Raw genomic sequence first — 57,327 nt, forward strand, 5'->3', positions numbered from 1 at the left:
AATAGTAGTATCAACTTCAATTGGACTCGTCACTATAAATTGTATTTCTTCTTTTTTTTCTTCTTTATGCTCTTTGCAACCAGTAGTAAATAAAATGATTGCTGTTATTATAGAAATAAAAACCTGTTTCATATTTTTCGATTGACTAAGAAATGTAAAATGACTATGTCAAGTGAGGCATCACACAATAGAGATGTGGATGCATCAGTTGCATTAAATACTGATCAAATCAAAAAATTAAGCGAGGTTACTTTTCCAAGAATGATGGAGAACAAATAGTGGGATTGCAATTATTTGCTGTATTGCTTGCTCGTACTGAAAGGACTGAACGGATTGTGTTTCTATTGTTTGTTTAAACCCAAACAACTGCAGAGAAAAAATAGCTAATGCCAATTTCTTAGCTTCATCCAATTCATCATCCATGGAAGTACTCAATACTTCAGAGTCTTCTGGCAATTGTAGTGGACCAGAATCGTTAAATGGTAAATTGGCTTTATTACTTGAGGTTGCAACTGTTACTTTAGTTGCTTTGATTAATGATTCGTAAGGAACATTTCCTTTAACAGTACCTGCAAAAAAAATAAGTACCCATACCATCCATGCCATGAAACCAAACATAGATTTGACCATGTTGTAAGAGCTATTATACTTAGATTTTTGAATCAATGATACCATTTGATAAGGTAAAAGTAGTTATAATTTGACTGGCAAAAAGTGAAAAAATCATTAAATAGTTCAAATAATAAAAAAGTTATATTCACTTTTTTATGAGATACCAATACAAAATTCAAAAGCAATGAAATACATCATCACTGGTTTATTCATTTTTGTTTGTTCATTTGTAACCGCACAAACCAAATACGAAAAAGACTTTCTAGCGTTTTGGAATGACGTGAATGATAACTATGCATATCTAGACCAACAAAAAATAAATTGGCTCAAAGTAAAAGAGATCTATTCACCACTTGTGAAAAAAGTATCCAGTCAACAAGCATTCATTAAATTCATGGAAGGGGTCATTAACGAATGCTATAATGGCCATATTTCACTTTATACAAACCTCTCTACCTCAAACAGAATTATTCCAAGCGGTCAAGACATTTATGTTGAAAAGATTAATCGTCAATTCGTAATTACCGATTTAAGAAAAGGGTATAAAGCTGAAAAGTCAGGACTTAAAATTGGAGATGAAATACTCCTTTTTCAAGGCAATGCCATCGATAGCCAATTACAACAGTTCTTGCCCAAATATACCAATACCCATACCAATGATATGTATAAATATGCTATTAATATGCTCTTTGCAGGCACGCATAACACCAATCGGATATTAACCATAAACAGAAATGGAACAACAATTACTTTAAACGCAGACAGCATTAAATTAAGCTCAAAATCATCCCTTTTAGAAACAAAACAACTGAATCAAACAACTGCTTACATTAAAATCAACGATGCATTAGGCAACTTCAACTTGATTAATTTATTTGATCAAGCACTAGATAGCTTCCTATTATACAAGAATATTATCATTGATTTAACTGAAACACCTGGTGGAGGTAATACAACCGTTGCAAGAAGTATCATGGGTAGGTTCATTCATAAAGCACTGCCCTATCAACAACATGAATTTGATGAAACTGTATTTCAAACAAAAAGACAATGGGTTGAATATGTGACGCCTCGCAAAACCCAATATAAAGGCAATGTATATATCATGGTTGGTCATTGGACAGGCAGCATGGGAGAAGGAATGGCTATAGGATTTGATGGACTAAAAAGGGCTAAAATTGTAGGCACGTCTATGGCCAAACTGTTAGGCGCAGTACAAGGATTCACAATGACCGAAACCAATATTGGGTTTCAAATTCCCACAGAAAGACTTTATCATATCAATGGCATACCCAGAGAAAAATTTATCCCAACTATACCCACGAAAAACATAGAACACACTTGGAATAAAATCTTACAAATAAAGTGAATTCAACAGGAAGGGATAAAAACTAATTTCACAAAAAAGCCCGACCATTTTCATAGCCGGGCTGTATATTCAATCAGGAGAAAATTACTCCCAAATTTGCTCTTTCCCTTCTAACCAAAGCTTCACAGACTCAGTTGTTACTGACTTAGGACGCTCTAATGGTGAGCCTAGTGCTCTATCCCAACATAAGCTGGCCATTACACCCAATGCACGACTTACGGCAAATAAAACGGTATAGAATTCATATTCTACAAAACCATAGTGTACCAACAATGCTCCGCTATGCGCGTCTACATTTGGCCATGGATTTTTAATTTTACCCAATGATTGTAAAATTGGCGGAACGGTTTCATAAATATTCCAAACAGTGTTTACCAATTTATCATCTGGCATATGCTTCTTACCAAATTCCATTTGTGCGGAAAAGCGTGGATCAGTTTTGCGCAATACTGCATGGCCGTATCCAGGTACAACTTTACCAGCATTCAATGTGTCTTGCACATATTGGGCAATTTGTTCCTTACTAGGACTATCGGTACCTAATTGCTCTTGCATTTCAAATATCCACTTAATTACTTCTTGATTAGCCAATCCATGCAAAGGACCCGCTAATCCATTCATTCCTGCAGCATAACTTAAGAATGGATCGCTTAAAGCCGAACCTACTAAATGCGTAGTATGAGCAGATACGTTTCCACCTTCGTGATCTGCATGGATGGTCATATACAAACGCATCAACTCTTTAAAGCTTTCATCGTCGTATCCCATCATATGGGCAAAATTTCCTGCCCAATCTAATAAACCATTAGGCTGTATATGTTCGTTGTTGCGATATTTTCTTCTATAAATGTAAGCTGCAATCCTTGGCAAACGAGCAATCAAATCCATCGCATCATCGTAAGTAGCATCCCAATAATCCTTCTTATTCATGCCGTTAGCGTATTGCTTAGCAAAATTACTCTCGGTTTGTAATGCCATAACACCTACAACAAACATTGTCATAGGGTGCGTACTCAATGGTAATGCATCAATGGTAGCAAACACATGGTTAGGAACATGGCTTCTTCGTTGCCAAACACTGGTAATATGATTAGCTTGTTCCTCTGTTGGTAATTCATTCATCAACATTAAGTAGAACAAACCTTCTGGCAATGGTTCTCCACCATTAGGTGCTTTAGGCAATTTATCCTGTAATTCAGGGATTGAATACCCTCTGAATCGGATGCCTTCTTGAGCATCGAGTAAGCTGGTTTCAGTTACTAACCCAGTTATTCCACGCATTCCCTGATAGATTTGCGCAAGGGTTACTTCTCCAACTTTTTTGTTTCCGTGATCTTTTATGATTGATTTAATTTCTGCACTAGCTATATCAGCTTTTGCTTTGAACCTGTCTTTGATAATTCCCATGGCAATCTTTTGTTATATTATCTAATGCTTCAAAGGTAATTGAAGTTGTAAGTACAACAAAATCAATGCCAGTCTTGTTGCAAATTTTCACAAATAATTATTTGGGGGCTGTGCGATACAGATATACTACAACTATTAGGAATATCATATTCGGAATCCATGCTGCCATTAACGGGGGCAAATTTCCTTTGGTAGAAAATATGGTAGAGAATCGATCGGTAATAATAAACAATGCTGCTGTAACAAAGCCAACTGCTAAGTGCACACCACTACCACCCCTTACTTTACGTCCGGCAATAATGGCACCAATTAAAGTCAATAAAATAACTGTTACACAGGTAGCATCACGTCTATAACGTTCTACTTTTAAGCTATTCAACCCTTCCGACCCCCTTAACTCTTCTAAGGCAATAAATCGGGTTAATTCAGGTGTTGTTAACTTATCCTTCGTATATTTATCACGGGTTAAGTCGGATGGTTTAAAATTGAAATTCATTAATCGAGTAGCTTCTTGCAAAACCACTTCTTGCATGGGTTTTAACTTACGATCTAACAAAACATCTAATTTCCATTTTTTGCTAGCAGTATCCCAAATGATTGATTCAGCTCTTAAATTTTCTGTAACAATATTATCCTTGACAGTATATAAAAAAACAGGACCTCCTCTTTTTATTAGGGTATCATAATAATGTATACCCGCATATGTAAAAGAATCAATGCGTAAGTAAATATGATTCGACTGACCTAATAGTGCATTATAGCTTGAGTTTGCATCAATATATTTTGCCTCAAAATTTCCACGCAAAACATTCGCCTTTGGTACGATATACTGATTAGCAAACCATAATAAAGTAGCCATTAGAATCCCTCCTATCCAATAAGGTCTCAACCACCTTGAATACCCAGTACCACTGGCCAGTATAGCAATAATTTCGCTGTTCCCAGCCATTTTTGAAGTAAAAAAAATCACTGCAATAAAAACAAATAATGGAAATAAGAGGGCAATAATATGCGGGATGAAGCCAGCGTAATAGTCGGTTATAATCCGCCTAAAACCCAACTGAGATCGAACAAAATCATCGGTCTTTTCACTCACATCCACCACAACAGCAATTACTGCAAAAAGAAAAATAGCAAAGAAGAAAGTAGTGAGGAATTTTTTGAGTATGTACCAATCAAGCTTCTTCATTGTATCAAAGATAGAAAAATACATCCATGAAAATGGATGTATCAATTTTAGGGCTTCAGAGGTAACGGATTAGTAAGCACTACTAAAATAGTTACCTAATTTCAAAGATTGCCCATTTTATTATGAAAGTGAATAAATAAAAAATGCGCTTACGCTTATTCACACTTTATTTTCCTAACGGGATTATAATCGCCGCTTCACTATCTCTAACATTTCTTTTTTCCAACTGCGGAATGTGTTATCTAGAATATGTTTTCTTGCTTCCCCTACCAACCACAAATAAAAGCTAAGGTTGTGAATGCTGGCAATCTGCAATCCTAAAATCTCTTCCGCTACAAATAAGTGTCGTAGGTATGCTTTGGTGTAATATTGACTGGTTTCAGCAGGCAAGCCTGGATCAATTGGGCTAAAGTCTTTGTACCATTTTTTGTTCCGAATATTAATCACTCCTTGTGTGGTAAATAACATCCCATTTCGTCCGTTACGGGTGGGCATTACACAATCAAACATATCAATACCTAAATCAATACACTCCAATAAATTCCACGGTGTTCCCACTCCCATTAAATAACGAGGCTTATCCAAAGGAAGATGCTCGGTACACAATGCAGTAAATTCATACATCATGTCTTCAGGCTCACCCACACTTAATCCACCAATGGCATTTCCGACAGCACCACGTGAAGCAATAAACTCACAAGAAGCCTTACGCAAATCTTTGTAGGTACTGCCTTGCACTATGGGAAATAAGTTTTGCGTGTACCCATATTTATCAGGGGTTTCAGCTAATCGAGCAATGCATCTATTTAACCAACGATGGGTTAACTCCATACTTTTTTTGGCATAATCATAATCACTTGGATAAGGAGGGCACTCGTCAAATGCCATAATGATATCAGCCCCAATACTTCGCTGAATATCCATCACCGATTCGGGTGAAAACAAATGCTTACTTCCATCGATATGCGACTGAAATACAACCCCTTCTTCTTTAATTTTCCTATTTGCGGCCAAAGAAAAAACCTGATAACCGCCACTATCTGTAAGAATGGGTCTATCCCATCCGTTAAAGCGATGCAATCCCCCAGCTGCTTCTAGCACATCTGTTCCGGGTCTTAAATATAAATGATAGGTATTGCCTAATATTATTTGGGCTTGAACGTCTAATTTTAATTGTTGTTGCGTTACTGCTTTAACTGAACCAACTGTTCCCACTGGCATAAAAATGGGCGTTTGTATGGTACCATGGTCAGTTTCAATTATTCCCGCTCTTGCTGCGGATCCTTCTGCGGTATTGTTTAGTGTAAAACTTAGTGCGGCCATGCTGCAAAAGTAGTGGTCTTTGCCCTATTTTTGCTGCATGATCATACCCGCTATTGTCTGGACTATTTGTTTTGGACTTTTTTGTACTGTTATAGCTATACAGGTTTTTTATTACCTGTATTTCTTTAGAAGAATGGCATATTATAAAGCAACTGAAAAAGCAACTTCTGTTGAACATCCTGTTTCTGTAATTATATGCGCACGCGATGAAGCGCACAATTTGGTAAAAAATTTACCTGGCATTTTGGTTCAGGATTACGCAACAACACATGAAGTTGTTTTGGTAAACGACAACTCTACGGATGAAAGTAAATATGTTATTGATGAATTCAGGCGCTCGTTTAAAAACCTGAATATGATTGAACTAACTCAGGAAGCAAAAATGATTAGCGGAAAAAAGTTCCCATTGTCTATGGGGATTAAAAGCGCTAAGCATGAAATAGTCTTATTAACAGATGCAGACTGTGTTCCAGCATCAGAAAATTGGATTAAAAAAATGCAGGGGGCATACGACGATGAAACAGAAATCGTATTAGGTTATGGCGCTTACCATAAAAAACCAGGTTTGTTAAACAAACTGATTCGTTTCGAAACATTCCATACTGCGCTACAATATTTTTCTTATGCGTTAGCTGGTAAACCTTATATGGGTGTCGGTAGAAACCTAAGTTATAAAAAAGAAATTTTCTTTAAAAACAAGGGATTTTCTTCCATTAATCAAATACCTAGCGGAGACGATGATTTATTCATTAATCAGGTTGCAACTGCAGAAAATACATCCATATTACTAGATCACGATGCACATACCCTTAGTGATGCAAAAAATAGTTGGGGAGAATGGATGACCCAAAAATACCGACATTATTCTACTGGGAAATATTATAAACCCATTCATAAATTTTTATTGGGATTGTACTCTTTCTCTTTATTTTTTGTTTACCCACTATTTGTTTTAAGTATCCTTTTTTTCAATTGGCAATTAGCTTTAGGAGTATTTGCATTACGTTTTATTATACAAGCCATTGTATTATACAAGGGCATGATTCAACTGAATGAAAAAGACTTATATCCTTGGTTCTTATTTTTTGATATTTGGATGTTTTTTTATTACCTATTTACTGTACCTGCTATATGGAAAGCACCCCGCAAAAACTGGAACTAATTACCAAGTACTTTGATGACTTTACTCCTACTCAACTAGAGCAGTTTAGATTATTAGAAGAATTATACAAAGATTGGAATGCTAAGATAAATGTGGTCTCTAGAAAAGATATCGACAGCATTTACCTACACCATGTATTGCACTCATTAAGTATTGCTGCGATTGCAGACTTTTCGAAAGGAATGAATATCATTGATATTGGATGTGGGGGCGGATTCCCAGGAGTTCCCTTGGCCATTTTTTTTCCTGAGGTTACATTTCATTTAGTAGACAGTATTGCCAAAAAATTAAAAGTAGTTGATGCCGTTTGTGAAGGTGCGGGCATTAAAAATATTACCACCAAACATACTAGGGCAGAAGACATTACCAATCGAAAATTTGATTTTGCTGTTTCAAGAGCAGTAGCACCTCTAAAAGAATTATTAAAATGGAGTATGCCCCTCATTAAAAAACCTACCGCTCCTATAACTGAGGGTGGGCTTAGAAATGGACTGATTTGTTTAAAGGGCGGCGACTTAAACCAAGAAATTTTTGAGAGTGGTTCACGTCCTAAAATGATGCCAATTTTCAAAATATTTCCTGAAACATACTTTGAAGAAAAGTATATCATCCACGTAGCAAAATAAAAAACCGCCCCGAATAATCGAGGCGGTCCGTTCTATTTCAATTTAATATTTACTCAGGAATAACCAACTTATTGTTGGTTCTATTAATGTCAGCCAATCTTAAGCTTGGATCAATTTCTATAGACTTAATATCCCCAATTGCTCTGTTGGTTGTAAACGCATAATCAGGATGTGTCCATTTCCAAGGGGCATGCAAGGTAGTGGGCACTTTTGTTTCTGCTGCTTTAGCACCGTACATTAAATTCAAAGGCATATAATGCATTTCTTGTGTACCGTCTTTATAGGTTACTAATACATCAATTGGCATAGGCATTTTACCAATACGCTTAATTGTTATACTTGTTTTATTATCTACCATAGCAATATCACCAACTGCATAATCAATGGTCTTTGTGCTATAAATCCAATATTCTTTGTACCAATCCAATTCTACACCGCTAACTTTTTCTGCCACCCTAATAAAATCATTTGGATTAGGATGTTTGAATTTCCATGTATTAAAATAGTCACGTAAAATTTTATCTCTGGTATCTGCCCCCACTATATAACCCAATTGCTCTATAAAAACAGCACCCTTGCTGTATGCAGAAGAAGTAGATGCAAAATTGGTATTAAAATGATCGGCATGAGTACTAGCAGGTTCTTCGTATCCACTTCTTGCTAAACGATTATATCCTCCGTAAGAACCGCTATACCAAAAGCCTGGGCTATTTCTTAACATGGCCATTGCCCTTGTACTTGAATAATCGGTAAACCCTTCATCCATCCAAGCATACAATGCTTCATTACTTCCTAGAATCATTTGGTACCAGCTATGCATCCATTCATGTATTGCTGTTCCTATACTAGCAGTTTTTATCAAAGTAGCCATCGGATATTCCATACCACCATCTCCTCCTTGCACGAACGTGTAAGTTTTGTATGGATATGCCCCAAAGGTTTTAGCAATGATTGGATAAATTAGTGCACAAGTGTCGGCCATTTTCTGCCAACGATTTTCTAAAGAATCTACTTTCTTATATACCACACGCAACAATGGTCCTCCCTCTGTTGTACGTGTAATCATTTTGTAATCCGGATCGGCCGCCCACATGAAATCATGTACATTATTAGCTTGCCATTTCCAAGTCAAAGTCTTTCCAGTTGCAGGTTTTACTACTGTACCTTTAGACTCATAACCAAATCCTATCTCATTTGCATTTAATAAGTCTCCACCTGCTGTAACCATATAACTTTTATCGATGGTAATATTGACATCAAAGTCTCCCCATACACCATAAAACTCTCTAGCAATATACGGATTAGCGTGCCAGCCCTGGTAGTCGTATTCAACTACTTTGGGATACCATTGAGACATACTATATCTAATTCCTTCCGCATTATCTCTTCCACTTCTTCTTATTTGAACAGGTACTTGCGATTCAAATACCACATCTAGTGTAACTTTTGTTTTAGGTAAAATAGGTTTAGCTAATACTATTTCTAAAATTGTTTCATGTTCAATTAATTTTTGCGCTATGCCATTTACATGAACCGACTTTACATTTTGGTATCCAATTTCGTTAGGTGTTAATTTGCTAATTCTATCTTTTACTCTTGCATCCCAATCTAATCCATCATTGTTTCTTCTGGGATCGGCTAATTTTGTTTTTCCTAATTCTCTGCTCCGTACATCCATGCTACTATTGGGCTGAAAGGCATTCCAATATAAATGCATAAATATTTTATTGAGCGTATCTGGTGATTGATTAAAATAATCAATCTTTTGAGTTCCACTAAATCGATTGGTATTTACATCCATGTTTACATTCATGGTGTACTTAATCTTTTGTTGCCAGCGATCGGGCTGTGCAAATATACTTGTGCTAAAGAACAAGCATCCCACCAAAAAAGAAAGGGTTAATTTTCGCATATTCATTGTATTATCGTTAGGTAGTATTAGAGTATAAATATATTGCATAAAGTATTAGTCTGCACCAGCCACTACCAATACAATCTCCCCTTTCACCGATTTTGATTTAAAATATTCGGCAACTTCTTTAAGGGTTCCTCTTTTATTCTCTTCAAACATTTTGGTTAGCTCTCTTGCAACTGAACAGTTGCGATCCTCCCCAAAATATTGCCCCATATCTTCAAGCGTTTTAACTAATCGCATAGGACTCTCATAAAATATCATTGTTCGTTGTTCTAAGGCTAACTGTTTTAATAAAGTTTGTCTACCTTTTTTAATTGGAATAAATCCTTCAAAAACAAATCGATTAGTTGGTAGGCCACTATTTACTAATGCCGGCACAAATGCAGCTGCACCTGGCAAACACTCGACCCGAATATTTCTTTTGATGCATTCCCTAACTAACAAGAAAGCCGGATCAGAAATACCTGGTGTACCTGCATCGGTTATCAATGCCATGGTCTTCCCCGCTTCTAGTTGGTCGGCCAAATGTGATACAATCTTATGTTCGTTGTGCTGGTGATACGGAGAAAGTGGCTTTTGTATACTATAATGTTGCAATAACTTTGAAGAAGTACGCGTGTCTTCGCACAAAATCAAGTCCACTAAATTTAATACTTCTAGTGAACGCAAGGTGATGTCCTTTAGGTTGCCTAAAGGTGTAGGAACTAAATAAAGCAAATTAACCGTTTATGGTAATCTCAAAATACTCCATCACCTGATTAGCCAACAATTGTTTTGTGGCATTTTCTGCAATAGCTTTTGCTTCTTCTGCGGAAGCTGCTTCAACCGATAAAGTAATATGCTTTCCTACTCTTACATCTTTTACTTCGCTAATGCCTAAATTAGCCAGTCCACCCAACACTGCTTTTCCTTGTGGATCTAATAAATCTTTTAATGGCATTACATTAATAGCTACTTCAAACTTCATGATTCGGTTGGTTTAAACAACAAAGATAGAATTACATAAGCAATAAATCCTGCGGAAATTGCCAACCATCCAAAAAGAAAGGCAACTGTTACAGCAATGAATAGGATAATTAAAAATGGTAATATCTTTTTAAAGCTTAATCCGCTGAATTTGAGTGCTAGCATGGGTATAGTTGATACCATTCCAGCGCTCAACAATACAATTAAGCCATACCATAACCACTTGTTAAGTAAAAGATCTAATATCCATGCATCAGTTGCATACCAGTTTACCAAAGGAAATGATGCTATGAATATTCCTGCTGCAGGAATTGGAATACCCTTGAATCCCGTAGATTTAGATTGATCTAAATTAAATCGAGCTAATCGATAGGCACCAGCACAAGGAACTATTAATGCTGGCAAAACAAAAGCCATTGATATATCTAACCCCCCTTCGGTACTAGCATAAGAAAATCGCAAAAATTGAACAATCATTAATCCGGGTGCAACCCCAAAACTCACTACATCGGCTAAAGAGTCCAACTGTTTGCCCATTTCTGAACTACAATTCATCCAACGGGCTACAAATCCATCTAAAAAATCAATTATCGCAGCGCCAAAAATAAGCCAACTGGCTATCATCATTTTTTCTGGAATACTGACCAACCCCTCACCTGATGCATCATAGGTTAAACCGGGTTGAAGTATATATAGAATGGCTGTTGCTCCTAAAAATAAATTGACTAAAGTAAAAAGGTTTGGGATTTGCTGCTTCATATTTATCGCTTCATATAAGATTCAATCTCTTCTACTGTAATGGGAATATTTTTCATTAAGTCGGTGTTACCATTCTTGGTAATCCAAAAATTATTTTCAATTCGTACACCCATTTTTTCTTCTTCGATATAAATTCCTGGTTCAATCGTAAACAACATTCCCGCTTTTATAGGTTCAGTTCTGGTTCCCAAATCATGCACATCAATTCCGAGATGATGAGAAATACCATGGTATAAATACTTCCGATAAGCCCTATTTTCCTTGTCTTCATTTTTAACATCCGACTTATTCAATAACCCAATTTTAATGAACTCCTTAGTTGCTTCCTCGCCTACTTTATCGGTATAATCTAGAATACTAATGCCCGGTTTCAAAATAGACTTGGCATAATTATGCAAATGCAAACATGCATTGTAAACTATTTTTTGACGCTTCGTAAATTTTCCGTTCACAGGAATAGTACGAGTTAAGTCTGCGCAGTAGCCTCCATATTCTGCTCCAAAATCCATCAAAATTAAATCCCCGTCTTTACACTCTGCATTATTAGATACATAATGAAGTGTTCTTGCGTTATCCCCACTTGCAATAATGCTTCCATAAGCTGGTCCCGTTGCGCGCTGGCTTAAAAAGCTATGCCAGATTTCAGCTTCTATTTCGCACTCATTCACACCAGGCTTTATAAACTTCATCAAACGTCTAAAAGTAATGTCTGTAATATCAATTGCTTTTTGTACCACTACAATTTCCTCTTTTGATTTAATAGCACGCAATTCTTTCATAATTTTTGCAGCTCGCAAAAATTGATGCAATGGATATTGCGATTTCATTTCTTCAATAAATCGATACTCTCTGGTTTTAATAAAAGAAGCTTTTCGATCATTCTCGTTACTATCTAAATAAATATGATCGGCTAAATGAATCCAACCCTGTAAAAGTGCATCCAAGCTATCTAGCCATACAATTGTGTTTATTCCTGAAATCGCTTTAGCTTCTGCTATTCTTAATCTTTTACCATCCCATTTTTCTTTGAGTTCGTTAGGACGAACCAATACCAAAACTTCCCTGAATTTAGGATCTGGATTGTCAGGAAATAAAATTACCATGGAGTCTTCCTGTACAATACCACTTAACCAGTATAGATCACTATTTTGTTTAAAAGAATGCAAAGCGTCTCCATTACTAGGCCATTCATCGTTACTTACAAAAACAGCAATGCTGTTGGGCAACATATTCTTAACGAATCGTTTTCTATTATTAATGAATATAGCTGAATCTAAAGGATGATATTTCATACGCATCTAATTGAGATACGCAATATATAAAGTTTGCCGCACTTAAAACCTTACGGTAGGACATTTAACTGATCGGCCTAAAGAACTAGAGAAAATTCCATGTTTTATGATAGATAATTCATATGCGCCTCTAGAAGCATTAAACCTATTGACCGACGAGATAGTGGCATCATAATTAACCGTAATTTTAAGATCATTTATCTGATACCCAACCATAGGAATTATAGCATCCTTATTTCGATAATAAAGTCCAAGAATCATTTGTTGTTGTCCGTTCCCTCCCAAATTTCTATTGGCATTTAAACCCATTACTAACTCACTGGTATTACCTACCGTGCTAAAATAGATATTCGGATTGAGTATCCATAAATCCTGTACTTTTAAACTAGCATTAGCAAAAACATTATATCGGATTGGAACACGCGCATCACTAATATTAGATGCAAAAAAGCTTTCTTTAGGTCTATTCAAGTGCATTAAAGATACTCCAGCATTAAAATAAAAGTTTTCAGAAGCAAAATAGGCATAATTCAATCCCATATTTAAATCTAAATAGCCGACCTGACTAAATGCAAAAGGCTCATTAGAGGGAATAGAAACATCGAAAAATTGTCCATTCCATTGATTGTCAAAATTCAGCTTTGAAATATCAACCCGCTTAGCAGTGATTCCTGCGCTAAACCCAGCACTCAACAAACTGTTATACCCCAACATTTGATGCCATGCTATAGATAACGCTGCACCGGTTGCTGATAGCTGTCCAGCTCCTGCAACATCCTTATTAATGGTTGCTCCAACGCCCATCCAACCATTTTCAAAACGGTTGGCAAACAATTTTGAATCAGCCCAAACTCCCATTGTTTTGTATCCTGCACCAAAAGCAGACCAACTATTTCTATAATTTAGCCCTGCACGATAATCATAATCTGGATTAAATCCGGTGTTGGCTGGATTTACTAACAGAGGGGCATTGTAATATTGAGAATAGCTTAATGCTTGTGCATAGGATTTTTGATGACCAATAATAATTGCCATCATCATCAAACAACATTTTATCCATTTTCTTTTAGCCATTATCTCAATAGGGTTATATCACCTTTTTTAGTTGCCTTTTCTTTATCACTAAACTCTAATTCTAATGTATAATGATAAACTTCTTGTGGTTGCAGCTTGCCGTTATATTTACCATCCCATCCATCAGCAATACTGTTACTAACAAATATCAAGTTTCCCCAACGGTTATATATTTTCCAAGTCATTTTGGTGATGCCAAAACCTCGAACAAAAATTTTATCATTTACTCCATCGCCATTAGGCGTAAAAGCATTGGGCACATTAAAACCAGGTACAATCGTTATTGCAATTGGCGCACAACTGGTATCAACACAGCCTGCATCATTGTATGCAATTACACATGCATTATAGGTTCCAGTTGCATTGTATAAATGACGAACCAATGTATCCAACCTTATGGTATTTAATGTATCTCCGTCTCCAAACAACCACTTATACCGATTGGCCCCAAAACTATTATTTGTAAAAGTGACTGGTGTATTGGCTTCTGTTGGATCAGGACTAAATCGAAAACCAGCAGTTGGATTATCTCGAACACTTATTGGTACAACAATACTATCTGCTATATTACATGTAGAGGAATCAATTACTAGCAATTTTACATTATAGATTCCAATAGATGAATATAAATGTTGAGGCGAAGTAGCCGTTGAGGTATTACCGTCTCCAAAGTCCCAACGGAAGGTTCTACCAGCAAGTGAAGTATTGTTAAATACTGCAGTATAAGGAACACAGCCCAAAGAAGGCGTTTCAAATTGCGCTTTTACCAACGGAGAAATGCGTATTTGTAATGTTATGCTATCTAACTCATTACAGAAACTAGTATCAAGTAAAATTAATCGAACATTGTACGTACCTGCGGTTGCATAAGTATGTGTTACTGGACCAAATGATGCAACTCGTCTAGTTCCATCTCCAAAATCCCATCTGAAAGCATTTGCGCCAAAAGTTCTTGATGCAAAGGAATTATTATCGAATCGATACGTTAACGATTCACAGGGAAGTAATTTATTGGGAGTAAATGCCAAAGTTGCTTCGTCTGCTCTAACACGCATGGTTATAAAAGAAGTATCACTAATATTACATGAAGCAGAATCAATTGCAATTAATCTTACATTATAAACGCCTATATTATTAAATGTATGTGTTACACTATTATTGGTTGTAGTTACTTCTGGAGAACCATCATTAAAATTCCAACGATAGGTTTTGGCTAATTCTAAGGTATCAGAAAACACTACTGTTAATGGAACACAGCCAGAGGTATCGCGCGCTACACCATTGATGGTGGTTTTAATCCCCCCACCTACACCTGCTAAGTTAAACGCAATTTTGATGGCTAATAAATTACAAGAATTACTTCTGTTAGTTGTTGAATATGCGCCTCCTGTGCCAACAATTGGCCTGCTTGGATCACCCGTTCTTTTACATGAACAAATAGATTGATAAATCGTTCCGTTCGGATCAAATCGACTAGTACCCCCATCAACGTGATCTGCAAATCCACCAGTTTGTCCAAAATAAGAACCATAAATTTGGCGCTGTGCATCGCGCTCTAGTACAAAGAAATAAAAATCAGCCCCATCGGTAGCAGATTGATACGCATCACTTGTTGGAGTCGGTAAATTACTAAGCGGTGAAGTAATAAAATTATTGATAGTACTACCTCCCCATCCGGAAACATATACCCGACCACATCGATCAACTAAAAATGCAGAAATAGAAAGACTTGGAGAAGTGGCTGTACTTAACCCAAAATTCGTAAAATAGATAAAGCCTGAAAGATCAGGTTGCAATTTAGCGATGAAATGTTTACCCGAAGCTTGGTTGGGATTGGCTGTATTATAAGGTGAATTAATAGGAGTAAAGACACCTGTAGTAGTCCCTACTATATATGGGAAACCTTGTCGATCAAACTGAATACCAAAAATTACATCGTCTCGATTGGTACCTATATAATTTGTGCTAATAATACTAGAGCCATCAGAAGAAACAATGCTAATAAAGCCATCTACAAAACCATTGTTATTTTGAAAATTGGCTATTGCATTTGATCTAGCTGGCAAGTCGGTGCTAGCAGTTGCTCCTGCAACATAAATATTGTTATTAGCAGGATTAATAGCTAAAACAAAAGCAGCATCATCATTATTACCCCCTAAAAAACTAGAGAATAAAACCTGAGATAAACTAGCATTTAATTTAATCAGCACACCGTCTTGCATTCTTCTATCACTATTTGTTCTCGCTGCTCCAGGAGTTCGTTGAAAAGCGCCTGTTGAAGTAGGAAAATCAGCTGACTGTGTAACAGAAGCTAGAATAATATTTCCCTGATTATCAAAAATGACTTCACTTCTTGCATCATCGCCATAATTTCTTCTAGTTGTTTCTGGTCCTTGTGGATTATCGTAATTAGCTCTAATATTTATTCCATCTTTGCCTGTACCACCAATTCGAATAGAACCAATCAATGCGTTACCCCTACTATTAATTTTGGTTAATGCAATATCAAAGTCTCCACCAGGTCCATACAATGGCAATGAACCAGCTACAGTTGGATAACTTGTACCTGAGGAAGTCCTTCCAGCAATAACCAAGTTGCCAGCTGCATCAGCAACTAAACTATGAGGTTGTTCATTTCCAGTACCTCCTATATAAGTTGCATAAATTAAACTGGTTCCACCTGGTTCAAATTTTAGAATTCCCATATCATACCCATTGAGCCCAAATTCATTAACACCGCCTCTGTAAGTGGTTTGAACCGCTCCATTGTTTACAGGGAAACCTGCACTAAATACGATACCCCCTGCATAAAAATTACCAAGGTTATCATAAGTTGCAGTAAATCCCCAATTGTCTGCAGTACTTCCAGAATAACTGATGAATACAGGCTGTGGATCTATTACTAAAGTATTATTTCGGTTATATTGCTTGTCTAGCTTGAACTTTACTAAATTGCCTTTTACTTCATAACCACATTCAATCTCTTTTCTTTCCCCATTTATAATTTGATAAGTATATGGAACAGTCTCTTGTACTGTACCAACCGAAGTTTTAATTTGAAGTGCATCATTTTTTATCGTTAATCCATCTGAACCATCAATGAATAAAATCACTTTGTTCGGGTCTCCTCCAGGATGCACGATAATATCATATTTTAACACCCCATTATTGGTATAATAGCGTATGTCTATATTCGGATACATATTTTTATAGGTTACTGATTGAAAAATCTTACAATCAGTTGCCCATTTGGTAGGATCATTCCCGATAAAATAATTATTGACTCCCCCCAAGGGTTTATCCTTAATTATGGTTGGATTAGGATTGGCATTTAAAAACTTTACTTCATACGAATGGGAACGTAAGACTAAATCGCCTTCGCCATTTTCACCAAATTTGGGGGTAATATCCGATTTGTTTTCACCTAATGTATGACCTGTGTGAAAATGCCTAGAATTGGCTATGGCAGCGTAATCATCTACATTATGCTGTAATACTCTGTATCCATTTTTTGTTAATGCAAATGCACTAGAAGATAGTTCACTTTTAAACTGAATGGTATTAGGCCACTGCCCTTTATTTTCAATAAAATCGAGGTAGCCCTGTGCATTTAAGCCAAGCATTCCTATTAAAAAAACGACTATTAATCCTATTGGTTTCAATACCATCTATTTAAGTTACGAAATTTTACTCCACCCATGTTTCAATTGTTGAGCTGCTAAATAATCTTTTAACATTGCATTCTCAGTTGAATCTAGATACAAATCTTGTTCCACAATTTGTGCTGCTTTTTCTTTTGCCTTTTCTAGCAATGCTTTGTCATTAACAATACTAGCCAACTTAAAGTTCAAAGCACCACTTTGTCTGGTTCCTTCTATATCACCTGGACCTCGCATTTCTAAGTCCTTTTCTGCAATTTTAAAACCATCATTGGTGGCACACATAATATTGATACGTTCTTTGGCTTCTTTGCTTGCTTTGCTACCCGTTAATAAAATGCAAAAACTTTTTTCGCTTCCTCTTCCTACCCTTCCCCTAAGCTGGTGTAATTGAGACAATCCAAATTTTTCAGCGCTTTCAATTACCATAACCGATGCATTTGGTACGTTTACGCCAACTTCTATCACTGTGGTGCTCACCATTATTTGAGTATCGCCTTTTACAAAACGTTGCATATTAGCCTCTTTCTGTTCTGCTGGTTGTCTTCCATGCACCATACTAATTCGGTAATTGGGCTCCGGAAAAAAACTTTTTACTTGCTCATAGCCTTGCATTAAATCTTCATAGCTCAATTTCTCGCTCTCTTCAATTAGCGGATAAATAAAGTATGCCTGTCTTCCTTTTGCAATTTCTTCCTTTACAAAGCCCATTACACTGGCTCTAGCCATTTCATTTCTGTGGACTGTAGTAATGGGTATTCTTCCTGGGGGGAGTTCATCCATCACACTATATTCTAAATCTCCATAGGCTGTCATAGCCAATGTTCTAGGGATGGGCGTTGCGGTCATCACCAAAACATGAGGAGGAATCACCGCTTTTGTCCATAGTCTTGCACGTTGAGCAACACCAAACCGATGTTGTTCATCTACAATTACCAATCCCAAATTTTTGAACTGCACTTTATCTTCTATGATGGCATGTGTGCCTACCACAAAATGAATGGTATCTTCTTGTAAGCCTTTTAAAATTCTTCTTCGCTCTGCTATTTTTGTACTACCCGTTAACAGTGCTACTTCTACAGGCATTTCTTTAAGTAAACTGGTTAAACTTTGATAATGCTGCTGTGCTAAAATTTCAGTAGGAGCCATTAATGCGCTTTGATAACCATTGTCTGCAGCCAATAGCATACTCAACAATGCCACAATCGTTTTCCCACTCCCCACATCGCCTTGTAATAAACGATTCATTTGCCTCCCTCTAGCCGTATCTTGTCTGATTTCTTTGATCACTCTTTTTTGTGCCCCTGTTAAAGCAAATGGAAGATAATGTTGATAGAACTCATTAAAATTGTTCCCTACTTTTTCAAAAACAACCCCCTTACTAAAACTATTTCGTTGTAACCTTACCAATTGTAATCTTACTTGTGCAATAAAAAATTCTTCAAACTTCAAACGCTCCATTGCTTTTTTAAAGTGTAACTCAGAAGTAGGAAAATGGATCCCCGCAATAGCTTCATATCTACCTAATAACTTGAGCTCTTTCAACACATTTAAGGGAATATTTTCGGGTAAATCTTTGGGGCTCAATTGTTGAAGTAACGTGTAAGTAAATTTTGCTAATTGCCTGCCATTTAACCCTCTTGCCTTTAATTTTTCTGTCGAGGGGTAAACAGGCTCTAAAAAGGCTTTACCTCCCATTTTTGTGGCCACAAATACTTCAATTTCTGGATGCACCATTTGTGCTTTTCCATTAAAAAAAGTGGTTTTCCCAAAAACCAAATAATCCGAACCAATATATAGACTTTTCTGCACCCAATTAATTCCCTGAAACCAGGTTAATTCAAGAATTCCTGATGAATCTCTTATTTGTGCAACCAATCTTTTGGCTCTTTTTTCTCCAATTATATCAAATTGTAATAATCTTCCTGCAACTTGAATATACTCGGTTTGAAAATTAATTTCACTTATTTTGCTAACCTTTGTTTTGTCTATATGCCGAATAGGATAATGTTGCAATAAGTCGTTAAAAGTAAACAACTCCAACTCTTTTTTAAGCATATCTGCCCTAAGCGGTCCAACCCCCTTAAGGTATTCAATTGGCGAGGCAAGTATGGTATTTACAGCTGAAATAATGATAATAGTATGGTTCCGGCTACAATTTCCGAATTCTTTTGATGCCAACCATAAAAAACCAAACACTATATTTATCTTCGCCCACATGGAAAAAGAGGTTGTTGTAAGTGGAATTCGGCCCACCGGATTCCTTCACTTAGGTAATTATTTTGGTGCTATGCGTAATTATGTACGCATGCAAGACGATTTTAATTGTTATTTCTTTGTGGCCAATTGGCATAGTTTAACCACACACCCAGATACCAAAGAATTAAAAAATAGTGTATACAGGGTAATTGCAGAAAATATTGCATGTGGATTGGACCCACAAAAAGTGGCATTTTATGTGCAGAGCGATGTGCCTGAAATTGCGGAACTCTATTTGTACTTAAATATGCTTTCTTATAAAGGAGAGCTAGAAAAAACAGTCACTTTTAAAGAGAAAGTAAGAATGCAACCAGAAAACGTAAATGCTGGATTGCTAACCTACCCTGTACTACAGGCTGCTGATATCATTATTCAAAGAGCGGTGAAAGTTCCTGTTGGTAAAGACCAAGAGCAACATTTAGAAATGGCCCGAAATTTTGCAGATCGTTTTAACTATCGATATGGAGAAGTTTTTCCTTTACCCTATGCATTTAACTACGGGGACGAATTAATTAGGATTATGGGATTAGATGGGAATGGAAAAATGAGTAAGAGTGAAAATCAAAACGCAACAATTTACTTAGCAGACGATGACGAGTTGATTAGAAAAAAAATCATGAAGGCCAAAACCGATCAAGGACCATTAGAGCCCAACGCTATAAAACCTGATTATATTCAGAATTTATTTACCATGATGAAATTGGTAAGTAGTGCCGATACATTAGCCAAATTTGAAGCAGATTTCAATTCCAGTTCAAATGGAAATTGTATCATTCGATACGGTGACATGAAGAAGCAATTGGCGGAAGATATGGTGCTATTCATTAAACCAATCAGAGAAAAAGCTTCAGACCTTTTAGCAAATCCAGATGAATTACACAGAATCATCAAACAGGGAGCTGACAAGGGCAGAGCCAGAGCTGCTGAAACATTAAAAATGGTTAGAGATGCAGTTGGTTTAAATTATTAAATCATAAACCACCAAAATCAGATTAGTTTACTTAAGTTGCGACACTTTAATAGAATCTACCAATGGCAAAACCAAAAAAACCAAAGCACGTAGCAATAGCAGGAAATATTGGTGCGGGCAAAACAACTTTAACAGAAATGTTGAGTAAACATTATCGCTGGATACCTCAGTTCGAAAATGTTGACACCAACCCATATCTAATGGATTTTTATGAGGACATGCCACGTTGGAGTTTCAATTTGCAAATTTATTTTTTGAATAGCAGACTGAATCAACTTTTAGATATACAACATGGAACTGAAACAGTTATTCAAGATAGAACCATCTACGAGGACGCTAATATTTTTGCTCCCAACCTACATGAAATGGGATTAATGAGTAAAAGAGATTTTGATAATTATTATCAATTTTTCCAAACACTTAAAACAATGGTACAGCCCCCCGATTTATTAATTTATTTAAAAGCTTCTGTACCTACTTTGGTTTCTCAAATACAAAAACGAGGCAGAGAGTATGAAGAAAATATTCGTTTAGATTATTTGAAAAAGTTAAATGAGTATTACAATAAATGGATTGATGGCTATAAAGAAGGTCAATTGTTAATCATTGATTGCGATAAAAATAAATTTGCAGAAAACGAAGAACAATTTGGCGAAATTATTAGCAAAGTGGATGGAATGTTATTTGGACTTTTTTAATCGGTACTAGAAAAATATGAATTACGAAGAACTTGTAAAAAATCATTCAGGAGAGTTAATTGAAAAATTGGTAACCCATGTGGTTAGCCAAGACCCAGTTGAAGTATTGTTCAATTTTGAAGACAACGATCAATGGGCAATTGTAAGCATGCACCAATATGAGGAAGACTTAGAAATTTCACTTAGAATGCATTCCAATCAAACAATTGATTTATTCGTGGGATACTATGATGATGAAGATGAGTTTCATGAAATAGTTCATCTACTCACAGAGGCTGAATTAGAACAACTACCGGATGGATTAAAAAAAGTAATGCGCAAAGTGGTGGATGACGAAAAAGGAATGCGTTTACCTGGCAATTTTTTGTCAGCAAAATAATAAAGCCTCCCTCTTTTCAGAAGGAGGCTCGTTGGGCAAACAATCGCAAACAGTTAAGCAATCAATAGTTATACGATTGGAGCAGCCGCCAGAATCTCTGCCGAAACACCAGCTGCATATTTTTCAAAATTCTTAATGAATTGTTGTGCTAAATTTTTGGCTGTTGCGTCATATGCAGCACCATCTTTCCAAGTTGACTTAGGATTCAAAATTTCTGTAGGGGCACCTGGACAACTTGTTGGAATCATCATACCAAATACTGGATGCTGCTCATAACGAACATTGTCTAAACTACCATTTAAAGCTGCAGTAATCATAGCTCTTGTATAGCTTAATTTCATTCTACTGCCGGTTCCATAAGACCCTCCGCTCCAGCCAGTATTAATCATCCAAACATTCACTTCATTTTCTTTCATTTTAGCCCCTAACATTTCAGCGTACTTTCCGGGATGTAAGGGTAAAAATGGTGCGCCAAAACATGCACTAAAGGTAGACTTTGGTTCAGTCACACCAGCTTCAGTTCCAGCTACTTTAGCAGTGTAGCCACTAATGAACTGATACATTGCTTGACCAGGACTTAACTTACTAATAGGGGGTAAAACTCCATATGCATCGCAGGTTAAGAAAAATATATTTTTAGGTAACCCCCCAATACTTGGCTCCATTGCATTTGAAATAAAATGTAACGGATAGCTTACCCTTGTATTTTCTGTAATGCCTTTAAAACTGAAATCAATTTGATTGGTTCCATTTACAAACCCAACATTTTCAACTAATGCCCCAGGCTTGATTGCATGAAAAATTTCAGGCTCTTTATCTTCACTTAAATCAATGGTTTTTGCGTAACAACCGCCTTCGAAATTGAAGACACTATTACTTGTCCAACCATGCTCATCATCTCCAATTAATTTTCTATTAGGATCTGCACTTAAAGTTGTTTTTCCTGTACCACTTAACCCAAAAAATACCGCTACATCTCCTTCTTGTCCCATATTGGCGCTGCAATGCATGCTCAATACATTCTTTTGTTGCGGAAGAATGTAATTAAGAATTGTGAAAATTCCTTTCTTCATTTCACCAGTATACCCTGTTCCTCCAATTAATATGGTCTTATGAGTAAATGATACCACTGCAAAATTGTGCTGTCTGGTTCCATCTACTAAAGGATCTGCTTTAAAACCAGGAGCTTGAATAATATGCCACTCTGGTGTAAAGTTATCCAATTCAGCTTCTGTGGGTCTTAAAAACATATTGTAAGCAAATAAATTGCTCCATGGATTTTCGTTAATTACCCGAATATTTAAACGATAATTATCATCAGCGCAAGCGTATGCATCTCTTACCCACACTTCATCTTGCTGACCAAGGTAATCCAATACTTTTTTCTTTAATTGATGAAAGTATTTTTCATCAATTGGAATATTGAAATTATTCCAATGAACAGTATCTGCTGTTATATTATCTTTTACAATAAACTTGTCTTGTGGACTTCTTCCTGTAAATTCTCCAGTATTTATACAAAGTGCACCAGTGTCATTCAAAACACCTTGCCCTTTTGCTACTGCTTGTTCTACTAATGTTTCAGGAGATAATTGATAATGAACTCCGTGCTGATTGGTTAAACCCAATGCTAATAATTTTGATGCGTCTACAGTTAGTGTTGGTAATGACATATACAAACAATCGTTAGTTAGTATGCAAAAGTACATTGTTTAATTATTTGAATGCATTATTTGTGTATTATTTACACAATTTTTAAGGCCATTGCATCGTATTTTTACTAAAATTTAATATAAATAGGCAAAATGCAGCAAGGCTTAATTACTCCAGAAATAGTATCCCTTTTTCGTTCAATTGTAGGACCAAATCAGTTAATTGTTGATGGCACTGAATTAACACAATACGGACATGATGAAACTGAGAAATTAGTTTTTATACCAGAAATAGTATTAAAACCTGCTGATAGTTTTCAAATAGCTGAAATCCTAAAAATTTGCAACCAACACTATATACCTGTTACACCCAGGGGAGCAGGAACTGGCTTGAGTGGAGGCGCATTGCCACATTTAGGAGGTGTGCTATTGTCAACTGAAAAACTCAATAAAATTATTTCAATTGACGAAAGAAACCTTCAAGTTATAACAGAACCTGGTGTAATTACCGAAGTATTGCAAGATGCAGTAAAAGAAAAAGGTTTGTTCTATCCTCCAGATCCTAGTAGCAAAGGAAGCTGTTTCATAGGTGGAAATATTGCTGAAAATAGCGGAGGACCAAGAGCAGTAAAATATGGCGTAGTGAAAGACTACGTACTTAATTTAGAAGTGGTATTACCTTCCGGAGAAATAATGTGGACAGGCGCCAATGTATTAAAAAATGCTACCGGCTATAATTTAACACAGTTGATTGTTGGAAGTGAAGGTACATTGTGTATTGTCACTAAAATTGTTTTGAAAATAATTCCGCACCCTAAGTTCGACTTACTAATGTTGGTTCCATTTGGTTCACTGGAAAATGCAGGTGCAGCTGTAAGTGCAATTTTCAGGGCTGGATTTGCTCCAAGTGCATTAGAATTAATAGAAATTAATGCATTAAAAATTGTAAGTAAAATGGTGGATAGTTCTGCCGTTCCTGTAAACGACTCAATAGAAGGACATCTTATTATTGAAGTGGATGGCAATAATATGGATGTACTGATGCAAGAGATGGAATCCATTGCAGAATTAATGAATTTGTATGAAGCAGGAGATATTCTATTTGCAGATGATGCACAACAAAAAGCAGAATTATGGAAGTTAAGGAGAAGAGCCGCGGAAGCAGTTAAGTTAGAAGGGTATACCATTGAAGAAGATACTGTTGTTCCCAGAGCAGAACTACCCGCTTTAATTAAAGGGGTAAAGGAAATGGGTATACAGTATGGTTTTAAAGTGGTTTGTTATGGGCATGCTGGTGATGGCAACTTACATATTAGAATCAATCATCCAACAATCAAAAATAGTCATGGCAATCCTGAAATGACTGAAATTTTAAAATCTTTATTTAGGTTGGTAAAAAGCCTTGGAGGCACTATCAGTGCAGAACATGGTATCGGCTTGATTCAGAAACCTTATATGGAAACCGTTTTCAGTAAAACAGCCATCCAATTAATGAGGGACATTAAAAAAGCATTTGATCCTAACAATATTTTAAATGCCGGAAAAATATTTGACAGCAAGGATTGAGTATTTTTACTAAAATTGTGTGTATGAAAAAAAGAATTGGAGTATTCATTTTTATATTTTTTGGAATAACTAATTTAAGTGCGCAAATAGAAACACCAGAAAAGCCTTTAGGATTTGACCGATCAAGAGTGTTTATAGGTTCAAGCTTAAATCTTGGGCTTTCAAACCGTTTTTTCAATTTAGGACTTAACCCACAAATTGGATATAGTTTGAATAATTGGGTTGATGTTGGTGTAGCCATGAACTTAAATTATTACTCACAAAGTGCTACAGCTTTTGATCCTTTCAAATATAAAAACTTCAATTATGGAGGGGGTGCTTTTTTAAGGATATGGCCCATTAATTTTTTGCATTTACAAATTCAACCAGAGTATAATTGGATTAGTTCTTCTCAAACAGATGCAGCTACAGGACAATCCTATCGTTTAAAATTTCAAGCACCAAGTTTATTAGCAGGTATCGGATATGGATCAAGAGAAATAGGTAGTCGACTCTCCCATTTTACTATTATGATAGATTTAAATCAGGCGGTAAATTCCCCTTATCGTAATGGTATTGCTGGTGATCCGCAGCCCATTTTCAGGGGAGGTTTTGGATTTTATCTTAACCCAAAAAAGCGATAGCTTCATCTGCTGTTGAAGCAACCAATAGTCGCTCTTTCCAATCTTCATACAAGAATCCTTGTTGATACATTTTATCAATATGGGTAACTAAATAATCGTAATATCCGTTGCAGTTCAGCAATACAATTTTTTTATTGTGGATTTTCAACGTATTCCAGGTTAACATCTCAAACAGCTCATCCAGGGTTCCATTTCCACCAGGTAAAATGATGGCAGCATCACATAGTTCATAAAGCAGTTTTTTTCGGACATGCATGTCTGCTACTACCCGCAAATCAGTAATTCCCTTGTGTTGGTGTTCCCATTCTAATAATACTTCTGGAATAACCCCAATAACTTGACCGTTCCCTTCCATTACTGCATCAGCTACTGCTCCCATTAAACCTTTATTTCCACCACCGTAAACCAAAGTAATATTATTTTTAGCCATCAACTTCCCTAATTCAATGGTTTGAAATAAGTATTCCGGATCGTTTCCAGATTTAGAACCACAGAAAACTGCTATATTTTTAATTTTCATATTATACTATTAGGGCAGACAAAATACCTCAATTATTTTTACTACTTTACAAAATTCTTTTAACAAAATAAAAACCATATGTCTCCCCTTTTGCTGTTCTCCTTTGTTATTGGTTATTTCCTAATATTATTAGCGGTTGCTTGGTATACTGGTAAAAATAGTGATAATCATTCTTTCTTTATTGGGAATAAGAACAGCAACTGGATGTTAGTTGCTTTTGGTATGGTAGGTACGTCTTTAAGTGGAGTTACATTTGTAAGTGTACCTGGTGCCGTTGCAAACGAATCATTTGCATATATCCAAATTACAATAGGTTATCTATTTGGATATTTAATGATTGCATATATTCTCCTACCACTCTATTACAAATTAAATCTAACTTCTATTTACAATTATCTAAGTTCTAGAATGGGATTTAATTCATATAAAACAGGCTCCTCTTTTTTTATATTATCTAGAACACTAGGCGCAACTGCAAGATTATATTTAGTAGTAAATATTTTACAAGAAGCTATTTTAAACAGTTTTAATATTCCTTTTTGGGCTACTACTATTATCATTTTAATAATGATTTTATTATATACTTATGAGGGTGGAGTAAAAACAATTGTATATACCGATACTTTACAAACCACTTGTATGCTTGCTGGATTAGTGATTTGTGTATTCTATATTCTTAACCAAATGAATATGGGTTTTGGAGAAAGCTTAGCAGCAATGAATGAAAGAGGATATTCGAAAATATTTTTTACAGACCCCAATAGTAAATTTTTCTTCCTAAAACAAATTATCGCAGGTGCATTCATTACAGTTACCATGACTGGAATGGACCAAGAAATGATGCAAAAAAATATCTCTGTAAAAACATTAAAAGATTCGCAAAAGAATGTAATGTCTATGGCAATTACATTAGCTACCGTTATTGTCATATTCTTGTTCTTGGGCGGACTACTTTATTTGTATGCAGAAAGCTTGAATGTTTCTGCAACTGGAGATAAAATCTTCCCAGTTTTAGCCATGGAACATATGCCACCAGTTGTTTCTGTCATTTTCATCATTGCGTTAATTTCCGCACTTTTCCCAAGTGCAGATGGTGCAATCACTGCATTAACATCAACATTTTGCATTGATATTATTGGTATACAAAGGAGAGCTGATTTAAATGAAGCTGCTCAGAAAAAAATCAGACAACGTGTTCACTTAACTTTTGCAGCCATATTCCTAGTTTTTGTGTTAGTATTTAAATGGGTAAATGACCCTAGTATGATTGGACTTTTACTCAAAATTGCTGCATATACTTATGGCCCACTGCTTGGATTATTTACATTTGGAATTATTACAAAAAGAGTAGTAAATGATTCCTTAGTCCCTTACGTTTGTATTGCAGCACCGATTATTTGTTTTGTCATAGATAAATACCAAAAATCTTTATTGGGTTCTTATGAAGTTGGGCTCGAATTATTGATTATAAACGGAACAATCACTTTTTTAGGTCTATTGTTGATTTCAAAAAAAGGAAATGGGCAGACTGCTATTAACTAGTATTTGTTCATAATCAGCTTAAAATATGGAATTAATAAGTCACCTAGTTGAAACATATACAGCACAGTTTACCAGCCCTGAGCCTGAAGACTTAAAGCTAGTTAACCAAGCAACACAGGAAAAGCATCCACATGCACATATGATTAGTGGACATGTTCAGGGACAGTTTTTAACAATGGTTTGTGGAATGATAAAACCCAAATATGTACTTGAAATTGGAACATTTACTGGATATAGTGCTTTATGTCTGTTAAAAGGCTTACCGGAAGATGGTATAATCCATACTATAGAAATTAGGCCGGAAGATGCTGCCACAGCAGCTGAAAATTTTAGCAAATTGAATGCAAATAAGCAAATAACTTTGCATATTGGTGATGCCAGCAAAATCATTAATCAACTCCCTTACCAATGGGATCTTGTTTTTATTGATGCCGACAAAACAGGGTATATCAGCTATTATGAAATGATTGTACCCCTATTATCGGCGGAAGGAATTATCATAGTTGACAATGTGCTATTTCACGGGCAAGTTCTGGAAAATCCATTAAAAGGAAAAAATGCCAAAGCAGTTCATGCTTTTAATCAGCATGTTTTGCAGGATGCAAGAACAGAACAAGTGATGTTATCTATAAGAGATGGATTAACCATCATAAAAAAGAAAAAAGGATCATGAAACTTTTATTTTCCATATTGGGATTTATACTGATTTTTTCAGTCGATGCACAACAAAACAAAACCCTTGCCTATATTGAACAATACAAAGAAATTGCCATTGCTGAAATGATCCGTTCTGGTGTTCCCGCCTCTATCACACTGGCGCAAGGGGTATTAGAATCACAATCAGGTGAAAGCCCACTTGTAAAAAGATCAAATAACCATTTTGGTATAAAATGTAAACCTGAATGGACTGGTGCTAGAACTTTTCATGATGATGATGAAAAAGGAGAATGCTTTCGTGTATACGATAGCCCAATAGCTTCTTTTAAAGATCATTCTGATTTTTTGAAAAGTAGAGCTCATTATCAGTTTTTATTTAAACTGAGTCCAACCGATTCTGATGGATGGGCCAAAGGCTTAAAAAAAGCAGGATATGCAACGGCAAAGACCTATCCACAAAAGCTGATAAAAATTATTAAAGATTATAATCTAGATCAATATAACACAATTGCTTTAGCAAGAATCAATAATCAACCAACAGAGATAACTGTATCAGCAAATAGAATAGAGACTCCTATTGCTGTGATACCAGAACCAGAAAAAACAAAGGAAGAGAGGCAAGAAGATACAAAAGCAACAAATGATTCAGAGACTTTTATCCCGCTAGTAAATAAAAATAAAGAAGAAAAAGTAAGTAAATATGGCCACCTTAATTTCCCAGAAGGTTTATTTACTATTAATCAAACAGGTGTTTTATATGCAAAGGCTGGTACTTCTCTTTTGGCAATAGCTAATCAGCACAATATTTCACTTAGTAAATTGCTTTTGTATAATGATTTAGTTGATATAGATATACTTACAGAAGATCAATTAATTTATATCGAAAGAAAACAAAAAAAAGGAGAACAGGAATATTATGTAGCTAAGCAAGGGGAAACGCTGAATGATATTGCACAATTAACAGGCGTAAGACTAGAATACATTTTACAATATAATAAATTGGAAAAATCTATTTCACCAATACCTGGAACCAAAGTTTACCTTAAAAGTCCAATTATTACCAAAACAACCCCCTTCAAAAAATAAGTATGTCTAATATCAGTTTATTTAATAAAACTTTTGAACCTTATTTACCAGAATCATTGATTCAAGAAAAAATTAAAGAGTTAGGGGAAATTATTAGTAAGGAATATGAAGGCAAAAAGCCTTTATTCATTGGCGTTTTAAATGGTTCTTTTATGTTTGCAGCAGACTTGTTCAAACAAATTACCATAGAAGCAGAAATCTGTTTTATTAAATTAGCTTCTTATAAAGGAACCAAGTCTACAGGGAATGTAATTACGGCTATAGGACTTGATACAGATATTCGCGACCGTCATTTAATTTTATTAGAAGATATTATTGATACGGGTAAAACGATGAATGAGTTCATGCCACAATTATACCACCAACAACCTGCATCAGTTAAAATGGCTGTCTTATTACACAAACCTGATGCTACCATTTTCCCCGTTCAAATTGATTATTGTTGCTTTAGTATTCCAGATCGTTTTGTGTTAGGATATGGCTTAGATTATGATGGATTTGGCAGAAACTTAAGAGAAATTTACCAGCTAAAGGAAAGTGAATAAAACTTCTGGGCTTTTAAGAATCAAAAGGATTGCTTAAATTGTTGGGAATGAATCGCTTGCTTTTAATAGTACTATTTTTTGTTTATTTCTCTCCAATTAGTGCTCAGTACTATTTAAGAGGGGAAATAAATGACAATAGAGGTAAAAAATTAGAAGGCGTAACCATCCTTTTACAATCAAGGGGCAGTATCCCATTTTTAAGCGGTAAAGATGGAGACTTTGGCATCCCGTTAAGCAAATTATCAGATAGTATTTCACTATCGTTCCCAGGCTATGAAATGAAAAAAATAGCTGTTAATGCTGCTGTTTTTCAACGGATAACTTTAACAATGTTGCCCAATACTGCAAGACTTTATCAAAAAAATTTGTCTTCAGTTATTACTAATTTAAAGCCTACAGAAACAAGCCATGTTAATGGGATGGGAGAAAGTTATAGTGGAATAGTTGAAAATGGATTCATAAAAGCAGCCATGTATCCTGAAACAGGATTTTCACTGAATATAGATAAAGCCGCCTATAGCAATATTAGACGCTTTCTAAAGAATGAAATGAGAGTGCCTGCAGATGCAGTTAGAGCAGAAGAAATGCTAAACTATTTTTCATTTTTATCAAATAACAATGCCCATACTAGTCAATTCAATCTTACTTCTATTGTAACGAATTGTCCATGGAACATACAAAATCAATTATTATTAGTAAACCTAGCTGCGCCAAAGATTAATTTAGATCAAATTCCTCCTAGTAACTTGGTATTTCTAATTGATGTTTCTGGGTCTATGGATCACCCCAACCGGTTACCTCTATTGCAATCTGCTTTTAAATTATTAACCTCAAATTTGAGAAGTATAGATACAGTAAGTATAGTTACTTATGGAGGCAATGTAGCAATTGCATTATACCCAACCAGTGGTGCAGAAAAAAAGACCATCAATGAAGTAATCGATTCGCTTAGCGCAAATGGAGATACTCCAGGTGAAAATGCAATTAAAGTCGCTTATCAATTAGCAAAAGGAAGTTTTATTAAAGGGGGAAACAATAGAATCATTTTAGCTACAGATGGTGATTTTAATGTGGGGCAAAGGACAGAAAAAGAGTTAGAAGATATGATTACTAATTACAGAGAATCAGGGATTTTTTTAACTTGTTTAGGAGTAGGAATGGGTAATTATAAAGACAGCAAATTAGAAATTTTATCTAAAAAAGGAAATGGAAATTTTGCATATTTAGATCAGGTTGCTGAGGCAGAGAAAGTATTAGTAAAAGAATTCACTTCAACTCTTTTTGCAGTTGCCAAAGATGCAATTTTAAATGTTCAATTTAATAAAGAGGTAGTATCATCCTACAGACTCATGGGATTTGATAATAAAAAAGATGCCATAGCAGATAGTAGCGCTATTTTAAATGGAGGCGAAATTGGTAGTGGACATCATTCATTAGCATTATTTGAAATTGCCCCAGAAAATACGAATAGTGCAGGCACTATTGCATCCGTTTCACTTGAGTATTTTCCAATGAATGAGAATACTAAAAAAGTGGATCACTTTAAATTAAGTAATGAATTTATTCCAATCCACTCATTAGATTCTTCATATAGAAAAATGATTGCCGTTGCTGCTTTTGCAGGAACATTAAGAAAATCAGAATATATGAATGGATATCAATATGATCAAGTATATGAACTAGCTGCATCGGCTTGTAATCTCAATAACAAACTAGACATTGAACTTTTACAACTTATTCAAAAAGCAAATAAAATATATAATCCAATAAATAAAAAAAAGCCTCGCAAAAACCAATAGCTGGTAATTTACAAGGCTTAAATCAATAAGAAAGTATAGTTAACTAAATGCTTCTTTTACTCTATCAAAAAAACTTTTTTCTCCTTTTGCAGGATTGGGCTTAAAATTTCCACTATTTCCAAACTTTTCCAATGCTTGTTTTTCCTCCGCACTTACATGTTGAGGAGTCCAAACATTTACATTAATCAATTGATCCCCTCTATGATAACCTTGCACTTCAGGAAATCCCTTTCCTTTTAATCTAAATATTTTTCCACTTTGTGTACCTGCAGGAATCTTTATTTTAGCTCTTCCGTCAATTGTAGGTACTTCTACTTGGGTACCAAATACAGCATCAGGAAAAGAAATATATAAATCATACGCTACGTTCAACCCGTCTCTATGTAACTCTTCATGAGTTTCCTCTTCAATTTGAATAATCAAATCTCCAGGAGCACCGCCACGTTCGCCCGCATTACCTTTTCCACTCATGCTTAACTGCATACCTTCTTGAACACCAGCTGGTATTTCAATACTAATAGTCTCTTCGCCATATACACGCCCCTCGCCTTTACAAGAGCCGCATTTTGCAGTAATAGTAGTCCCTTCCCCATTACAACTTGGGCAAGTAGAAACAGTTTGCATTTGACCTAAGAAAGTACTAGTAACTTTTCTTACCTGACCAGAACCTCCACAAGTTGAACAAGACTGTGTACTATTTTTATCTTTCGCGCCACTTCCAGTGCAAGTTGTACAAACAACATGTTTTTTAACTTTCACATTTTTGGTAACCCCCTTCGCAATCTCTTCGTAGTTCAATTTGAGTTTGATACGTAAATTAGACCCTCTAGAACCGCGTTGTCTTCCCCCACCTCCGCGTTGTCTTCCTCCTCCTCCAAAGAAACTCCCAAACATATCATCTCCAAAAATATCCCCGAACTGGCTGAAAATATCATCCATATTCATGCCTGCACCACCACCATAATTCCCCCCCCCGGTTCCAGGACCAAACGCTGCATGACCATAACGATCGTACTTGGCTTTCTTATCTGCGTCACTTAATATTTCATAAGCTTCCGCAGCTTCTTTAAATTTTTCTTCAGCTGCTTTATCCCCTGGATTTCTATCAGGATGAAACTGCATAGCCGTTTTGCGGTATGCTTTTTTTATTTCATCAGCCGATGCAGATTTTGATACACCTAGTATTTCGTAAAAATCTCTTTTTGCCATAAATTTTAAATTGGATTATTTTCCTACAACCACTTTAGCAAAGCGAATCAGTTTATCATTTAAAAAATAACCCTTGGTTACTTCATCAATTACTTTACCTTTTAACTCTTCAGAAGGTGCAGGAATTTCTGTAATTGCTTCATGCTTTTCAACATCAAAGTCAGTTTGGATACTTTCCATCACTTTAACGCCCTTCTGCTGTAAATTGCTACGAAGTTTATTAAATACCAATAAAATCCCCTCTTTTTGAACCGCAATATCATCATTGCTATTCAACTGTTTTTCTGCTCTATCACAATCATCCAATACATCTAACAAAGAAACAATCACGTCTTTACCCGCAGTTTGAATCAATTCCAATCTTTCTTTTGCCGTTCTTCTTCTAAAATTGTCGAATTCAGCCATCAAACGGAGATATTTGTCCTTTTGCTCTGCCAATTCTTCTTCTAATTTGGCCATAGCTGTCTCCTCTGCTACTGGTTCATTTAAATGGGCAGTACCGGCTGCAGTTTCGTCAGCATTAATATTCATTTCTGCACTTTTTTCTGTTGTTTCGCTATTATTCGGTAATTCTTGCTCTTCCATAGTATAAATTATTAGATAGCCTATATAGGCAATAATTTTGCCACGCAAAGAAAAGGGAAAAATTGACAGTCCCTGCCACTTATATTTGCCAAATGATTAAGGTATATCTAAGAAAAAAAATTGCACCAAGAATAGCTAATGGACACCCTTGGATTTATGGAAATGAAGTAGACCGAGTGGCTGGCAGTCCAGAACCAGGGGAAATGGTAGAAGTTCGATTTGCCGATGGAAAACTGGCTGGGGTAGGATACTATAATCCTCAATCACAAATTTTAGTCCGCTTGCTGAGCAGAAAAATAGAAGAAATTAACGAAGCTTTTTTTTATAAACGAATACTTCAAGCATGGCATTACCGCCAAAAAATGGGCTATACCGAAAATTGTAGATTGGTATTTGGTGAAGCAGATCAATTACCCGCTTTAATTATAGATAAATTCAACGATTACTTTGTCATTCAAACATTAGCATTAGGAATTGATATATGGAAGCCAGCCATTGTTAAAGCGCTTGAAACTATATTTAAACCAAAAGGTATTTATGAGCGCAATGATGTACCCGTTAGAACCTTAGAAGGGTTAGAACAGCAGAAAGGATTTTTATCGGCTCCTTTTGATACCAATATCACTATTAACGAAAATGGATTGAAGTTTTATGTAGATATAGAAAATGGTCAAAAAACGGGCTATTTTTTAGACCAACAAGACAATAGAAGAGCTATTCAACATATAGTTAAGGGAGCAGAAGTAATGGGTGCGTTTACTTACACTGGAACCTTTGAAATTCATGCGGCTCATTATGGTGCTAAATCTGTTTTAGGAATTGATATTTCAGAACAAGCAGTTGCCCAAGCCAATAAAAATGCGGCCTTAAATGGATTGGAAAAAATAGTAGCATTTAAAGCAATGAATGCATTCGATGTTTTAAAAGATTGGGGGAAAGATGGCCCATTGTATGATGTGGTGATGTTAGATCCTCCCGCATTTACAAAGAATAGAGAGAACATTCAAAAAGCAGTTACTGGTTATAAAGAAATTAATTTAAGGGGAATGAAGCTGATACGCAATGGAGGCTTCCTAGTTACTTCTAGCTGCACTAATTTAGTGAATCCAGAGCTATTCTTACATACCATCAATGCTGCAGCAAAAGATGCACGAAAGCGAATTAAGCAGGTTACTTTTCAAGCGCAAGCTAGTGACCATCCAATCATTTGGGGAATGGAAAATACCAACTATTTAAAATTCTTAATTGTAGAAATAACTGATAGATAATTATCTGGAAACTTGAAATTTGCCCGATTCAATAATTCTACCTGATCGGTCTTTTAGTTGAAAGATATACAGTCCTCTGAAATAATTGTCATCAAAATAAATAGTCATTTTAGAACTTGTAATTCTTTGTGAATTCATTTTTCTACCAATAAAATTGAAGATCTCTAATGAATAGGTTTTATCAATTGATGGATCAAATTGAAAGTGAATGAACTGTGTTGCAGGGTTGGGATAGAATCGTTGAACCTTGCTGTCCGAAGAAGTAATTACAGAATAGTCTATAAGGGTCCCAGTGGCAGTAAAAGCACTGCTACAAAAAACAAACAAAACCCATAAACCTATTTTGTAAAGATTTGCCATCCATTTAAATGTACTATAAAGTTAAAGCCAATTTTGGATAGCTCCAAAAATACCTATGGCACTGCATTTCAACTAATTGAAAAACAATGCCATAGACTTATTTTAAAATTATAATGACGCCAAAGTGGCTTGGATAGCATTAAAATCTGGTAAATCACCAGGAGTAGGACATACTTCTGCATATTGCACCACACCATCCTTATCAACTACAAAAGCTGCACGCTTGCTTACACCCATCATTTCGAATGCAGGGAAGGTTTCATATAATACCCCGAAAGCAGTTGCTGCTTCCTTATTGAAATCGCTTAATAACTGAAAATTCAGGTTTTGCTCTTTGCTAAATTTATCTAAAGTAAAAAGGGAATCAACTGAAATTCCAAATACTTGTGCACTGGTATTGTTGTATAACGCTATATTGTCTCTTACGTTACATAGTTCAGCTGTACAGACACCGGTAAAAGCCAAAGGGAAAAATAATAACACAACAGGCTTTCCTTGCAATTCTTCTAAACTTACTTTTTGCTTTTCTGTATTAAATAGCGAGAACGCTGGAGCCTTTTGGCCAACTTGAATACTCATTATGATTTATTTTTATGGTTTATGATAATGTAAATATTAAACAGTTTATTCAACAAATAGTTTGGAAATAATTGTGCTATTAAATATCCATTTCAGGAACAAAGTCTGGAACAATTAGTTTACCAGCTGTTTTGGCAACGATTTCATCTACTGTTACACCCGGTGCACGCTCTAATAATTGAAACCCCTCCGGTGTAATTTCCAAGACTGCTAATTCAGTAACTACTTTTTTAACACAACCAACCCCGGTTAATGGTAAACTACATTTTGGCAATAGTTTGCTTTCCCCTTTTGGGTTTGTATGCATCATAGCAACGATAATATTTTTAGCACTGGCTACTAAATCCATTGCACCACCCATCCCCTTCACCATTTTACCCGGTATCTTCCAATTGGCAATATCTCCCTGCTCACTTACTTCCATTGCTCCAAGTACAGTCAAATCTATTTTGCCAGCTCTTATCATCCCAAAGCTTTCAGCACTATCAAAAAATGCCCCCCCAGGAATCACGGTCACGGTTTCTTTACCAGCATTAATTAAATCTGCATCAATAGCGGATTCTTCGGGATAAGGCCCCATTCCCAAAATGCCATTCTCGCTCTGAAATACAACCATAATATCATTGGGAATATAATTGGCAACTAATGTAGGTATACCAATTCCTAAATTCACATACATACCATCTCTTAATTCTTTTGCTATGCGCTTCGCAATTCCAAATTTATCTAATGCCATAAAATTGACTTAACTAAATATTTGTAATGATTTAGATTCTAGTGGTCCTTCTTTCAATTCTTTTTTCATAATTACTACCTTGAAAAATTCGGTGTACATATACACCTGCAACATCAACATCATCAGGATCAATTTCACCAGGTTCTACTAAATGCTCTACTTCTGCAATGGTAATATTCCCCGCTTTTGCCATGGAAGTTGAAAAATTTCTAGTCGCTTTTCTAAATACCAAATTACCAGCTTTGTCACCTTTCCATGCTTTTACAATTGCAAAATCTGCATAAATGGCTTTTTCCATTAAATACATTTTACCATTGAATTCTCTCACTTCCTTGCCTATCGCAATTTCTGTTCCATAACCTGCTGGTGTAAAGTAAGCTGGTATTCCCATAGCAGCCATTTGAATTCCCGTTGCAAGGGTGCCCTGTGGTACCAAGTCTACTTCTAATTCTCCGCTTAATAATTGCTTTTCAAACAAGGCATTCTCTCCAACATAGCTACTAATCATCTTCTTGATTTGTCTGGTTTGTAATAACAAGCCCAAACCAAAATCGTCAACTCCCGCATTGTTTGAAATACAAGTTAACCCCTGTACACTATGCGTTACTAATGCATTAATAGCATTTTCAGGGATTCCATTTAAACCAAATCCACCCAACATGATCGTTGCTCCATTGGGTATATCTGCCGTTGCTTCAATTGCGTCTGAATAAACTTTATTCATTTTTTAATAGGTTGAGTTTTTTGATAAAGCAATGATCTTTGCCTATTTGACAAGGCATCAATAGAATCAACTAAAACTTTGAACTGAGCTGGATGAGATTCATAGTAGGCATAACTATCGTAAAAAGTTTTTCGATTGATCCCATAGCTCCGAAATACTTGATCATATAATCGGATATTTTCCTTTGTTAACTTATTCAATGAATCTTTTGAAGTTAAACGAACATAATACTCATCCATTTTCATTATGTCCCACATGATTGGAGTCATTTCTTTAATTGGAATGACCTGCTTTGGTATTGTTTCTCCAGCACAAGCCATAGTAAGAACAATCAAGAAAAGAAATAATACATTTTTCACTTTAACTCCTCTTTATATTTATTAGAATTGGGAATATCTAACAAAGATAAAATCTCAACAACTTTTATCTTCTCTTCAGCGCTAGCCTTCTTAAAAATACCTATTAATTCATTAGATTTCCCTTGCATAAAAAACTGCAATATCATTGTATTGGGGTTCTCTTTATTAAATGCATTCAGTTGAATCAAAGCTTGCAAAATATTGCCTCTTGCTTCGCTTTCATTTTCAAACAATTTATCTAAGCCTGCACGATAGTAAGTATAAATTACATCGTGAATGATATTGAATTTTGTATTGATTACATTCTCATTTAACCAATAGCGGTTTCTCAATCCATCAAACATTCTCCAACCTGCAATCCGCTGCCCCTCAGGAGCATTATTGACTATATTCTGCGCTTTCCTAAAGTAGGGTTCACCTGTTTTAGGAGAAAACGAATCATAATCTAAACCAATAATCATGTAAGCATAATAAGCCAATACTGCAGTTAAATTTGCTACCCCTGCATCAACACCTTGAACCCTATTTTCATTAAATTCAATTGGTTGAAATTCGACATATTTAAACAATAATTCAGGATCAATAAAATTGACTAAAGCTGCCTGATATGAAGCATTGAAAACAGGCCTTGCTGCTTGAACTGTTAATGACGCTTTATAAACATTTGGCTCTACAGCAGATTCAATATTAACGATAAAACTGCACTCGATTTTTTCATTATCTCTAAATACATCCGCTGTCCACTTGCGGTTATTCATGAAATTATTCAACTGCGTTTGTAAAGTGGTGAAGATTTTTCTATCCACTGTTGTGGCTACTCTTGCTGCCATTACAGTTACTTTTGCTTTAAGTTCTTGTGCAACCAATTGCTTACTCAACAATGCAAAGCATATAAAAAGAAATAAACAAAATTGCTTACGCATAATGTAAAAGATTAGAAAAAACTAAAGTAACAAAAAACGACAGTAAAATACTGTCGTTCAAAATCATTTTAGAAAGATTTAGCTTATCGGAATAAATCTGTGTCTAAATTTCTTCTGTGATACACTTTACCTTCCATGAATTCTGTAGTAGCTAGAATTGCAGGATTAGGCATTTTCTCGTATGCACGGGAAATTTCAATTTGTTCTTTATTCTCATGAATTTCTTCTAAGCTATCAGTGTGGCTGGCAAACTCTTCTAACTTATTGTGCAATTCTTCGCGCAGAGAAATGTTAATCTGATTGGCTCTTCTTGCAATAATAGCAATAGATTCGTACAGATTACCTGTTTTCTCTTTTATAGAGATTAGGCTTTTGGTTTCTACCACACTAGCGGTGTTGGCACTCATCTGCCTTCTTAATTTACTCATTTTTTCCCGTTTTTTTAAGTATGTTAAGGGTTTGTGTTTTATACTTACTTACTTCTTCTAAAAATTTACTATCGGTAAACCGATCAGCAAATTCATTACATTCAGAAAGTACTTTTTCGTAACGCTCCTTTTGTTTCTCTTCGTAACTCATTTCAGCATACTTGAAGTATGACTTAATCATGAGTACCTTGTATTCATCTGATTTTTTCGAATCAGGAAAGTTGTCTGCAACATTACTAAAAGCAATAGCAGCAGCTTTATAAAAGCCCAAATTGTAATACAACTCAGCACTTAGAAATTCTTTACGCTCCAATTTTTCTCTACAAAGGTCAATAATATCGGTTGCATCTTTTACTCTAGGAGAATTTGGATGCGTGCTAATAAAAGCCTGCATCAATCCCATGGTTTTAGTAGTATTTGTTTGATCAAGTTCTACTTTGGGAGACTGCTTGAAAAAACAATAAGCTCGCATGTATTCGCAATCTTGGCTTCTAGTACTCGCAGGAAAATTCTCTACAAAGCTTTTAAACATATTTTCCGCATTGAGGTAATCTTTGATGTAATAATAGGAATATGCATATTTATAATACAAATCCTCATATCGTTGAGAACCTTTCAAATAAGGAAAAATGTCTTCAAAGAGCTTTAAAGCTTCCTGGTATTTTTTATTAGCATAAAACTGCTCAGCCATTTTATACTTATACTCATAATCTTTGCTCTTAAGAAGTTTAGCAAACTTAGTAGTACAAGAAGAACCCAAAAAAACGGTCAGCAATAAAATAGTTATAATTCTACCCATAGAAGTTGGCGAAATTACGTATAAAATAGCAATTTAAGAAGGGTTTTTCTCAAATCAAGTTTAAATGCCGTTAATTAATAGCTAAAAAGGCCGCCCAGCGTTTTACAACCGGACAGCCTTTTCTATTACAACTTCAGGTGATATTACTTGGTATCACCCTCTCCTTCCTGCAATTTAGCCTTGATTTCAGCAAGGGCTCCTAAATCACCCAGGGTAGCTTTTTCAACCTTAGCCTGGATATTTTTTACTGCCTTCTTAGTGTTGTCAGATTCAGCTTTCGCTTCCTTCTTCGCTGCTTCTTTTTCTTCAGCAATATGCTGCTCCCAAATACGAGCGTGGCTTAGAACAATACGCTTCTCGTTGCGATCAAATTCAATTACCACAAATTGAGCAGTTTCGTCGGCTTTAACCTGAGAACCGTCTTCTTTGTTGAGGTGACGGTTAGGAGCAAATCCTTCTAAACCATACTGTAATTGAACCAATGCACCTTTATCATCTTTACGAGTAACAGTACCTTCATGGATAGATCCAATAGCAAATGTTTCTTCTAAAGAATTCCAAGGATCTTCTTCTAGTTGTTTGTGACCTAACTGAAGCTTGCGGTTTTCTTTATCAATACTCAATATAATAATGTCGATTTGATCAGAAACTTTAGTGTAATCAGTTGGGTGATTAAAACGCTTCAACCAGCTTAAGTCACTGATATGGATCATACCACCAATTCCTGGCTCAAGCTCAACAAATACACCATAAGGAGTAATGTTCTTAACTAACCCTTTGTGCTTACTATTTTCAGGGAATTTATTCTCGATGGTATTCCAAGGATCCTGAGTCATTTGCTTAATGCTCAAGCTCATCTTACGAGCATCTTTATCTAGGGTAACCACTTTAGCTTCATGCTCATCTCCTAATTTGAAGAATTCTTTTGCATTGATTGGAGTGTTAGCCCAAGTAATTTCAGATACGTGCACCAATCCTTCAACACCTGGTTGAATTTCTAAGAATGCACCATAATCTTCAATATTTACTACTTTACCTTTTACAACAGAACCTTCAGCTAATCCCTCAGGTAATACATCCCATGGGTGTGGAGTCAATTGCTTAAGACCAAGGCTGATACGTTTCTTATCATCATCAAAGTCTAATACAACCACTTGAAGTTTCTGATCCATTTTAACCACTTCACTTGGGTGAGAAATTCTACCCCAAGAAATATCAGTGATGTATAATAAACCATCTAAACCACCTAAGTCCATGAATGCACCAAAGTCGGTAATGTTTTTAACGATACCTTCTAAAACTTGACCTTTTTCTAGCTTACTCATGATTTCAGCACGTTGTGCTTCAATATCACTTTCAATTAAGGCTTTATGAGATACAACAGCGTTCTTAATAGTTTCGTTAATCTTCACTACTTTAAACTCCATTGTTTTACCAACAAACTGATCGTAATCAGTTACAGGCTTCACATCAATTTGAGAACCTGGTAAGAAGGTTTCCATACCAAACACATCTACAATCAATCCACCTTTGGTTTTGCTAGTAACAGTACCTGTTACAACTTCACCAGTTTTGTGCACTTCCACAATTCTTTCCCAAGCACGGTAAATACGAGCAGACTTGCGGCTTAAATGAAGATTACCAGAGCGATCTTCTTTTTCTACCACCATCACTTCTACCTCATCCCCTACTGCCAATCCTGGCAAATCACGGAATTCGTTCAAAGAAACCAATCCGTCGCTCTTAAATCCAATGTTTACAACAACATCAGTTTTAGTTAAAGCAACAACACTACCGTTGATGATTTCACCATCTTCAATTTGAATAAACGTGTTATCGTACACTTTGTCATACTTTACACGCTCTGATTCTGCATAATGACTAACATTTCTTTTGTCAATACTCCAATCAAAATCATCGTGAGCGGTAACTACTTCAGGTGCATTTGTTGTCGCAGTAGGAACAGTAACGGCTTCTTCTGAAGCGGCAACGTTCTCCTGAGCATCTGCGTTTAGTTGTTTGTTAAATAAATTCATACAATAACCCGATGGTTTTAATCGGGGTGCAAAGCTAATCAATCTTGTGAAAATTAACAGTATTTAAGGCTTAAAATACTTGATAGAAACAGTATTTATATCATTTTTTCGCTATTTTAGTATTCCAATAACCATTTTCTAATGAAAATAAACCTGTTATCCCTAATTTTAGGATGTATAATCGGTGCCACATCCTTTGCACAATCCTATGACCCCAGGATAGAAAAAGCCATGCGTGCTCAAAAAAAGGCCATGGATGCTCAAATCATGGCCAACAAAGCGGAAAGAGCCAAAGCAAAGTCCATGGGAATAAAAGAAAAGAAAAAAAGCCCTTATTTAACAGATGCCGAAAAAGCAGCAAAGAACAAGGAGAATATGGATCGCATTCGAAGAAGAATGCAATTTTTAGAAAATCATGCCAGTAACTCAAACCCGGAAGCAAAATATAAAGCAGGACCGGGTGGTGCTGCAGAAAGAATAGGAACTCCAGGGTACAAAAGTCCAACTAATAATCTAGTTAGAAAAGAGGCAAGAGTAGCCCAAACATATCCTAAAAGATATTAACAATGAGAAAATATATTACATTCCTATTCATAGGATTAATCGCATTAATACAATTAAAAGCACAGCAAAAAAAATACCAGCCAAGTGAAGTAGAAAAAGTTCAAGCAATTCAAAAAGGCATCAAACCTAATGGCAAAAATGCTACGGTCATACACCCTACTAAATCGGATGGAACAATGGATATGCGTTATAAAGCTAATAAGGAAAAGTTTAAAGCAAATGCGCCAGGTCCAAGAAAATCTGACGGCACACCTGATATGCGTTATAAAGAAAATAAAAAAGCAATCAAAACAACTTCAGCGAAACCAACGAATTAATTCAACTTTATTTGTTTTTACTTTACATAAAAAATCCCGTCTAGAATAATCTGGACGGGATTTTGTTTAAGCATATTAATCTAATCTGCTTTCAGTGCTTTATCAAGCAAGAATAATAAATGTGTTCTATGTGCTTTGGTATCTTCATTAGGAGATACGGCAGCTGCCAATTTTGTTCTCAACTTTTTCAGCGTATATAATGCAGCTGATTTGGAAACATCGTCTAATGGGGCGGATGGATTCAATAAACTAGCAGCACCTTTTACAAAACTGATTTGCAAATAGCGGCGATATACATTTACATTGGCATTGATATCCGCATCAAAAATCCCTTTGACCAAGTCATTCATTACTTCTACAACACCATATTCATTTCCATATAAGCGAGTGTTATTTATTCTTTGCAAAGTGATTGGATTTAAAATATGTGCCAATGCACCATTCACTTGTAATCCTAAGAAATTATTCGTCACTTTAAAATCTTCTCCGTTTCCAGGTTGATTAAACCCTCTACGTTGCATTTGTAGGTAAGGAAATACTTGTGTATCTGCTTCAAATGCATTGGGTGCAAATACATATTTATTCAATACTTCCATTGCTTTTTTCTGAGTAGCCAATGGTGTAGGGGTGTAAGGTTTATTAGTTGAATTTTGCTCTGGGAAACTTCTATCAATATATACTCCGCCAATATAACGACTTACTGCATTAATTTGACCGCTTCTTTGTCCTTGCAACATTACATATCTAGATCTTAGCTCAGCATAAGATTGACCAGGCTTGGTATATTTCTGAATCAACTTACCCATGATATTATTCACCAACTTAAATCTTTCTTCAGCATATGCAACTGCATCATTACTCATATCATTTACATTGATACGAGGATCAATTGCTTTTCCAGGAGCACGCATATCATCTCCATCATTTCCAAATGCCAATTTAGGATCATTACTGCGAGATAATATTTTGGTGAGCATTGCTTCTTCCTCCGATTCATTAAATGGAGTATAACCAAATTCAATAGCCCAAATATCATAAGGACCAGCTTTCGTTGTATAGTAGTCTCCTTGCTTAGATCTATCTAATGAAACGTTGATTGCAGGATAATCCATTACCGAACCAATTAAACCAATCTTACGTGTAATAGCGGTATTGTGAACTTCTGCAGGTGATAACATTTGACTACTCTTCATATTATGATTCAACCCAAGTGTATGACCCATTTCGTGCATGATTAGATAAATTAAAAATTGCTGATGCATTTCATTTATTTCAGCAGTGCTGGCATCCATAGCTTCTAATGTAGTAAGACCTGCAGTGTATTGCATCTTTAATTCTGATCCAATATTGCAATTAAACTGATGTTGGTGTTCCATTCCTGGAAATACCAATTGTGGTATGGAAGGACCATTAAACAATTCATCACTTATAGGGGTTGAACTACCAGAGTACCATTCAACAGTGATATCTGAGCCCAATATTTGACCGGTTCTTGGATTCACAAAACTTGGTCCAATGGCACCATAAGAAGGTTGCGCAGAAGACACCCATCTGATTACATTATAACGAATATCAGCGGGATCCCACTTAGCATCATCTGGCATGATTTTCATTTGCACGGCGTTTTTAAACCCAGCTTTTTCAAAAGCTTCATTCCATTTCAACCCTGCATCAACTATTGTTTGACGGTACTCTAAAGGGGTGGTATTTTCTACCCAAAAAACAATGGGTTCTACAGGTTCACTTAAGGCAGCTGATGGATCTTTCTTTTTCAAAAACCAACGGTTAATCATGTCTTTGTATGGCGTTACACCAGTACTAGTCATGTCAGTTCGTTGTTGCATGAAATATCCCACCCTTGGATCATCTCTTCTTGCTTTAAAATCATTTTTAGGCATTTCCAAGAAGCTATGTTGCATTCTTACACGAACATATCTAGGATCAACTACATCTGGACCTCCAGATGCCATGGTTGAAGGATTATCATAAGACAAGTCTACTACTATATCTGTATTATTCGGATAAGAACGAATGTCTACATATTTAGATTTAGTAGGATTTAGACCGCCTAAATTAAACATAAACATAGCCATTGGGCTAGGAGCCATTTGTGGTTTAACTGGATCCATTTTTTCACTAAGAAAAAGTCCATCTACACTAACTAAATATCCGTTATCATCTTCAATACTAAACTTATCATTAAAGAAAACAGCTTCTGGTTTATCTACATTAGCTGATTTGCTTACTGGATTATTTTGATCATAATAGAAGTTGGTATTTACTTCAGAAAACTCCAGCTTATCAAATGCTTTTTTAATTTTATAAACCGCCGTATTTCTATGCATACTTTGATTTAAAAATAAAGTGGTAGGTCCGCTGATAGAAAAACTTTGATAAATAAATTCTTTGTCTAATTGATCTTTACGAATATACATTTGCAAGCTACCAGTTACCGTATCCTGATAAATAGTAAATAAGCCCTCCACTTTTTTATTGCCTTTGGTTTTATCTGCAACAGTTGGTTTTTTAGGGGCTGCTGGTTTGGATGTATCCGCAACAGATTTTGCTGCAGGTGTTGGTGGTTGTTGCGCATTAACCATGGTTGAAACGCCTACCAAGAGTAATGCAGTACTCAAAAAATATCTTTTCATATAATTAGTTTAGGTTATACAAAATATGTATTCTGTTGATACCATAGAATGAATTAACAGAATGTTTGATAATTGGCAAAAAAGGCTTTGCTAAAGTGAATTAGTAGGTACGAATGGGAGCTTAAGACTGGAGGTAATTCTCTAATTGAGTGATGGTCTCTTTTTGATTTAAGATGGTTTCTGTAACCACATCATTCATGCTAATAATACCTACTAATTTATTGTCTAACATGACCGGCAAATATCTAATATGTCTTGAACTCATTTGCTGCATACAATGTTCAATTGTATCATTCATCGTAACAGCTGGAAAATCGGCACTCATAATTTCACTTACTGGTGTTTTTGTAGAATTCCTTCCCATTAAAATGACTTTTCGAGAATAATCTCTTTCTGTAAGAATGCCTAAGAACTGATCGTTTTCAGCAACAACGACAGAGCCAATATTTTTCTCCGCCATCATCCGCAAAGCATCAATAACAGAAGTATTTGGATGGACACTGGCAACTTCATTGCCTTTTCTAGCTAGGATATTACTTACTTTACTCATAGGGTAATTTTCTAGCTATAAGTTAAGACTTTTCAATATAAAATACAATACTTGGTTAAAAAAAGGGGCTTATTGGGAAAAACTTACTGGGCTGATTCAGCTATTGCCTTAGCAGCATTGTAACCGCTGGTCCAAGCATGTTGAAAATTAAATCCACCTGTAATACCATCGATATCCATTACTTCACCAGCAAAATACAAGCCTGGAACCAATTTGCTTTCCATTGTTTGAGGATGAATAGTCGAAAGTTCCACTCCCCCACAAGTAACAAACTCTTCTTTAAATGTTGTTTTGCCATTGATTTCGAATACCTGACTCGTGAGTAGCTGAATCAATTTGTTTTGATTGGTTCCTTTCAGTTCTCCCCATCTGGTATCTGGTGAAATAGCTGCTTCTTCCAATAAAAATAGCCACAACCTAGAAGGCAATGCAAATGGATATTTACTACCCATTTTATTAGCAGAAAATTGCTCTCTGTAAAATGACCAATCCGCTCTTAGTAGCGCGTCCGTAGTTTCACCTAACCAATTTACTTGGATGGAAAATTGATACCCCCTATCAGCCAATTGTCTTGCTCCCCAAGCTGATAGCTTCAACACAACAGGTCCACTAAGACCCCAATGTGTAATCAATAAAGCACCTTGTTCTTTTAATTTAGTTCCACTTATTTTAATCACCGCGTTGCTAACGGACAAACCCATCAATGTTGTAATGGGGTGCTTGGGCATATTGAAAGTAAAAAGAGAGGGAACTGGAGATTGAATGGCATGTCCTAATTGCTTGATCCAATTAAACATGTCCATTTTTGGTAATCCACCACAGGCAATACAGATATAATCTGCTTTGATTAGCGCTGAATGATTAGTTTGAATTTCAAACACAGAATTATTCTTAATAATTTTCTTTACTTCAGTTTGCAAATGTATTTTGACCTTATACCGATCTGCTTCTTTTAGTAAACATTCAATAATAGTGGCAGAATTATTGGTGATAGGAAACATTCTTCCATCAGCTTCAGCATGTAATTCAACACTTCGTTCAGCAAACCATTCAATGGTGTCTAAGGTATTAAATTGGTAAAAAGCTTTTTTTAAAAACTGTTCTCCTCTTGGATATTTTTTAATCAATGATGGAATTTCAAAAAGTTCATGTGTAGTATTACACCTACCTCCCCCACTAATTTTCACTTTAGAAAGTAACTTATTAGACTTTTCAAAAATAGTTACTTCAAGGTTTGGATTTTTTCGTGCAGCATTCACTGCACAAAAAAAACCAGCTGCTCCTCCTCCAATCACAATAAGTTTTTTCATTCCTTATGAATAATAACTAGTATTCAAATTAGGATTAGCTTTTTCAGCAGCCTCAATGATACTATAATCAGATAGTATTAGTGCTTTATTACGCTTTACACATACATCATGTTCAAAATGAACAGATGGCTTACCATCTCTAGTTCTAACAGTCCACCCATCTTCATCTGTAAAGACTTCTCGAGAACCTAAATTAATCATAGGTTCTATAGCTAATACTAAATTTTCTTTCAGCTTTGGACCGGTCCCTCTTTTACCATAATTAGGCATTTGAGGATCTTCATGTAAACTTCTTCCAAGACCATGCCCTACTAATTCTCTGACTACACCATACCCGTTTTTTATTTCTGTATGTTCTTGAATAGCATGAGCAATATCCCCAATTCGATTATTAACAATGGCCTTTTCAATTCCCTTATACAAAGACTCTTTAGTTACTTTAACCAAATTAATAGCAGCAGGATCGGCTTCACCCATAATAAATGTATAAGCATGATCCCCGTGCCAGCCATTAAGTATAACCCCCATATCAATTGAAACAATATCACCGTTCTTTAGCGGAATATCATTCGGAAAACCATGCACTACTACATCATTTACTGAAGCACAAATGGTAAATGGATAACCTCTGTAATTTAAAAAAGAAGAAATAGCATTATGCTGTTTAATAAAATCTGAACAGAGTTTATCAATTTGCAAAGTTGTTATACCTGGCTTAAGTACTTTAGCAACCTCTGTTAGTGTTTTACTCACTAACATGGCAGCATCCTTCATTAGTGCAATTTCCGATTCCGTTTTATAAATAATCATTTCTTTATTCCTTCTAGTCATTTGTAATAAAAAAGTAAACCTGTTTAGCAAGGCCAAACAGGTTTACAAAGTTCGTTGTTTTATTTGATATTAGATGGTAGTACTCGTTACTCCTTGTCTTCCTTGCACTCTTCCACTATTCATTAATCCATCATATTGACGCATTAATAAATAAGTTTCAATTTGTTGCAAGGTATCTAGTACTACTCCAACCATGATTAATAGTGAAGTACCACCAAAGAATGTACTGAATCCTTGTGTAACACCTAATCTTTGAGCAAAACCAGGTAGGATACCTACCAATGCTAAGAAAATAGCACCAGGTAAAGTAATCTTATCCATGATCGCACCAATATAATCTGCAGTAGGTTGACCAGGTTTTACACCAGGTACAAATCCATTATTGCGTTTTAAATCTTCAGCAATTTGCTTTGGATTAAAAATAAGCGCTGTATAAAGGAAAGTAAATCCAATTACCATCACAGAGTAAATCAACATATACCATGCATTGCTGTGATCATTGAAGATTTTTACAATACCGGAAGCCGAATCTAAATTAGTGAATGATACCAATGTTGGTAAGAACATGATGGCTTGCGCAAAAATGATTGGCATAACCCCTGCACTATTTACTTTCACAGGTAAGAATTGACGCGCACCACCAAATTGTCTGCTACCAATTATTTGTTTAGCATAATTAACTGGGATCTTTCTAACTCCTTGAACCAAAATTATAAGTCCCATAATGATGGAAACTAAGATTGCTATTTCAATCAAGAAAATCAATAAACCACCACCACCACTAACACCTTTAGCACCAAACTCTTGTATAATGCTTTGTGGTAAACGAGCCAGAATACCTACCATGATGATGATTGAAGTTCCGTTACCTAATCCCTTGTCTTGGATTCTTTCACCCAACCACATTACAAATAAAGTACCCGCAGTTAAAGTAACAACAGTAGAAAACCAGAAGAATGGCTTGTATGCAGGTAAAATTGCTTCTGCATAACCAGGACTATTTAAATAAGCTACATAAGCCCCAGCTTGAAACAATGTAACAATAACTGTAAGGTAGCGAGTCCACTGATTAATTTTTTTACGTCCACTTTCCCCTTCTTTTTGTACTTTCTGCAACTGAGGTACTAAAATGGTCATCAGTTGCATAAAAATAGAAGCTGAGATATATGGCATAATACCCAAGGCAAGGATAGAAGCCTGTGAAAAAGCACCTCCAGCAAACATATCAAATATGCCTAGTAGGCCATTACTTTTTGCAGAATTGGCCGCAGCTTCAATTTTATTAGGATCAATTCCTGGTAAAACGATGTGCGTACCAAAACGGTAGGTTAATACCAATGCAAGGGTTACGATAATTTTATTTCGCAACTCTTCAATGGTCCAAATATTCCTAAAAGTTTGAACTAATTTTTTCACTTCACTAAATTAAATGGCGTTATAACTTAAAACCAAAAAGACGCACACAGGATGCGTCTGGCAAATTACGTTAAAATTATTTGATAATCTCAACTGTTCCGCCTGCAGCTTCAATAGCAGCTTTTGCTTTTTCGCTGATGGCGTTAATTTTGAAATTGAGTTTTGTTTTCAATTCGCCATTACCCAATACTTTAACATTATCTGTGCGGCTAATTAAACCGTTAATATATAAATTCTCTAAAGAGATTTCGGTAAAACCATACTTCTCTACTAGTTGGTCTAATTGACCAAGATTGAATACTTTGTACTCTACTCTATTGATATTCTTAAACCCACGTTTAGGAATTCTACGTTGAATTGGCATCTGACCGCCTTCATGAGCCATTTTACTTTTGTAACCAGCACGGCTTTGACCTCCCTTGTTACCTTTAGTTGATGTACCACCTTTACCAGATGCTTCACCACGGCCTAATCTTTTCTCTCTTTTTACTGAACCTTCTGCAGGTTTTAAATTGTGTAGTTTCATTTTACTGTTGATTTTGAACTTACGGGGTATCACCCCTCGCGTTGTTTATAATAAATAAAAAGTCAGGAGTAAAGATATCCGTACAATACGGTATATCCAAACTACTGACTTAAAAAATTTTAATTAAGCAATTTCTTCAACCTTCACAAGATGGCTAACTTTATTAACCATACCAAGTATTTGTGGAGTAGCAACTACTTCTTTAGAGGCATTCAACTTTTTTAAACCTAAAGCTAGAAGCGTTAACTTCTGGCGCTCAGATCTGTCGATACCACTTTTAATCTGGGTTATTTTAATCTTTTTCATAAATATTATCCGTTGAATACTTTGCTCAATTTAATGTTACGACCTTTTGCAACCTGTACTGGTTCTCTTAAAAGGCTTAACGCTTTAATAGTAGCTTTAACTACGTTATGAGGGTTTGCTGAACCAAGGCTCTTAGCAAGTACGTCGGTAATTCCTGCACTTTCCAACACAGAACGCATACTACCACCCGCAATAACTCCCGCTCCGTGTGCAGCTGGCTTAATTAATACCTTTGCAGCACCATCTTTAGCCAATTGTTCGTGAGGAATAGTACCATGCATTACGGGTACTTTAACCAAGTTCTTCTTTGCATCTTCAATACCCTTAGCAATTGCTTCTTGTACTTCTTTTGCTTTACCAAGACCTTGACCAACAATTCCATTTTCGTTTCCTACAACAACTAGTGCAGAGAAACTAAATGTACGGCCACCTTTAGTGGTTTTTACCACACGGTTTATAGCAACTACCTTATCTTTCAGTTCGATGTCGCCACCCGCTTTTACTTTATTTACGCTTACTTTAGACATTTATTGAGCGATTAAATTGATGTTAGTAATTAGAATACCAGACCACCTTCTCTTGCTCCATCTGCTACAGACTTCACACGGCCATGATATAGATTTCCACCCCTGTCAAATACACAATTTGTTAATCCTAGAGCTAAAGCTTTAGTTGCAACTGCAGCACCTACCATTTTAGCTTTTTCTATTTTGGTAACTTTCTGTGCAGCAATGTCTTTATCTCTAGATGATGCAGCGGCAATAGTTACTCCATTATCGTCATCAATCAATTGTGCATAGATTTCAGCATTGCTTCTGAATACAGAAAGGCGTGGCTTTACAGCAGTACCTGCAACCTTTTTACGGATGCGGTATCTAATTTTCTGCCTTTGAATTAATTTACCCATTGTTGTTTATTTTATACCTCCGATTCGGCCGGTGGATTGTTATTTTAATTATTTACCTGCAGACTTACCTGCTTTTCTTCTTAAGATTTCACCCGCATACTTAACACCTTTTCCTTTGTATGGCTCAGGCTTACGTAAGCTTCTCAATTTGGCGGCAACTTGGCCTATTAATTGCTTATCAATACCTTCTAAGAAAACTTTAGGGTTCTGACCTTTTTCAGTTGTTGTAGAAACTTTTAATTCACTAGGTATTTCAATGATGATGTTGTGAGAATACCCTAAGGCAAGATCTAACAAATTGCCAGTGTTTGCAGCTTTAAAACCTACCCCTACTAATTCTAACTCTTTTTTATATCCTTCAGTAACCCCTTTTACCATATTGCTTACTAAAGAACGATACAATCCATGCATTGCGCGGTGGCGTATTTGATCTGTTGGTCTGGTGAAAACAACTTCACCTTCTTTTATTTCTACATTAATATCTCTATCAATTTGCTGAGTTAATTCTCCTTTAGGACCTTTTACAGTTAGTATATTATCTGCACTAACAGTTAGTACTACTCCTGCAGGAACTACTACCGGTTGTTTACCAATTCTAGACATAGTCGATTTTAATTTATGATGAACATTGTTCCGTGTTCAGCCACGACTAAGAGGCTTAATTGTCGGAACGGTTTACTTTAAGAAATATAACACAACACTTCTCCACCAACATTCTGGGCCTTAGCCTGCTTATCTGTTAGAACACCTTTAGATGTACTTAGGATGGCAACGCCTAATCCATTGATTACTCTCTTGATTTCAGCAGGCTTTGCATACTGACGTAATCCTGGACGACTAACTCTTTCTAAAGAACGAATAGCAGGAACTTTTGTATTCGGATCATACTTTAACGCAATCTTTATAAGACCTTGTTTATTATCATCTTCAAATTTGTATTTCAAGATATAACCTTGATCGTACAAAATCTCTGTTAAACGCTTCTTCAAATTAGAAGCAGGAATTTCAACCAGTCTATGACCAGCCAACTGAGCATTACGAATTCTAGTTAAGAAGTCTGCTATAGGATCAGTTACCATATTATTTTAATTATACTAGTTCTAAATTTTGTTTATCAAACTGACTACTACCAGCTTGCTTTTTTAACACCTGGAATCATACCGTTTAAAGCCATGTCGCGGAACATAATCCTTGATAGACCGAAATAACGCATGTAACCCTTAGGTCTTCCTGTTAGCTGACAGCGGTTTTTTAAACGTACCGGAGAAGCGTTCTTTGGAAGTAGATCTAATCCTGCATAATCACCTGCTGCTTTAAGAGCTGCACGTTTTTCTGCGTATTGAGCTACCATTTTCTCGCGCTTTCTTTGTCTGGCCTTGATTGATTCTTTTGCCATAATGTTTTTGTTCTGTGTTTAATTAATCTTTCTTGGTTCCTTTAAACGGCATACCTAACTCTTTTAAAAGCTCATAAGCTTCTTCATTGGTATTTGCTGTTGTTACAAAAGTGATATCTAAACCGGTAATTTTATTTACTTTATCAATATCAATTTCAGGGAAAATGATTTGTTCAGTTACACCTAAAGTATAGTTACCTCTTCCGTCAAAAGCTTTATCACTGATTCCTTTAAAGTCACGTACACGTGGTAAAGCAACAGATACTAATCTGTCTAAGAATTCGTACATTTTTTCCCCTCTTAAAGTAACGCGTGCACCAATTGGCATACCCTTACGTAACTTAAAGTTAGAAATGTCTTTCTTAGACATAGTAGGAACTGCTTTTTGACCAGTGATCATATTCAATTCTTCAACAGCTATATCTACTAATTTTTTATCTGTAACCGCACCATTAACACCACGGTTAATACAGATTTTTTCTAACTTAGGTGCTTGCATTACAGTACTGTAAGCAAACTTCTTCATCAACGCAGGCACAACATCCTTGGTGTACTTCGTTGCTAATCTCGGTGTATATTTTACTGTACTCATTATTTGATTACCTCCCCAGATTTTTTAGATACACGTATTAATTTTCCATTTTCACGGGTACGCTTCACTTTGGTTGGCTCGCCCTTTTTCGCATCCCATAACATAACATTACTAATGTTAATTGGTGCTTCTACTTTTACAATACCACCTTTGGTATTTTGAGCAGAGGGTTTGGTGTGCTTTGTAACGATATTCACTCCTTCAACTACTACACGACCTTTATCTACAATCACTTCCAATACTGTGCGAGGCTTTTTCAAATCCTTGTCATCGCCAGCAATTACCACAACGGAATCACCTTTTTTGATGCTGAATTTGGCTTTAAATCTTGTACTCATTTTATTTAGCTTTTAGCTTTTTTTATAATACTTCAGGAGCAAGAGAAATAATTTTCATATATCCCTTATCACGCAATTCTCTTGCTACAGGTCCAAAGATACGTGTACCGCGAGGTTCATCTGAATTGTTTAACAACACAACGGCGTTGTCATCAAATCGGATGTATGAACCGTCTTTTCTGCGAAGTTTGTTTTTAGTACGAACAATAACTGCTTTAGAAACTGTTCCTTTTTTAACACCACCTGCAGGAATTGCGTCTTTAACCGTAACAACAATTTTATCGCCGATCTTAGCATAATCCTGACCACTATTACCTAGTACCTTAATACAAAGTACTTCTTTAGCGCCACTATTGTCAGCTACATTTAACCTGCTTTCTTGCTGAATCATTTTATTTAATTTGAAATTTTACATTTAAGTACTAAAGAACCATAGATGGAAATAAAGTAGCTTAAATCAATATTGTTATTTCGCTTTTTCTACAATTTCAACTAGTCTCCAACGCTTGGTTTTACTAAGCGGACGAGTTTCCATGATCTTTACCACATCACCGATGGTGCACTCTCCTTTCTCATCATGAGCATGGAACTTAGTAGTCTTCTTTACGAATTTACCGTAGATAGGGTGTTTTACTTTTCTTTCAACCGCAACAGTGATGGTTTTATCCATTTTATCGCTGGTAACGATCCCTGTCCTTGTTTTGCGCAAATTTCTTTCAGCCATTGTGTTTAATTTATGGTTTAAATACCCATTTCTTTTTTCTTCAATTCCGTTTTAATACGGGCGATGTCTCTACGAAGTCCACGAATAGTCATTGGATTTTCAAGTGGAGAGATAGCATGAGCAAACTCCAATTTTTTCAAACGTAGTTCGTCTTCTTGGATTTTTGCTCTAAGATCTGTAACACTTAGATCCTTTAGATTTTTGTTGAATTCGTATGTTTTTTTATTAGCCATTGCAATTTCTTTTTTTGGTTATGCTTGCAAATCTCTTCTTACGATGAACTTAGTTGCGATTGGTAATTTTTGTGCTGCAAGACCCATCGCTTCTTTTGCTACAGCTTCGGTAACACCATCGCATTCGAAGATGATACGTCCTGGCTCAACAACAGCAGCCCAGTATTCAGGGTTACCTTTACCCTTACCCATTCTCACTTCAGCTGGTTTATGAGTGATAATTTTATCAGGGAAAACTCTAATCCATACATTTCCTTCACGCTTCATTGCACGAGTCATGGACTGACGGGCAGATTCGATCTGGCGATTAGTTAACCAAATTGGTTCTAATGCCTTTAAGGCAAATGACCCAAATGATATAGCAGTACCACGCTTAGCTACTTCGCGAATGCGTCCCTTCTGCTGTTTCCTATGTTTGCTTCTTTTCGGCTGTAACATTTTTTAGTTTTTTGGTCCACGAATTATATTCGTAGTTATTTAAAACTTTAGTAATTCTGCATTACTAATTTCTACTATTAGTTTCTGCGTTCTCCTCTTCCACCACCTCTTCTATCATCCCTTCTATCTCCGCCACGGCTTCTTTCATCTCCACCAGATCTTTCTCTTCTGTCGCTCATATCATTCTTACCACCAACGAAGTTTGGATTTAATTCGCGTTTTCCTAGTACTTCACCTTTACAGATCCATACTTTGATACCAATTTTTCCGTAAACAGTTTGCGCAAAAACATTGGCATAATCAATATCCATACGGAAAGTATGCAAAGGAGTACGACCTTGTTTAAATTCTTCGCTACGAGCAATCTCAGCACCACCTAAACGACCACTTAATTTAACCTTGATACCTTCTGCACCCATTCGGAGTGTAGAGGCAATGGCCATTTTAGTTGCACGCTTAAAATTGATACGATTTTCGATTTGACGAGCGATGGTATCACCTACGATAGTTGCATCTAGTTCAGGACGACGAATCTCCAAGATATTAATTTGAACATCGTCTTTACCTGTTAACTTCTTCAACTCTTCTTTGATACGATCAACCTCATTACCACCTTTACCGATGATAATACCTGGCTTAGAAGTATGAATAGTTATGATCAATTTACCAAGCGTACGCTCAATAACGATCTTTGCGATTCCACCTTTGTTGATACGGGCACTCAGGTAGGTACGGATCTTATGATCTTCGATCAGCTTGGATGCGTAGTCTCTTTTACTACCATACCAGTTACTGTCCCATCCGCGGATGATGCCTAACCTGTTACCAATTGGATTTGCTTTCTGACCCATATAATGGTTTTACTAATTAGTTTTTAGAATCTACGATTAATGTTACATGGTTGCTGCGCTTGCGTACTTTGTAGCCACGGCCTTGTGGTGCAGGGCGCATACGCTTTAATACTCTACCGCCATCAACGAATACGGTCTTTACAATCAGACTGCTGTCTGCAGCATTTGATCCGCTGTTTTTCTGCTCCCAGTTACTGATAGCACTCTTCAACAGTTTTGCCAATGGAGTGGCATTGTGCTGAGGATGATGTTCCAGAATAGCCAGGGCTTTCTCCACTTCCATTCCACGGATCACATCGGCTAACAGGCGCATTTTACGCGGACCTGTTGGATAATTGTTCAGTTTAGCTACTGCTTCCATTTCTTTTTTTGTTTGATGTATGGGTGTTATCCCCTACAGTTATTTTTTAGTTCCTGCGTGTCCTCTGAAGTTTCTAGTAGGAGCAAATTCACCTAATTTGTGACCTACCATGAATTCTGTTACGTAAACAGGGATGAACTTATTTCCGTTGTGCACGGCAAAAGTGTGACCAACAAAATCTGGTGTGATTGTGCTGCGACGACTCCAAGTTTTGATAACGTTTCTCTTTACTTTTCCGTCGTTAATAGCAACTACTTTACCTTCTAAGTTAGCATCTACGTAAGGACCTTTTTTAATCGAACGACCCATAATTATTTGAGTTTACTGGTCTATTAGTTTATTTATTTATTTTGACTGGTTGGTTATTACTTAGCCAGTTTTTTACCGTTTCTGCGCTGGATGATTAGCTTATCGCTACCCTTTCCTTTGGTACGTGTTTTCTCTCCTTTAGCGTACTTACCAGTTCTGCTACGTGGATGACCACCAGAAGCTCTACCTTCACCACCACCCATCGGGTGATCTACTGGGTTCATGGCAACACCTCTTACACGTGGACGAACACCTTTCCAACGGTTTTTACCCGCTTTACCAGCTGTTTCAAGATTATGATCGCTGTTAGAAACAACACCAACGGTTGCATAACAGTTAATCAATACTTTTCTTAATTCACCAGAAGGCATTTTAAGTACTGCGTACTTTTCTTCCTTATTGGCTAATTGTGCAGATGCACCAGCACTTCTTACCATTTTACCACCTTGACCAGGTTGTAATTCAATGTTGTGAATGGTAGTACCCAATGGCATATTTTTCATAGCCAATGCATTACCTAATTCAGGAGCAACTGCGTCACCAGCAATTACTGTCTGACCAACCTGAATACCCTGAGGAGCAATAATGTAACGCTTCTCTCCATCTGTATACTGTACCAATGCAATAAATGCTGTACGGTTTGGATCGTATTCGATTGATACTACTGTTGCTGCAATATCTCTCTTATTACGTTTAAAATCAATAATACGATAATGTTGCTTATTACCGCCGCCCATGTAACGCATAACTCTACGTCCTTGGAAGTTACGACCAGCAGTATTTTTTTGAGGCTCTAATAAGCTCTTTTCTGGCTTATTAGTAGTGATCTCAGCATAAGCATTACCAATTCTCCAACGAGTTCCTGCTGTGATTGGTTTGTACTTTTTTAGTGCCATTGTTTATTTTTTTTGTGCGGATTTTTCAGCTCCGCTGCTATAAATTAAATATTTGCGTAAAGATCAATTGTTTCACCTTCTGCAACAGTAACAAATGCTTTCTTGTATGCAGACTTCATTCCCTGAATAAAACCAGCTTTTGTGTAACGGGCTTTA

At 36.0% G+C, this 57,327-nt stretch carries 65 protein-coding genes (2 of these 65 running past the window's edge); 16 read left to right on the forward strand and 49 right to left on the reverse strand.

Going from position 1 to position 57,327, the window contains the following annotated elements:
- Together ACTIEI_RS14000 and ACTIEI_RS14005 are read right to left on the reverse strand one after the other, a co-directional pair.
- Window positions 1-132 carry the 5' portion of an efflux RND transporter periplasmic adaptor subunit gene (locus ACTIEI_RS14000; protein WP_439506916.1) on the reverse strand. 954 nt of this gene lie to the left of the window's left edge, so 132 of the gene's 1,086 nt are visible here — the first part of the coding sequence; the start codon lies at window positions 130-132; its stop codon lies beyond the left edge, outside the window.
- Window positions 133-237: 105 nt separating this feature from the next.
- On the reverse strand, window positions 238-630 hold the full coding sequence (locus ACTIEI_RS14005) for a hypothetical protein (protein ID WP_439506917.1): 393 nt from the start codon (window positions 628-630) through the stop codon (window positions 238-240).
- A gap of 166 nt (window positions 631-796) precedes the next feature.
- On the opposite strand from ACTIEI_RS14005, the gene ACTIEI_RS14010 reads away from it, so the two are divergent.
- Window positions 797-1,981 (forward strand): S41 family peptidase, encoded by a 1,185-nt coding sequence (locus ACTIEI_RS14010; protein ID WP_439506918.1) that lies wholly within the window; start codon window positions 797-799, stop codon window positions 1,979-1,981.
- Between the two features lie 84 nt (window positions 1,982-2,065).
- On the opposite strand, the gene ACTIEI_RS14015 is transcribed toward ACTIEI_RS14010, so the two are convergent.
- From ACTIEI_RS14015 to tgt, 3 genes are all read right to left on the reverse strand, one after another.
- Window positions 2,066-3,388 carry a citrate (Si)-synthase, eukaryotic gene (locus tag ACTIEI_RS14015; RefSeq protein ID WP_439506919.1) on the reverse strand — a complete coding sequence of 441 codons (1,323 nt, stop codon included), beginning with the start codon at window positions 3,386-3,388 and terminating at the stop codon, window positions 2,066-2,068.
- Between the two features lie 97 nt (window positions 3,389-3,485).
- Window positions 3,486-4,577, reverse strand: a complete 1,092-nt coding sequence (locus tag ACTIEI_RS14020; RefSeq protein ID WP_439506920.1) for an LptF/LptG family permease — start codon at window positions 4,575-4,577, stop codon at window positions 3,486-3,488.
- A gap of 183 nt (window positions 4,578-4,760) precedes the next feature.
- The gene (gene tgt / locus ACTIEI_RS14025) at window positions 4,761-5,900 is read right to left on the reverse strand and encodes a tRNA guanosine(34) transglycosylase Tgt (RefSeq protein WP_439506921.1); all 1,140 of its coding nucleotides are present in this window, start codon (window positions 5,898-5,900) and stop codon (window positions 4,761-4,763) included.
- A gap of 133 nt (window positions 5,901-6,033) precedes the next feature.
- On the opposite strand from tgt, the gene ACTIEI_RS14030 reads away from it, so the two are divergent.
- Window positions 6,034-7,062 carry a glycosyltransferase gene (locus ACTIEI_RS14030; protein WP_439506922.1) on the forward strand — a complete coding sequence of 343 codons (1,029 nt, stop codon included), beginning with the start codon at window positions 6,034-6,036 and terminating at the stop codon, window positions 7,060-7,062.
- On the forward strand, window positions 7,032-7,688 hold the full coding sequence (rsmG, locus tag ACTIEI_RS14035; protein WP_439506923.1) for a 16S rRNA (guanine(527)-N(7))-methyltransferase RsmG: 657 nt from the start codon (window positions 7,032-7,034) through the stop codon (window positions 7,686-7,688). The genes ACTIEI_RS14030 and rsmG overlap by 31 nt, the downstream gene beginning before the upstream one ends.
- A gap of 49 nt (window positions 7,689-7,737) precedes the next feature.
- Here the strand turns inward: rsmG and ACTIEI_RS14040 are convergent, their stop codons facing one another.
- From ACTIEI_RS14040 to recG, 8 genes are read right to left on the reverse strand one after another with little or no spacing between them, the layout of a single operon-like run.
- On the reverse strand, window positions 7,738-9,600 hold the full coding sequence (locus ACTIEI_RS14040; protein ID WP_439506924.1) for a M1 family metallopeptidase: 1,863 nt from the start codon (window positions 9,598-9,600) through the stop codon (window positions 7,738-7,740).
- Window positions 9,601-9,654: 54 nt separating this feature from the next.
- Entirely contained in the window at window positions 9,655-10,320 is a 666-nt protein-coding gene (gene rsmI, locus ACTIEI_RS14045) for a 16S rRNA (cytidine(1402)-2'-O)-methyltransferase (protein WP_439506925.1), read from the reverse strand.
- Window position 10,321: 1 nt separating this feature from the next.
- Entirely contained in the window at window positions 10,322-10,570 is a 249-nt protein-coding gene (gene purS, locus ACTIEI_RS14050; protein WP_439506926.1) for a phosphoribosylformylglycinamidine synthase subunit PurS, read from the reverse strand.
- A complete protein-coding gene (gene pssA, locus ACTIEI_RS14055) occupies window positions 10,567-11,328 on the reverse strand; it encodes a CDP-diacylglycerol--serine O-phosphatidyltransferase (protein WP_439506927.1) in 762 nt (253 codons plus the stop codon). Before pssA ends, purS begins: the two co-directional genes overlap by 4 nt.
- Window positions 11,329-11,330: 2 nt before the next feature.
- Window positions 11,331-12,620: an aminopeptidase P family protein gene (locus tag ACTIEI_RS14060; protein ID WP_439506928.1), complete on the reverse strand. Its 1,290-nt coding sequence runs from the start codon at window positions 12,618-12,620 to the stop codon at window positions 11,331-11,333.
- A gap of 42 nt (window positions 12,621-12,662) precedes the next feature.
- Window positions 12,663-13,694, reverse strand: coding sequence for a PorP/SprF family type IX secretion system membrane protein (locus ACTIEI_RS14065; RefSeq protein ID WP_439506929.1), 1,032 nt, complete (start codon window positions 13,692-13,694; stop codon window positions 12,663-12,665).
- Window positions 13,694-17,362, reverse strand: a complete 3,669-nt coding sequence (locus ACTIEI_RS14070; RefSeq protein WP_439506930.1) for a PKD domain-containing protein — start codon at window positions 17,360-17,362, stop codon at window positions 13,694-13,696. The genes ACTIEI_RS14065 and ACTIEI_RS14070 overlap by 1 nt, the downstream gene beginning before the upstream one ends.
- A 9-nt stretch (window positions 17,363-17,371) precedes the next feature.
- Window positions 17,372-19,573 (reverse strand): ATP-dependent DNA helicase RecG, encoded by a 2,202-nt coding sequence (recG, locus tag ACTIEI_RS14075; RefSeq protein ID WP_439506931.1) that lies wholly within the window; start codon window positions 19,571-19,573, stop codon window positions 17,372-17,374.
- Here recG and trpS point away from each other — a divergent pair.
- From trpS to ACTIEI_RS14090, 3 genes are all read left to right on the forward strand, one after another.
- Window positions 19,572-20,582, forward strand: a complete 1,011-nt coding sequence (trpS, locus tag ACTIEI_RS14080; protein WP_439506932.1) for a tryptophan--tRNA ligase — start codon at window positions 19,572-19,574, stop codon at window positions 20,580-20,582. The genes recG and trpS overlap by 2 nt on opposite strands.
- A gap of 62 nt (window positions 20,583-20,644) precedes the next feature.
- Window positions 20,645-21,280, forward strand: a complete 636-nt coding sequence (locus ACTIEI_RS14085; protein ID WP_295186454.1) for a deoxynucleoside kinase — start codon at window positions 20,645-20,647, stop codon at window positions 21,278-21,280.
- A gap of 16 nt (window positions 21,281-21,296) precedes the next feature.
- Entirely contained in the window at window positions 21,297-21,659 is a 363-nt protein-coding gene (locus tag ACTIEI_RS14090) for a hypothetical protein (protein WP_439506933.1), read from the forward strand.
- Window positions 21,660-21,727: 68 nt separating this feature from the next.
- Here ACTIEI_RS14090 and pckA read toward each other — a convergent pair whose 3' ends face one another.
- Complete coding sequence (gene pckA, locus ACTIEI_RS14095) at window positions 21,728-23,332, reverse strand: phosphoenolpyruvate carboxykinase (ATP) (RefSeq protein WP_439506934.1); 1,605 nt, start codon at window positions 23,330-23,332, stop codon at window positions 21,728-21,730.
- A 132-nt stretch (window positions 23,333-23,464) separates the two neighbouring features.
- Between pckA and ACTIEI_RS14100 the strand changes: the two genes are divergently transcribed.
- Together ACTIEI_RS14100 and ACTIEI_RS14105 are read left to right on the forward strand one after the other, a co-directional pair.
- Entirely contained in the window at window positions 23,465-24,877 is a 1,413-nt protein-coding gene (locus ACTIEI_RS14100; protein ID WP_439506935.1) for an FAD-binding oxidoreductase, read from the forward strand.
- 23 nt (window positions 24,878-24,900) lie between these two features.
- Window positions 24,901-25,500 carry a hypothetical protein gene (locus tag ACTIEI_RS14105; RefSeq protein ID WP_439506936.1) on the forward strand — a complete coding sequence of 200 codons (600 nt, stop codon included), beginning with the start codon at window positions 24,901-24,903 and terminating at the stop codon, window positions 25,498-25,500.
- Here the strand turns inward: ACTIEI_RS14105 and ACTIEI_RS14110 are convergent.
- A complete protein-coding gene (locus ACTIEI_RS14110; RefSeq protein WP_439506937.1) occupies window positions 25,481-26,020 on the reverse strand; it encodes a TIGR00730 family Rossman fold protein in 540 nt (179 codons plus the stop codon). The two genes, ACTIEI_RS14105 and ACTIEI_RS14110, sit on opposite strands and share 20 nt — an antisense overlap.
- 78 nt (window positions 26,021-26,098) lie before the next feature.
- Here ACTIEI_RS14110 and ACTIEI_RS14115 point away from each other — a divergent pair, with 78 nt between their 5' ends.
- The 5 genes from ACTIEI_RS14115 to ACTIEI_RS14135 are packed head-to-tail and all read left to right on the forward strand — an operon-like array spanning window position 26,099 to window position 31,649.
- Complete coding sequence (locus tag ACTIEI_RS14115) at window positions 26,099-27,562, forward strand: sodium:solute symporter (protein ID WP_439506938.1); 1,464 nt, start codon at window positions 26,099-26,101, stop codon at window positions 27,560-27,562.
- Window positions 27,563-27,587: 25 nt separating this feature from the next.
- The gene (locus ACTIEI_RS14120) at window positions 27,588-28,235 is read left to right on the forward strand and encodes an O-methyltransferase (RefSeq protein ID WP_439506939.1); all 648 of its coding nucleotides are present in this window, start codon (window positions 27,588-27,590) and stop codon (window positions 28,233-28,235) included.
- Complete coding sequence (locus ACTIEI_RS14125; protein WP_439506940.1) at window positions 28,232-29,305, forward strand: glucosaminidase domain-containing protein; 1,074 nt, start codon at window positions 28,232-28,234, stop codon at window positions 29,303-29,305. Before ACTIEI_RS14120 ends, ACTIEI_RS14125 begins: the two co-directional genes overlap by 4 nt.
- A gap of 2 nt (window positions 29,306-29,307) precedes the next feature.
- The gene (gene hpt / locus ACTIEI_RS14130; RefSeq protein WP_439506941.1) at window positions 29,308-29,850 is read left to right on the forward strand and encodes a hypoxanthine phosphoribosyltransferase; all 543 of its coding nucleotides are present in this window, start codon (window positions 29,308-29,310) and stop codon (window positions 29,848-29,850) included.
- A 47-nt stretch (window positions 29,851-29,897) separates the two neighbouring features.
- Complete coding sequence (locus ACTIEI_RS14135; protein WP_439506942.1) at window positions 29,898-31,649, forward strand: YfbK domain-containing protein; 1,752 nt, start codon at window positions 29,898-29,900, stop codon at window positions 31,647-31,649.
- A 39-nt stretch (window positions 31,650-31,688) separates the two neighbouring features.
- Here the strand turns inward: ACTIEI_RS14135 and dnaJ are convergent, their stop codons facing one another.
- Complete coding sequence (gene dnaJ, locus ACTIEI_RS14140) at window positions 31,689-32,858, reverse strand: molecular chaperone DnaJ (protein ID WP_439506943.1); 1,170 nt, start codon at window positions 32,856-32,858, stop codon at window positions 31,689-31,691.
- Window positions 32,859-32,873: 15 nt separating this feature from the next.
- Complete coding sequence (locus ACTIEI_RS14145; protein ID WP_439506944.1) at window positions 32,874-33,443, reverse strand: nucleotide exchange factor GrpE; 570 nt, start codon at window positions 33,441-33,443, stop codon at window positions 32,874-32,876.
- Between the two features lie 92 nt (window positions 33,444-33,535).
- Here ACTIEI_RS14145 and ACTIEI_RS14150 point away from each other — a divergent pair, with 92 nt between their 5' ends.
- Window positions 33,536-34,711: a class I SAM-dependent rRNA methyltransferase gene (locus ACTIEI_RS14150; protein WP_439506945.1), complete on the forward strand. Its 1,176-nt coding sequence runs from the start codon at window positions 33,536-33,538 to the stop codon at window positions 34,709-34,711.
- Here the strand turns inward: ACTIEI_RS14150 and ACTIEI_RS14155 are convergent, their stop codons facing one another.
- From ACTIEI_RS14155 to rpsA, 9 genes are all read right to left on the reverse strand, one after another.
- Complete coding sequence (locus tag ACTIEI_RS14155; protein ID WP_439506946.1) at window positions 34,712-35,071, reverse strand: T9SS type A sorting domain-containing protein; 360 nt, start codon at window positions 35,069-35,071, stop codon at window positions 34,712-34,714.
- Between the two features lie 108 nt (window positions 35,072-35,179).
- Window positions 35,180-35,650 carry a redoxin domain-containing protein gene (locus tag ACTIEI_RS14160; protein ID WP_439506947.1) on the reverse strand — a complete coding sequence of 157 codons (471 nt, stop codon included), beginning with the start codon at window positions 35,648-35,650 and terminating at the stop codon, window positions 35,180-35,182.
- A gap of 79 nt (window positions 35,651-35,729) precedes the next feature.
- Complete coding sequence (locus tag ACTIEI_RS14165; protein ID WP_439506948.1) at window positions 35,730-36,386, reverse strand: 3-oxoacid CoA-transferase subunit B; 657 nt, start codon at window positions 36,384-36,386, stop codon at window positions 35,730-35,732.
- Window positions 36,387-36,417: 31 nt separating this feature from the next.
- A complete protein-coding gene (locus ACTIEI_RS14170; RefSeq protein WP_439506949.1) occupies window positions 36,418-37,110 on the reverse strand; it encodes a CoA transferase subunit A in 693 nt (230 codons plus the stop codon).
- Entirely contained in the window at window positions 37,107-37,469 is a 363-nt protein-coding gene (locus ACTIEI_RS14175; protein WP_439506950.1) for a DUF4296 domain-containing protein, read from the reverse strand. Before ACTIEI_RS14175 ends, ACTIEI_RS14170 begins: the two co-directional genes overlap by 4 nt.
- A complete protein-coding gene (locus tag ACTIEI_RS14180) occupies window positions 37,466-38,392 on the reverse strand; it encodes a DUF4835 family protein (protein ID WP_439506951.1) in 927 nt (308 codons plus the stop codon). Before ACTIEI_RS14180 ends, ACTIEI_RS14175 begins: the two co-directional genes overlap by 4 nt.
- A gap of 83 nt (window positions 38,393-38,475) precedes the next feature.
- Window positions 38,476-38,820, reverse strand: coding sequence for a DNA-directed RNA polymerase subunit omega (locus tag ACTIEI_RS14185; protein WP_438945873.1), 345 nt, complete (start codon window positions 38,818-38,820; stop codon window positions 38,476-38,478).
- Window positions 38,813-39,619: an outer membrane protein assembly factor BamD gene (locus ACTIEI_RS14190; protein ID WP_439506952.1), complete on the reverse strand. Its 807-nt coding sequence runs from the start codon at window positions 39,617-39,619 to the stop codon at window positions 38,813-38,815. The genes ACTIEI_RS14185 and ACTIEI_RS14190 overlap by 8 nt, the downstream gene beginning before the upstream one ends.
- Window positions 39,620-39,762: 143 nt before the next feature.
- The gene (gene rpsA / locus ACTIEI_RS14195) at window positions 39,763-41,655 is read right to left on the reverse strand and encodes a 30S ribosomal protein S1 (RefSeq protein ID WP_439506953.1); all 1,893 of its coding nucleotides are present in this window, start codon (window positions 41,653-41,655) and stop codon (window positions 39,763-39,765) included.
- A 141-nt stretch (window positions 41,656-41,796) separates the two neighbouring features.
- On the opposite strand from rpsA, the gene ACTIEI_RS14200 reads away from it, so the two are divergent.
- Together ACTIEI_RS14200 and ACTIEI_RS14205 are read left to right on the forward strand one after the other, a co-directional pair.
- Entirely contained in the window at window positions 41,797-42,219 is a 423-nt protein-coding gene (locus tag ACTIEI_RS14200) for a hypothetical protein (protein ID WP_439506954.1), read from the forward strand.
- A 2-nt stretch (window positions 42,220-42,221) separates the two neighbouring features.
- Window positions 42,222-42,536, forward strand: a complete 315-nt coding sequence (locus ACTIEI_RS14205) for a hypothetical protein (RefSeq protein ID WP_439506955.1) — start codon at window positions 42,222-42,224, stop codon at window positions 42,534-42,536.
- Between the two features lie 80 nt (window positions 42,537-42,616).
- Here the strand turns inward: ACTIEI_RS14205 and ACTIEI_RS14210 are convergent, their stop codons facing one another.
- The 23 genes from ACTIEI_RS14210 to rplW form a co-directional block, all read right to left on the reverse strand.
- Window positions 42,617-45,187, reverse strand: a complete 2,571-nt coding sequence (locus ACTIEI_RS14210) for a zinc-dependent metalloprotease (protein WP_439506956.1) — start codon at window positions 45,185-45,187, stop codon at window positions 42,617-42,619.
- 121 nt (window positions 45,188-45,308) lie between these two features.
- Window positions 45,309-45,737 (reverse strand): CBS domain-containing protein, encoded by a 429-nt coding sequence (locus ACTIEI_RS14215; protein ID WP_439506957.1) that lies wholly within the window; start codon window positions 45,735-45,737, stop codon window positions 45,309-45,311.
- Window positions 45,738-45,820: 83 nt separating this feature from the next.
- Window positions 45,821-47,047 (reverse strand): NAD(P)/FAD-dependent oxidoreductase, encoded by a 1,227-nt coding sequence (locus tag ACTIEI_RS14220; protein WP_439506958.1) that lies wholly within the window; start codon window positions 47,045-47,047, stop codon window positions 45,821-45,823.
- A gap of 3 nt (window positions 47,048-47,050) precedes the next feature.
- Window positions 47,051-47,878 (reverse strand): type I methionyl aminopeptidase, encoded by an 828-nt coding sequence (map, locus tag ACTIEI_RS14225; RefSeq protein WP_439506959.1) that lies wholly within the window; start codon window positions 47,876-47,878, stop codon window positions 47,051-47,053.
- A gap of 69 nt (window positions 47,879-47,947) precedes the next feature.
- The gene (secY, locus tag ACTIEI_RS14230; protein WP_439506960.1) at window positions 47,948-49,294 is read right to left on the reverse strand and encodes a preprotein translocase subunit SecY; all 1,347 of its coding nucleotides are present in this window, start codon (window positions 49,292-49,294) and stop codon (window positions 47,948-47,950) included.
- 76 nt (window positions 49,295-49,370) lie between these two features.
- On the reverse strand, window positions 49,371-49,820 hold the full coding sequence (rplO, locus tag ACTIEI_RS14235; protein ID WP_439506961.1) for a 50S ribosomal protein L15: 450 nt from the start codon (window positions 49,818-49,820) through the stop codon (window positions 49,371-49,373).
- A gap of 123 nt (window positions 49,821-49,943) precedes the next feature.
- Window positions 49,944-50,126 carry a 50S ribosomal protein L30 gene (gene rpmD, locus ACTIEI_RS14240; protein ID WP_439506962.1) on the reverse strand — a complete coding sequence of 61 codons (183 nt, stop codon included), beginning with the start codon at window positions 50,124-50,126 and terminating at the stop codon, window positions 49,944-49,946.
- 5 nt (window positions 50,127-50,131) lie between these two features.
- Complete coding sequence (rpsE, locus tag ACTIEI_RS14245) at window positions 50,132-50,653, reverse strand: 30S ribosomal protein S5 (protein WP_295232334.1); 522 nt, start codon at window positions 50,651-50,653, stop codon at window positions 50,132-50,134.
- Window positions 50,654-50,682: 29 nt separating this feature from the next.
- Window positions 50,683-51,033, reverse strand: a complete 351-nt coding sequence (rplR, locus tag ACTIEI_RS14250; RefSeq protein WP_026763912.1) for a 50S ribosomal protein L18 — start codon at window positions 51,031-51,033, stop codon at window positions 50,683-50,685.
- Window positions 51,034-51,081: 48 nt separating this feature from the next.
- On the reverse strand, window positions 51,082-51,636 hold the full coding sequence (rplF, locus tag ACTIEI_RS14255; protein ID WP_439506963.1) for a 50S ribosomal protein L6: 555 nt from the start codon (window positions 51,634-51,636) through the stop codon (window positions 51,082-51,084).
- Between the two features lie 77 nt (window positions 51,637-51,713).
- A complete protein-coding gene (gene rpsH / locus ACTIEI_RS14260; RefSeq protein ID WP_295186386.1) occupies window positions 51,714-52,112 on the reverse strand; it encodes a 30S ribosomal protein S8 in 399 nt (132 codons plus the stop codon).
- A gap of 47 nt (window positions 52,113-52,159) precedes the next feature.
- Window positions 52,160-52,429, reverse strand: coding sequence for a 30S ribosomal protein S14 (gene rpsN, locus ACTIEI_RS14265; RefSeq protein ID WP_295186385.1), 270 nt, complete (start codon window positions 52,427-52,429; stop codon window positions 52,160-52,162).
- Window positions 52,430-52,451: 22 nt separating this feature from the next.
- On the reverse strand, window positions 52,452-53,021 hold the full coding sequence (rplE, locus tag ACTIEI_RS14270; RefSeq protein WP_439506964.1) for a 50S ribosomal protein L5: 570 nt from the start codon (window positions 53,019-53,021) through the stop codon (window positions 52,452-52,454).
- Window positions 53,021-53,359, reverse strand: coding sequence for a 50S ribosomal protein L24 (gene rplX, locus ACTIEI_RS14275; protein ID WP_295186381.1), 339 nt, complete (start codon window positions 53,357-53,359; stop codon window positions 53,021-53,023). Before rplX ends, rplE begins: the two co-directional genes overlap by 1 nt.
- A gap of 22 nt (window positions 53,360-53,381) precedes the next feature.
- Window positions 53,382-53,750, reverse strand: a complete 369-nt coding sequence (gene rplN / locus ACTIEI_RS14280; RefSeq protein ID WP_026751406.1) for a 50S ribosomal protein L14 — start codon at window positions 53,748-53,750, stop codon at window positions 53,382-53,384.
- A 75-nt stretch (window positions 53,751-53,825) separates the two neighbouring features.
- Window positions 53,826-54,083, reverse strand: a complete 258-nt coding sequence (gene rpsQ, locus ACTIEI_RS14285; RefSeq protein ID WP_026751405.1) for a 30S ribosomal protein S17 — start codon at window positions 54,081-54,083, stop codon at window positions 53,826-53,828.
- Window positions 54,084-54,100: 17 nt separating this feature from the next.
- Window positions 54,101-54,316, reverse strand: a complete 216-nt coding sequence (rpmC, locus tag ACTIEI_RS14290) for a 50S ribosomal protein L29 (protein WP_026751404.1) — start codon at window positions 54,314-54,316, stop codon at window positions 54,101-54,103.
- 18 nt (window positions 54,317-54,334) lie between these two features.
- On the reverse strand, window positions 54,335-54,754 hold the full coding sequence (gene rplP, locus ACTIEI_RS14295; RefSeq protein WP_439506965.1) for a 50S ribosomal protein L16: 420 nt from the start codon (window positions 54,752-54,754) through the stop codon (window positions 54,335-54,337).
- 77 nt (window positions 54,755-54,831) lie between these two features.
- Window positions 54,832-55,605 (reverse strand): 30S ribosomal protein S3, encoded by a 774-nt coding sequence (rpsC, locus tag ACTIEI_RS14300; RefSeq protein ID WP_439506966.1) that lies wholly within the window; start codon window positions 55,603-55,605, stop codon window positions 54,832-54,834.
- Between the two features lie 16 nt (window positions 55,606-55,621).
- Window positions 55,622-55,966 (reverse strand): 50S ribosomal protein L22, encoded by a 345-nt coding sequence (gene rplV / locus ACTIEI_RS14305; RefSeq protein WP_051408487.1) that lies wholly within the window; start codon window positions 55,964-55,966, stop codon window positions 55,622-55,624.
- Window positions 55,967-56,005: 39 nt separating this feature from the next.
- Window positions 56,006-56,275: a 30S ribosomal protein S19 gene (gene rpsS / locus ACTIEI_RS14310; protein ID WP_026763916.1), complete on the reverse strand. Its 270-nt coding sequence runs from the start codon at window positions 56,273-56,275 to the stop codon at window positions 56,006-56,008.
- A 56-nt stretch (window positions 56,276-56,331) separates the two neighbouring features.
- Window positions 56,332-57,171: a 50S ribosomal protein L2 gene (gene rplB, locus ACTIEI_RS14315; RefSeq protein ID WP_439506967.1), complete on the reverse strand. Its 840-nt coding sequence runs from the start codon at window positions 57,169-57,171 to the stop codon at window positions 56,332-56,334.
- Between the two features lie 44 nt (window positions 57,172-57,215).
- A protein-coding gene (gene rplW, locus ACTIEI_RS14320; protein ID WP_295186368.1) for a 50S ribosomal protein L23 crosses the window boundary here: on the reverse strand, window positions 57,216-57,327 show its 3' portion. 188 nt of this gene lie beyond the right edge of the window; 112 of the gene's 300 nt are visible here — the last part of the coding sequence; its start codon lies beyond the right edge, outside the window — the gene reads right to left on this strand; the stop codon is at window positions 57,216-57,218.

Origin of the sequence: Sediminibacterium sp., from assembly GCF_051860225.1 — a bacterium.
Taxonomy (GTDB): Bacteria; Bacteroidota; Bacteroidia; order Chitinophagales; family Chitinophagaceae; genus Sediminibacterium.

Coding starts and splice junctions, on each gene's coding strand:
- pssA (WP_439506927.1), bottom strand. CDS start 11,328: ATGAAGCAGCAAATCCCAAACCTTTTTACTTTAGTCAATTTATTTTTA.
- rplN (WP_026751406.1), bottom strand. CDS start 53,750: ATGATTCAGCAAGAAAGCAGGTTAAATGTAGCTGACAATAGTGGCGCT.
- ACTIEI_RS14155 (WP_439506946.1), bottom strand. CDS start 35,071: ATGGCAAATCTTTACAAAATAGGTTTATGGGTTTTGTTTGTTTTTTGT.
- ACTIEI_RS14030 (WP_439506922.1), top strand. CDS start 6,034: ATGGCATATTATAAAGCAACTGAAAAAGCAACTTCTGTTGAACATCCT.
- ACTIEI_RS14105 (WP_439506936.1), top strand. CDS start 24,901: ATGAAAAAAAGAATTGGAGTATTCATTTTTATATTTTTTGGAATAACT.
- ACTIEI_RS14200 (WP_439506954.1), top strand. CDS start 41,797: ATGAAAATAAACCTGTTATCCCTAATTTTAGGATGTATAATCGGTGCC.
- ACTIEI_RS14160 (WP_439506947.1), bottom strand. CDS start 35,650: ATGAGTATTCAAGTTGGCCAAAAGGCTCCAGCGTTCTCGCTATTTAAT.
- map (WP_439506959.1), bottom strand. CDS start 47,878: ATGACTAGAAGGAATAAAGAAATGATTATTTATAAAACGGAATCGGAA.
- ACTIEI_RS14150 (WP_439506945.1), top strand. CDS start 33,536: ATGATTAAGGTATATCTAAGAAAAAAAATTGCACCAAGAATAGCTAAT.
- pckA (WP_439506934.1), bottom strand. CDS start 23,332: ATGTCATTACCAACACTAACTGTAGACGCATCAAAATTATTAGCATTG.
- ACTIEI_RS14220 (WP_439506958.1), bottom strand. CDS start 47,047: ATGAAAAAACTTATTGTGATTGGAGGAGGAGCAGCTGGTTTTTTTTGT.
- rplR (WP_026763912.1), bottom strand. CDS start 51,033: ATGGGTAAATTAATTCAAAGGCAGAAAATTAGATACCGCATCCGTAAA.
- rplE (WP_439506964.1), bottom strand. CDS start 53,021: ATGAGTACAGTAAAATATACACCGAGATTAGCAACGAAGTACACCAAG.
- rpmD (WP_439506962.1), bottom strand. CDS start 50,126: ATGAAAAAGATTAAAATAACCCAGATTAAAAGTGGTATCGACAGATCT.
- ACTIEI_RS14065 (WP_439506929.1), bottom strand. CDS start 13,694: ATGGCTAAAAGAAAATGGATAAAATGTTGTTTGATGATGATGGCAATT.
- tgt (WP_439506921.1), bottom strand. CDS start 5,900: ATGGCCGCACTAAGTTTTACACTAAACAATACCGCAGAAGGATCCGCA.
- ACTIEI_RS14125 (WP_439506940.1), top strand. CDS start 28,232: ATGAAACTTTTATTTTCCATATTGGGATTTATACTGATTTTTTCAGTC.
- ACTIEI_RS14170 (WP_439506949.1), bottom strand. CDS start 37,110: ATGAATAAAGTTTATTCAGACGCAATTGAAGCAACGGCAGATATACCC.
- rplX (WP_295186381.1), bottom strand. CDS start 53,359: ATGAGTACAAGATTTAAAGCCAAATTCAGCATCAAAAAAGGTGATTCC.
- ACTIEI_RS14210 (WP_439506956.1), bottom strand. CDS start 45,187: ATGAAAAGATATTTTTTGAGTACTGCATTACTCTTGGTAGGCGTTTCA.
- rpsN (WP_295186385.1), bottom strand. CDS start 52,429: ATGGCAAAAGAATCAATCAAGGCCAGACAAAGAAAGCGCGAGAAAATG.
- ACTIEI_RS14040 (WP_439506924.1), bottom strand. CDS start 9,600: ATGCGAAAATTAACCCTTTCTTTTTTGGTGGGATGCTTGTTCTTTAGC.
- rpsQ (WP_026751405.1), bottom strand. CDS start 54,083: ATGGCTGAAAGAAATTTGCGCAAAACAAGGACAGGGATCGTTACCAGC.
- ACTIEI_RS14185 (WP_438945873.1), bottom strand. CDS start 38,820: ATGAGTAAATTAAGAAGGCAGATGAGTGCCAACACCGCTAGTGTGGTA.
- rpsE (WP_295232334.1), bottom strand. CDS start 50,653: ATGTCTAAAGTAAGCGTAAATAAAGTAAAAGCGGGTGGCGACATCGAA.
- rplV (WP_051408487.1), bottom strand. CDS start 55,966: ATGGAAGCAGTAGCTAAACTGAACAATTATCCAACAGGTCCGCGTAAA.
- rplF (WP_439506963.1), bottom strand. CDS start 51,636: ATGTCTAGAATTGGTAAACAACCGGTAGTAGTTCCTGCAGGAGTAGTA.
- ACTIEI_RS14190 (WP_439506952.1), bottom strand. CDS start 39,619: ATGGGTAGAATTATAACTATTTTATTGCTGACCGTTTTTTTGGGTTCT.
- trpS (WP_439506932.1), top strand. CDS start 19,572: ATGGAAAAAGAGGTTGTTGTAAGTGGAATTCGGCCCACCGGATTCCTT.
- rpsH (WP_295186386.1), bottom strand. CDS start 52,112: ATGGTAACTGATCCTATAGCAGACTTCTTAACTAGAATTCGTAATGCT.
- rpmC (WP_026751404.1), bottom strand. CDS start 54,316: ATGGCTAATAAAAAAACATACGAATTCAACAAAAATCTAAAGGATCTA.
- ACTIEI_RS14100 (WP_439506935.1), top strand. CDS start 23,465: ATGCAGCAAGGCTTAATTACTCCAGAAATAGTATCCCTTTTTCGTTCA.
- rpsA (WP_439506953.1), bottom strand. CDS start 41,655: ATGAATTTATTTAACAAACAACTAAACGCAGATGCTCAGGAGAACGTT.
- rplB (WP_439506967.1), bottom strand. CDS start 57,171: ATGGCACTAAAAAAGTACAAACCAATCACAGCAGGAACTCGTTGGAGA.
- ACTIEI_RS14120 (WP_439506939.1), top strand. CDS start 27,588: ATGGAATTAATAAGTCACCTAGTTGAAACATATACAGCACAGTTTACC.
- ACTIEI_RS14145 (WP_439506944.1), bottom strand. CDS start 33,443: ATGGAAGAGCAAGAATTACCGAATAATAGCGAAACAACAGAAAAAAGT.
- ACTIEI_RS14060 (WP_439506928.1), bottom strand. CDS start 12,620: ATGAAATATCATCCTTTAGATTCAGCTATATTCATTAATAATAGAAAA.
- rsmG (WP_439506923.1), top strand. CDS start 7,032: ATGGAAAGCACCCCGCAAAAACTGGAACTAATTACCAAGTACTTTGAT.
- dnaJ (WP_439506943.1), bottom strand. CDS start 32,858: ATGGCAAAAAGAGATTTTTACGAAATACTAGGTGTATCAAAATCTGCA.
- ACTIEI_RS14215 (WP_439506957.1), bottom strand. CDS start 45,737: ATGAGTAAAGTAAGTAATATCCTAGCTAGAAAAGGCAATGAAGTTGCC.
- ACTIEI_RS14115 (WP_439506938.1), top strand. CDS start 26,099: ATGTCTCCCCTTTTGCTGTTCTCCTTTGTTATTGGTTATTTCCTAATA.
- purS (WP_439506926.1), bottom strand. CDS start 10,570: ATGAAGTTTGAAGTAGCTATTAATGTAATGCCATTAAAAGATTTATTA.
- rplP (WP_439506965.1), bottom strand. CDS start 54,754: ATGTTACAGCCGAAAAGAAGCAAACATAGGAAACAGCAGAAGGGACGC.
- ACTIEI_RS14135 (WP_439506942.1), top strand. CDS start 29,898: ATGAATCGCTTGCTTTTAATAGTACTATTTTTTGTTTATTTCTCTCCA.
- ACTIEI_RS14165 (WP_439506948.1), bottom strand. CDS start 36,386: ATGGCATTAGATAAATTTGGAATTGCGAAGCGCATAGCAAAAGAATTA.
- ACTIEI_RS14110 (WP_439506937.1), bottom strand. CDS start 26,020: ATGAAAATTAAAAATATAGCAGTTTTCTGTGGTTCTAAATCTGGAAAC.
- hpt (WP_439506941.1), top strand. CDS start 29,308: ATGTCTAATATCAGTTTATTTAATAAAACTTTTGAACCTTATTTACCA.
- ACTIEI_RS14090 (WP_439506933.1), top strand. CDS start 21,297: ATGAATTACGAAGAACTTGTAAAAAATCATTCAGGAGAGTTAATTGAA.
- recG (WP_439506931.1), bottom strand. CDS start 19,573: ATGTGGGCGAAGATAAATATAGTGTTTGGTTTTTTATGGTTGGCATCA.
- rplO (WP_439506961.1), bottom strand. CDS start 49,820: ATGAAACTACACAATTTAAAACCTGCAGAAGGTTCAGTAAAAAGAGAG.
- ACTIEI_RS14180 (WP_439506951.1), bottom strand. CDS start 38,392: ATGCGTAAGCAATTTTGTTTATTTCTTTTTATATGCTTTGCATTGTTG.
- rpsC (WP_439506966.1), bottom strand. CDS start 55,605: ATGGGTCAGAAAGCAAATCCAATTGGTAACAGGTTAGGCATCATCCGC.
- ACTIEI_RS14085 (WP_295186454.1), top strand. CDS start 20,645: ATGGCAAAACCAAAAAAACCAAAGCACGTAGCAATAGCAGGAAATATT.
- ACTIEI_RS14005 (WP_439506917.1), bottom strand. CDS start 630: ATGGTCAAATCTATGTTTGGTTTCATGGCATGGATGGTATGGGTACTT.
- ACTIEI_RS14070 (WP_439506930.1), bottom strand. CDS start 17,362: ATGGTATTGAAACCAATAGGATTAATAGTCGTTTTTTTAATAGGAATG.
- ACTIEI_RS14020 (WP_439506920.1), bottom strand. CDS start 4,577: ATGAAGAAGCTTGATTGGTACATACTCAAAAAATTCCTCACTACTTTC.
- ACTIEI_RS14015 (WP_439506919.1), bottom strand. CDS start 3,388: ATGGGAATTATCAAAGACAGGTTCAAAGCAAAAGCTGATATAGCTAGT.
- rpsS (WP_026763916.1), bottom strand. CDS start 56,275: ATGGGTCGTTCGATTAAAAAAGGTCCTTACGTAGATGCTAACTTAGAA.
- ACTIEI_RS14205 (WP_439506955.1), top strand. CDS start 42,222: ATGAGAAAATATATTACATTCCTATTCATAGGATTAATCGCATTAATA.
- ACTIEI_RS14010 (WP_439506918.1), top strand. CDS start 797: ATGAAATACATCATCACTGGTTTATTCATTTTTGTTTGTTCATTTGTA.